The 57,327-nt window shown below is 73.5% G+C and carries 47 protein-coding genes and 2 rRNA genes (1 of these 49 running past the window's edge); 13 read left to right on the top strand and 36 right to left on the bottom strand.

Features of this window, described 5'->3' with window-relative positions; translation table 11 throughout:
- Positions 1-285: 285 nt before the first annotated feature.
- Complete coding sequence (gene ctaD, locus AC3CHW_RS28760) at positions 286-1,980, top strand: aa3-type cytochrome oxidase subunit I (RefSeq protein ID WP_488468371.1); 1,695 nt, start codon at positions 286-288, stop codon at positions 1,978-1,980.
- Here ctaD and AC3CHW_RS28755 read toward each other — a convergent pair.
- The 4 genes from AC3CHW_RS28755 to AC3CHW_RS28740 form a co-directional block, all read right to left on the bottom strand.
- Complete coding sequence (locus tag AC3CHW_RS28755) at positions 1,940-2,941, bottom strand: helix-turn-helix transcriptional regulator (RefSeq protein ID WP_488468370.1); 1,002 nt, start codon at positions 2,939-2,941, stop codon at positions 1,940-1,942. The genes ctaD and AC3CHW_RS28755 overlap by 41 nt on opposite strands.
- 296 nt (positions 2,942-3,237) lie before the next feature.
- Positions 3,238-3,408 (bottom strand): hydrophobic protein, encoded by a 171-nt coding sequence (locus tag AC3CHW_RS28750; protein WP_488468369.1) that lies wholly within the window; start codon positions 3,406-3,408, stop codon positions 3,238-3,240.
- Positions 3,409-3,515: 107 nt separating this feature from the next.
- Positions 3,516-4,475, bottom strand: a complete 960-nt coding sequence (locus tag AC3CHW_RS28745; RefSeq protein ID WP_488468368.1) for a hypothetical protein — start codon at positions 4,473-4,475, stop codon at positions 3,516-3,518.
- Complete coding sequence (locus tag AC3CHW_RS28740) at positions 4,472-5,722, bottom strand: glycosyltransferase family 4 protein (RefSeq protein ID WP_398609955.1); 1,251 nt, start codon at positions 5,720-5,722, stop codon at positions 4,472-4,474. The genes AC3CHW_RS28745 and AC3CHW_RS28740 overlap by 4 nt, the downstream gene beginning before the upstream one ends.
- 626 nt (positions 5,723-6,348) lie before the next feature.
- Between AC3CHW_RS28740 and AC3CHW_RS28735 the strand changes: the two genes are divergently transcribed.
- A complete protein-coding gene (locus tag AC3CHW_RS28735) occupies positions 6,349-7,131 on the top strand; it encodes a hypothetical protein (protein WP_398609954.1) in 783 nt (260 codons plus the stop codon).
- A 194-nt stretch (positions 7,132-7,325) separates the two neighbouring features.
- Positions 7,326-7,700: a hypothetical protein gene (locus AC3CHW_RS28730; protein ID WP_187118117.1), complete on the top strand. Its 375-nt coding sequence runs from the start codon at positions 7,326-7,328 to the stop codon at positions 7,698-7,700.
- Positions 7,701-7,805: 105 nt separating this feature from the next.
- Here AC3CHW_RS28730 and der read toward each other — a convergent pair whose 3' ends face one another.
- The 5 genes from der to AC3CHW_RS28705 form a co-directional block, all read right to left on the bottom strand.
- Positions 7,806-9,266, bottom strand: a complete 1,461-nt coding sequence (der, locus tag AC3CHW_RS28725) for a ribosome biogenesis GTPase Der (RefSeq protein WP_488468367.1) — start codon at positions 9,264-9,266, stop codon at positions 7,806-7,808.
- Between the two features lie 58 nt (positions 9,267-9,324).
- A complete protein-coding gene (locus AC3CHW_RS28720) occupies positions 9,325-10,077 on the bottom strand; it encodes a lysophospholipid acyltransferase family protein (protein WP_488468366.1) in 753 nt (250 codons plus the stop codon).
- Complete coding sequence (gene cmk / locus AC3CHW_RS28715; RefSeq protein ID WP_398610084.1) at positions 10,038-10,751, bottom strand: (d)CMP kinase; 714 nt, start codon at positions 10,749-10,751, stop codon at positions 10,038-10,040. The genes AC3CHW_RS28720 and cmk overlap by 40 nt, the downstream gene beginning before the upstream one ends.
- A gap of 283 nt (positions 10,752-11,034) precedes the next feature.
- Positions 11,035-11,958, bottom strand: a complete 924-nt coding sequence (locus AC3CHW_RS28710; RefSeq protein WP_488468365.1) for an SCO4651 family lipoprotein — start codon at positions 11,956-11,958, stop codon at positions 11,035-11,037.
- 146 nt (positions 11,959-12,104) lie between these two features.
- Positions 12,105-13,190, bottom strand: a complete 1,086-nt coding sequence (locus AC3CHW_RS28705) for a prephenate dehydrogenase (protein WP_488468364.1) — start codon at positions 13,188-13,190, stop codon at positions 12,105-12,107.
- A 246-nt stretch (positions 13,191-13,436) separates the two neighbouring features.
- On the opposite strand from AC3CHW_RS28705, the gene AC3CHW_RS28700 reads away from it, so the two are divergent.
- Positions 13,437-13,799 carry a DUF952 domain-containing protein gene (locus tag AC3CHW_RS28700; RefSeq protein ID WP_176160921.1) on the top strand — a complete coding sequence of 121 codons (363 nt, stop codon included), beginning with the start codon at positions 13,437-13,439 and terminating at the stop codon, positions 13,797-13,799.
- Positions 13,800-13,874: 75 nt separating this feature from the next.
- On the opposite strand, the gene AC3CHW_RS28695 is transcribed toward AC3CHW_RS28700, so the two are convergent.
- The 11 genes from AC3CHW_RS28695 to AC3CHW_RS28645 all read right to left on the bottom strand — a co-directional run bounded on the left by AC3CHW_RS28695 (position 13,875) and on the right by AC3CHW_RS28645 (position 25,718).
- Positions 13,875-15,041, bottom strand: a complete 1,167-nt coding sequence (locus AC3CHW_RS28695; protein ID WP_488468363.1) for a pseudouridine synthase — start codon at positions 15,039-15,041, stop codon at positions 13,875-13,877.
- On the bottom strand, positions 15,041-15,661 hold the full coding sequence (gene scpB / locus AC3CHW_RS28690) for an SMC-Scp complex subunit ScpB (RefSeq protein ID WP_187061425.1): 621 nt from the start codon (positions 15,659-15,661) through the stop codon (positions 15,041-15,043). Before scpB ends, AC3CHW_RS28695 begins: the two co-directional genes overlap by 1 nt.
- 305 nt (positions 15,662-15,966) lie before the next feature.
- Positions 15,967-17,472, bottom strand: coding sequence for a segregation and condensation protein A (locus tag AC3CHW_RS28685; protein WP_488468362.1), 1,506 nt, complete (start codon positions 17,470-17,472; stop codon positions 15,967-15,969).
- Between the two features lie 90 nt (positions 17,473-17,562).
- Entirely contained in the window at positions 17,563-18,144 is a 582-nt protein-coding gene (locus tag AC3CHW_RS28680) for a hypothetical protein (protein WP_488468361.1), read from the bottom strand.
- Entirely contained in the window at positions 18,129-19,247 is a 1,119-nt protein-coding gene (locus tag AC3CHW_RS28675; protein WP_359328495.1) for a ParA family protein, read from the bottom strand. The genes AC3CHW_RS28680 and AC3CHW_RS28675 overlap by 16 nt, the downstream gene beginning before the upstream one ends.
- A gap of 383 nt (positions 19,248-19,630) precedes the next feature.
- Positions 19,631-20,746 carry an alanine dehydrogenase gene (gene ald / locus AC3CHW_RS28670; RefSeq protein ID WP_217197545.1) on the bottom strand — a complete coding sequence of 372 codons (1,116 nt, stop codon included), beginning with the start codon at positions 20,744-20,746 and terminating at the stop codon, positions 19,631-19,633.
- Positions 20,747-20,878: 132 nt separating this feature from the next.
- Positions 20,879-22,987 carry a tetratricopeptide repeat protein gene (locus AC3CHW_RS28665; RefSeq protein ID WP_488471199.1) on the bottom strand — a complete coding sequence of 703 codons (2,109 nt, stop codon included), beginning with the start codon at positions 22,985-22,987 and terminating at the stop codon, positions 20,879-20,881.
- A gap of 628 nt (positions 22,988-23,615) precedes the next feature.
- Positions 23,616-24,071 carry a carboxymuconolactone decarboxylase family protein gene (locus AC3CHW_RS28660; RefSeq protein WP_488468360.1) on the bottom strand — a complete coding sequence of 152 codons (456 nt, stop codon included), beginning with the start codon at positions 24,069-24,071 and terminating at the stop codon, positions 23,616-23,618.
- A gap of 78 nt (positions 24,072-24,149) precedes the next feature.
- Positions 24,150-24,632, bottom strand: coding sequence for an RrF2 family transcriptional regulator (locus AC3CHW_RS28655; protein ID WP_398609947.1), 483 nt, complete (start codon positions 24,630-24,632; stop codon positions 24,150-24,152).
- 118 nt (positions 24,633-24,750) lie between these two features.
- Positions 24,751-25,071 (bottom strand): DMT family transporter, encoded by a 321-nt coding sequence (locus tag AC3CHW_RS28650; protein ID WP_398609946.1) that lies wholly within the window; start codon positions 25,069-25,071, stop codon positions 24,751-24,753.
- Positions 25,068-25,718 carry an FMN-dependent NADH-azoreductase gene (locus tag AC3CHW_RS28645; protein WP_488468359.1) on the bottom strand — a complete coding sequence of 217 codons (651 nt, stop codon included), beginning with the start codon at positions 25,716-25,718 and terminating at the stop codon, positions 25,068-25,070. Before AC3CHW_RS28645 ends, AC3CHW_RS28650 begins: the two co-directional genes overlap by 4 nt.
- Before the next feature lie 112 nt (positions 25,719-25,830).
- On the opposite strand from AC3CHW_RS28645, the gene AC3CHW_RS28640 reads away from it, so the two are divergent.
- On the top strand, positions 25,831-26,385 hold the full coding sequence (locus tag AC3CHW_RS28640) for a TetR/AcrR family transcriptional regulator (protein ID WP_277322922.1): 555 nt from the start codon (positions 25,831-25,833) through the stop codon (positions 26,383-26,385).
- Between the two features lie 201 nt (positions 26,386-26,586).
- On the opposite strand, the gene AC3CHW_RS28635 is transcribed toward AC3CHW_RS28640, so the two are convergent.
- Together AC3CHW_RS28635 and pyrG are read right to left on the bottom strand one after the other, a co-directional pair.
- A complete protein-coding gene (locus AC3CHW_RS28635) occupies positions 26,587-27,213 on the bottom strand; it encodes an NUDIX domain-containing protein (protein WP_176160930.1) in 627 nt (208 codons plus the stop codon).
- Between the two features lie 145 nt (positions 27,214-27,358).
- A complete protein-coding gene (pyrG, locus tag AC3CHW_RS28630; RefSeq protein ID WP_488468358.1) occupies positions 27,359-29,032 on the bottom strand; it encodes a CTP synthase in 1,674 nt (557 codons plus the stop codon).
- Positions 29,033-29,548: 516 nt separating this feature from the next.
- Between pyrG and AC3CHW_RS28625 the strand changes: the two genes are divergently transcribed.
- Both AC3CHW_RS28625 and AC3CHW_RS28620 read left to right on the top strand, forming a co-directional pair.
- A complete protein-coding gene (locus AC3CHW_RS28625; RefSeq protein ID WP_398610080.1) occupies positions 29,549-31,351 on the top strand; it encodes a glycoside hydrolase family 15 protein in 1,803 nt (600 codons plus the stop codon).
- A gap of 11 nt (positions 31,352-31,362) precedes the next feature.
- A complete protein-coding gene (locus AC3CHW_RS28620; protein WP_488468357.1) occupies positions 31,363-33,051 on the top strand; it encodes a PucR family transcriptional regulator ligand-binding domain-containing protein in 1,689 nt (562 codons plus the stop codon).
- A 128-nt stretch (positions 33,052-33,179) separates the two neighbouring features.
- Here AC3CHW_RS28620 and AC3CHW_RS28615 read toward each other — a convergent pair whose 3' ends face one another.
- The 8 genes from AC3CHW_RS28615 to AC3CHW_RS28580 form a co-directional block, all read right to left on the bottom strand.
- Positions 33,180-34,304 (bottom strand): glycosyltransferase family 4 protein, encoded by a 1,125-nt coding sequence (locus AC3CHW_RS28615; RefSeq protein WP_488468356.1) that lies wholly within the window; start codon positions 34,302-34,304, stop codon positions 33,180-33,182.
- A 630-nt stretch (positions 34,305-34,934) separates the two neighbouring features.
- Complete coding sequence (recN, locus tag AC3CHW_RS28610) at positions 34,935-36,686, bottom strand: DNA repair protein RecN (RefSeq protein ID WP_488471198.1); 1,752 nt, start codon at positions 36,684-36,686, stop codon at positions 34,935-34,937.
- A 283-nt stretch (positions 36,687-36,969) separates the two neighbouring features.
- On the bottom strand, positions 36,970-37,848 hold the full coding sequence (locus tag AC3CHW_RS28605; RefSeq protein WP_436847263.1) for an NAD kinase: 879 nt from the start codon (positions 37,846-37,848) through the stop codon (positions 36,970-36,972).
- A 140-nt stretch (positions 37,849-37,988) separates the two neighbouring features.
- Complete coding sequence (locus AC3CHW_RS28600; RefSeq protein ID WP_488468355.1) at positions 37,989-38,903, bottom strand: TlyA family RNA methyltransferase; 915 nt, start codon at positions 38,901-38,903, stop codon at positions 37,989-37,991.
- A complete protein-coding gene (locus tag AC3CHW_RS28595) occupies positions 38,887-39,411 on the bottom strand; it encodes a hypothetical protein (protein ID WP_488468354.1) in 525 nt (174 codons plus the stop codon). The genes AC3CHW_RS28600 and AC3CHW_RS28595 overlap by 17 nt, the downstream gene beginning before the upstream one ends.
- 118 nt (positions 39,412-39,529) lie before the next feature.
- The gene (locus AC3CHW_RS28590; protein ID WP_488468353.1) at positions 39,530-40,450 is read right to left on the bottom strand and encodes an ABC transporter ATP-binding protein; all 921 of its coding nucleotides are present in this window, start codon (positions 40,448-40,450) and stop codon (positions 39,530-39,532) included.
- Positions 40,451-40,545: 95 nt separating this feature from the next.
- Positions 40,546-41,565, bottom strand: a complete 1,020-nt coding sequence (locus AC3CHW_RS28585; protein WP_488471197.1) for a FecCD family ABC transporter permease — start codon at positions 41,563-41,565, stop codon at positions 40,546-40,548.
- 218 nt (positions 41,566-41,783) lie between these two features.
- Positions 41,784-42,845, bottom strand: a complete 1,062-nt coding sequence (locus tag AC3CHW_RS28580) for a FecCD family ABC transporter permease (protein ID WP_488471196.1) — start codon at positions 42,843-42,845, stop codon at positions 41,784-41,786.
- A 313-nt stretch (positions 42,846-43,158) separates the two neighbouring features.
- Here AC3CHW_RS28580 and AC3CHW_RS28575 point away from each other — a divergent pair, with 313 nt between their 5' ends.
- Together AC3CHW_RS28575 and AC3CHW_RS28570 are read left to right on the top strand one after the other, a co-directional pair.
- On the top strand, positions 43,159-44,223 hold the full coding sequence (locus tag AC3CHW_RS28575; RefSeq protein WP_488468352.1) for an ABC transporter substrate-binding protein: 1,065 nt from the start codon (positions 43,159-43,161) through the stop codon (positions 44,221-44,223).
- Between the two features lie 205 nt (positions 44,224-44,428).
- Positions 44,429-45,364 (top strand): siderophore-interacting protein, encoded by a 936-nt coding sequence (locus tag AC3CHW_RS28570; protein WP_488468351.1) that lies wholly within the window; start codon positions 44,429-44,431, stop codon positions 45,362-45,364.
- A 174-nt stretch (positions 45,365-45,538) separates the two neighbouring features.
- On the opposite strand, the gene AC3CHW_RS28565 is transcribed toward AC3CHW_RS28570, so the two are convergent.
- Positions 45,539-46,639, bottom strand: a complete 1,101-nt coding sequence (locus AC3CHW_RS28565) for an HAD hydrolase-like protein (protein ID WP_398609935.1) — start codon at positions 46,637-46,639, stop codon at positions 45,539-45,541.
- Between the two features lie 78 nt (positions 46,640-46,717).
- On the opposite strand from AC3CHW_RS28565, the gene AC3CHW_RS28560 reads away from it, so the two are divergent.
- On the top strand, positions 46,718-48,091 hold the full coding sequence (locus AC3CHW_RS28560) for a DUF1015 domain-containing protein (RefSeq protein WP_488468350.1): 1,374 nt from the start codon (positions 46,718-46,720) through the stop codon (positions 48,089-48,091).
- Between the two features lie 87 nt (positions 48,092-48,178).
- Here AC3CHW_RS28560 and AC3CHW_RS28555 read toward each other — a convergent pair whose 3' ends face one another.
- Positions 48,179-48,805 carry a TetR/AcrR family transcriptional regulator gene (locus AC3CHW_RS28555; protein ID WP_488468349.1) on the bottom strand — a complete coding sequence of 209 codons (627 nt, stop codon included), beginning with the start codon at positions 48,803-48,805 and terminating at the stop codon, positions 48,179-48,181.
- A 129-nt stretch (positions 48,806-48,934) separates the two neighbouring features.
- On the opposite strand from AC3CHW_RS28555, the gene AC3CHW_RS28550 reads away from it, so the two are divergent.
- On the top strand, positions 48,935-50,386 hold the full coding sequence (locus AC3CHW_RS28550) for an amidase (RefSeq protein ID WP_488468348.1): 1,452 nt from the start codon (positions 48,935-48,937) through the stop codon (positions 50,384-50,386).
- Between the two features lie 49 nt (positions 50,387-50,435).
- Here AC3CHW_RS28550 and AC3CHW_RS28545 read toward each other — a convergent pair whose 3' ends face one another.
- Positions 50,436-51,044, bottom strand: coding sequence for a helix-turn-helix domain-containing protein (locus AC3CHW_RS28545; protein ID WP_488468347.1), 609 nt, complete (start codon positions 51,042-51,044; stop codon positions 50,436-50,438).
- Positions 51,045-51,129: 85 nt separating this feature from the next.
- Between AC3CHW_RS28545 and AC3CHW_RS28540 the strand changes: the two genes are divergently transcribed.
- Positions 51,130-51,759, top strand: a complete 630-nt coding sequence (locus tag AC3CHW_RS28540) for an SAM-dependent methyltransferase (RefSeq protein WP_488468346.1) — start codon at positions 51,130-51,132, stop codon at positions 51,757-51,759.
- An 86-nt stretch (positions 51,760-51,845) separates the two neighbouring features.
- Here the strand turns inward: AC3CHW_RS28540 and AC3CHW_RS28535 are convergent, their stop codons facing one another.
- Positions 51,846-52,823 (bottom strand): tetratricopeptide repeat protein, encoded by a 978-nt coding sequence (locus AC3CHW_RS28535; protein WP_488471195.1) that lies wholly within the window; start codon positions 52,821-52,823, stop codon positions 51,846-51,848.
- A gap of 348 nt (positions 52,824-53,171) precedes the next feature.
- Between AC3CHW_RS28535 and AC3CHW_RS28530 the strand changes: the two genes are divergently transcribed.
- On the top strand, positions 53,172-54,236 hold the full coding sequence (locus AC3CHW_RS28530) for a hypothetical protein (RefSeq protein WP_488468345.1): 1,065 nt from the start codon (positions 53,172-53,174) through the stop codon (positions 54,234-54,236).
- A 141-nt stretch (positions 54,237-54,377) separates the two neighbouring features.
- Here AC3CHW_RS28530 and rrf read toward each other — a convergent pair.
- Positions 54,378-54,494 (bottom strand): 5S ribosomal RNA (rrf, locus tag AC3CHW_RS28525).
- Positions 54,495-54,626: 132 nt separating this feature from the next.
- Positions 54,627-57,327: ribosomal RNA gene (locus AC3CHW_RS28520) — 23S ribosomal RNA — on the bottom strand; it runs 422 nt beyond the window's last position.

Here is a 57,327-nt window from a genome sequence, read left to right as displayed (position 1 = left end):
ATCACACAGGGAGCGCACAATTCCACCACATTGATCTGGCCGTTCGCACACAGGTTTGGCCATAGCTACACGTACCGACTTCCCCCACTGACGCCCACATGCCAGACACACCAGACAAGCCCGACAACGATCCCCGCACAGGCCCTCATAAGTGGCTCGCGGACAGGGCAGAAGGGGGCGAAACGGTGCGCCGTACGCGTGTCGTACCGCCGCGCCCGCCGCGGCTGCCCCGCATCATGGCGGGTACCCGAAGCCCGGCAGAGCAGACGCCCAGAGGGAGCACGCATGGGAACGGAGACCGCCCAGGCGGCTACCGGGCCGGTTCGGGAGCGGCGGCCCGGCCGCGTGGTGGTGGACTGGCTGACGACAACCGACCACAAGAAGATCGGTCACCTCTACCTGATCACCTCGTTCGGCTTCTTCCTGCTCGGGGGGTTACTGGCCCTGGTGATGCGGGCCGAGCTGGCCCGCCCCGGGTTGCAGCTCATCTCGAACGAGCAGTTCAACCAGGCGTTCACCCTGCACGGCACGATCATGCTGCTGCTGTTCGCGACGCCGACCTTCGCCGGGTTCGCCAACGCGATCATGCCGCTCCAGATCGGCTCCCCCGACGTGGCCTTCCCCCGCCTGAACATGCTCTCGTACTGGCTGTTCCTCATCGGCGGGCTCATCGTGATCAGCGGCATGCTGGTGCCGAACGGCGCGGCCGACTTCGGCTGGTTCGCCTACGCGCCACTCAACAGCGCCACCCACTCGCCCGGCATCGGCGCCGACCTGTGGATCATGGGCCTGGCGATGTCGGGCTTCGGCACGATCCTGGGCGCGGTCAACTTCCTCACCACCATCATCGGGATGCGCGCGCCCGGCATGACGATGTTCCGGATGTCCGTCTTCACCTGGAACGTGCTGTTCACCTCGATCCTGGTGCTCATCGCCTTCCCCGTGCTGGCCGCCGCGCTGCTGTGCCTGGAGGCGGATCGGCGCTTCGGGGCGGTGGTCTTCGAGGCCGAGTACGGCGGGGCGATCCTGTGGCAGCACCTGTTCTGGTTCTTCGGGCACCCGGAGGTCTACATCATCGCGCTGCCGTTCTTCGGCATCGTCACGGAGATCATCCCGGTCTTCTCCCGCAAGCCGATCTTCGGCTACGTGATGCTGATCGGGGCGACGATGGCCATCACGGGGCTGTCCGTGGTCGTCTGGGCCCACCACATGTTCGCCACCGGCGCGGTGCTGCTGCCGTTCTTCTCCTTCCTGTCCTTCCTGATCGCGGTGCCGACCGGGGTGAAGTTCTTCAACTGGATCGGCACCATGTGGCACGGGGCGATCTCCTTCGAGACGCCGATGCTGTGGTCGATCGGCTTCCTGGTCAGCTTCCTGTTCGGCGGCCTCACCGGCGTCATCCTGGCCTCGCCGCCACTGGACTTCCACGTCACCGACAGCTACTTCGTGGTGGGCCACTTCCACTACGTGGTCTTCGGCACCGTCGTCTTCGCGATGTTCGCCGGCTTCTACTTCTGGTGGCCGAAGCTCACCGGCAAGATGCTCGACGAGCGCCTGGGCCGCGTCCACTTCTGGACCCTGTTCGTGGGCTTCCACGCCACGTTCCTGGTCCACCACTGGCTGGGCGTGGAGGGCATGCCGCGCCGGTACGCGGACTACCTGGCGGCCGACGGCTTCACCGCGCTCAACATGGTCTCCACCGTCGGCGCCTTCCTGCTCGGCCTGTCCACGCTGCCGTTCCTCTACAACGTCTGGAAGACCGCGCGCTACGCGCCGCCGGTGACCGTGGACGACCCGTGGGGGTTCGGCCGCTCGCTGGAGTGGGCGACCTCCTGCCCGCCGCCACGGCACAACTTCCTCACGCTGCCCCGCATCCGCTCCGAGTCCCCCGCCTTCGACCTGCACCACCCGCGGGTGGCGCGGCTGGAGGAGGCGAGCATCACGGCAGAGCCCGATCGAGGCGGTCGCGAATCCGTCTGATGTGCTCGCGCAGCTCGGCCGGCTCGCGCACCTCGAAGTCGAAGCCCGCCAGGACGATGTGAAGGACCAGCACGTCCAACGCGTGCGCGCCGGTGTGCAGCAGGCAGGAGTGCTCGTCGACTGCCTCAAGGACGCCCGCCGTCGGTGATATCCGCTCCGCGGCGCGCTCCACCGGGACCCGCAACAGCACGGTGGCGCGGTGCGCGTACGCGGTCACGGACACCCCCCGCGACACGTAGGCGGCCAGGTCCTCGGCGGGCGGCTCGCGGTGTTCGAAGCGCGGCCCGTGCGGCGGCTTGGGGGTGATGCGGTCGGCCCGGAAGGTGCGCCAGTCGGCGCGGTCGAGGTCCCACGCCACCAGGTACCAGCGCGCCCGCGAGCACACCAGGCGGTACGGCTCGGTCGTGCGGCGGCTCACACCGCCCCCGTGGTCGCGGTACTCGAAGCGGACCCGCTCCCGGTCCCGGCAGGCGTGCGCCAACTCGGTCAGCACCCGCGGGTCGATGGCGGCGTGACCCTGCGCGCCGACCATCGGCACCGTGTACGTGTTCAGCGCCGAGACCCGGCGGCGCAGCCGGTCCGGCAGCACCTGCTCCAGCTTGGCCAGGGCGCGCACGGTGCTCTCGTCGATGCCCTCCACCCCGGCGGGGGCCATCCGCAGCCCCACCGCGACGGCCACCGCCTCGTCGTCGTCGAGCAGCAGCGGCGGCAGTTCGGCGCCCGCGCCGAGCTGGTAGCCGCCCGCCGTGCCGGGCACGGAGTGCACCGGGTAGCCGAGTTCGCGCAGCCGGTCCACGTCGCGGCGGATGGTGCGCGGGGTGACACCGAGCCGCTCGGCCAGCTCCGCGCCCGCCCAACTGCGGCGCCCGCCACTCGCGCCGTACCGGTCCGTCGATGCGAGGCCGCCGTGGGTCTGCAACAGCGAGAGCAGACGCAGGAGTCGGGCCGAGGTCTCCAACATGGGCAGCAGTCTGCCAGCCATCGCGGACAGCCACGGTCCGCGAGGAACCGGTAGGGGTGGGCGGACGCGAGGCGCCGTCATCGCCCGCTGCCCCAGCCCGACGCGCCCGCTGCCCCGGCGGCCCGGCACGCCCGTGCCCGCGCCCGGTGATCGGGCGCGGGCACGGGCCCACGGGCGGCGAGGGGTCCGCACCGAACGACGCGTCGGGTGCGGGCGCGGTCGCCGGGCGACTCGCTGGGCGGCTCGCCGGCGCGGCGGTCACCGTGGTGGGGTGCCACGCGCCCGGACCGACCCGCTCACCATCGATACCAGCGGGAGCGGTGGCCGCTCGGCGTGGTGGAGCGCACCAGGAAGCCGAGCAGCCAGATGACCAACACGGCGATGGCGACCCACCACAGCACCTTGATCGCGAAGCCGGCGCCGAACAGGAGCAGGGCCAGCAACAGAACGAGTAGGACAGGAACCATAGTTCGCACCTCCAGGGCAATCGAGTGCCCCGCTCGCCCCGGACCATGCCCACCGTTCCCGTCCCACGACGGCCTCCCCCGGGCCGCCCCGCTCTCCCCGGTGGTCGCTACGCCCCCTCGACGCGCACCGAGAGGTCGTTGTCCGCCGTGTAGTACGGCGTGACGCGGACCGTGCCGCGGTCGGTGCTCAACGACAGCGCCGGGTAGGCGAAGACCGGCTTCTTGTCCACGACGTCGTCCAGGATGCGCGCGATGCGCACCCGCGCCGCGGGCGGCCGGTCCGCCGGGACGGCCTCGGCCGCCGCTTCCGCCGCCCGGCCGTCGTCGTTCTCCTCCTTCTCGTCGGCCTCGGCGGCCTCGTCGGCCCGGGCCAGCCACAGGTCCCACACGTCCTGCCCGCCGTCCCAGTGCGCGGCCAGGTCCGCGTAGGCCAGCGAGAAGTCGAAGTCGGCGCAGTCCGCGGTGACCGGGACCTCGTGCGCCACCGACGGGTCGCGGCGCAGCCGGGCCCGTACCACCGCGCCGGACAGCCAGGCCACCGGGCGCTCCACCCGGTAGAGCCGGCCGCGCCCGGTCAGCGTGCCGTCCGCCACCCGCAGTTCGCCGGCCTCCGCGTGCGGGGCCCGCAGCCAGCTCCGCAGCGAGAGGTTGCCGTGCTTGGTGGTGTACGGGATGCACACGGCCAGCGGCGACAGGCTCGGGCCCGGCCTGCGGTCCACCAGCGAGCGCAGGTCGTTCAGACCGGGCGCGAGCCGCCGAGGCCGCTCGTCGCCCACGGCCACGTACACGTCCCAGCGGCCCTCGGGCAGCGCGACCGTGCTGGGCAGCACGGCCCGTACCCGCCGCTCCCCGGCCGGCGACAGCGGCAGCCGCACCTCGTCGGCGCCCTCCGCGTCACCCCGCAGCCTGAGCACGAGCGCCGCGTTCCAGTCGGCGGGGTCGCGCAGCGCGAGGTCGATGTCGAAGGTGAGGCCGCCCGCCGAGTCGGCGACGCTGTCCGCGCGCAGCGGCGCGCTCGCCTCGGGCCGGGAGGCGGGCGTGGGCAGTTGTGCAGAGGGGGTCGTCATGCGGCACGTACCTTTCTGAACGCCTGTCGTCCGACGTCCTTGGTCGCGTACACGCCACTGAGCAGGGCGCCTCGCGTGCGGTGGAGCGAGCCGCGCAGTCCGCCGCGCGACATCAGGTCACTGAAGAGCGCCTCGTACCGGCCGGCGACCTGGGAGGGGTCGAAGCGGGCCGAGTTCGCGAGCGCGGCGCCGCCCATGCGCTGCCGCAGTTCGTCGTTGTTGATCAGGTCGAGGAGGGCGCCGGCGATCGCGTTGACGTCGCCGACGGGGACGAGCCGGCCGTCCACGCCGTCGTCGATGATCTCACCGGGGCCGTGCGGGCAGTCGGTGGAGACCACCGGCAGCCCGCAGCGCATCGCCTCGACGATCGTCATGCCGAACGACTCCAGGCTGGAGGTGACGGCGGCGATCGAGCCCTTGGCCCACTCGGGGTCCAGCGGGTTGGCGGGGCCCATGAGGAAGACGTGGTTGTAGAGCCCGAGGCGGTCGATCAGGGCGCGCAGCTTGTCCCGCTCCGTGCCGCCGCCGTAGATCCGCAGCCGCCAGTCCGGGCGCTGCGCCACGACCTTGGCGAACGCCTTGATCAGCAGGTCGTACCGCTTCACCGGGGCCAGCCGGCCGGCGGCCACGACCCACTTGCCGGTGCCGTCGGCCGGGGTGATCCCCGGCTCCGGAACGCTGTTGGGCACCGCCTCCACCCGCACCCCGGGCAGCCGCATCTGGCGCCGGTAGGTGCGCGCGTCGGCCTCGGTGACCGTGGTCACCGCGTCCAGCCTCGGGTACAGGCCGCGCAGCGTCTTCTTCAGCCCCTTGGAGTGCGTGCTCAGGGTCAGGTGCTCCTGCCCCACGCGCACGATCCCGCGCCGCGCCTCGCGCGCGATGTGGCAGTTGAGCCCGGGCCGGGTGCCGACCACCACGTCCGTCTCCAGGCCCGCCAGGTGCTCGGCGACGCGCAGGTCGGTCAGCTCGCTGTACTGCTTGTACCGGCCCTCGGTGTACGGGAACACACGGGCGGGCTTGGTGTACCGCGGGTCGTTGCCCTCGTAGTCCGGGCTGTTCTTACGGATGTCCACCAGATGCCGCAACGTCACCTTGGAGCCGGGGTCGAAGACCGGCTCGTCGCGGTGCCGGAACACGGAGACGATCTCCACGTCGTGCTGCTCCGCCAGCGTGCGGGCAGTGTTGTACGTGGTGCGGATCGTCCCGCCGATCCCGTACGCGTTGTGAATCAGGAATGAGATATGCATCCGTCCCCGTCATCCCACGGTTTTCCCTGCGGACGGTCGCTCGTCCGCCTTAACTTCTGGGTAAGACCAGGAAAACGGTTGCGGGGTTGGCCCCGCACACCATCTTGTTCCCCAAGCGATGTGCAATCGGTAGCACCCTGCGGGAACTTTCCCAGCCGAGTGATCATCATGGCCGGTCGGCGCGGTCCGCCCCGGGGCGCCGCGCTGCCGGGCGTCACCGGGTCGGGCCAACCGGCGCGGTCGCTCCCGCGCCCGGCGCACCCGGACCACGGGCCGCTCGGAGCGGGTGCCCCGAGGCCACGATGACCGTTCGCTCGCTGCCCAAGGGTGCCCGCCCGAGCGCGTACGCGCCACCGCGCCGGCCGGTCGGGCTCGCGCACGGCGGGCCGCGGGGGCGTGATCCGGCCGCCCCACAGGACCCAGCCGCCCCACGCCCGGCCCCTCGCGGGCCAGCGGCGGGGCGGGTGGGAGCGGCCCGCAAGCGCTTCCGTGCGGGGCTGGCGGCGGCCCGGGGACGGCGCGTTTCCGCGTCACGCCCGGCGTGACCCCCGCCGCTGGTCCCCCGTTGTGTTCATTACGAGCCGGGGGTCCACCCGGCGCATGGAGACGAATTCGAGGAGCCACCCGTGCCGCGCATGCTCGACGTCAGCGACGACGTACGCGCCGAGATCGGCGACGAAGAGGCCGAACGGCTGCTCGTCGGCGACAACACCCCGGGCAACTACGACTGCACCTCGTGTCGCACCCCCGGCGACGCCGCGCAGGAGCCCACCAGCACGGTCCTGTTCGTCGGTGACGAGACCGCCGTCCTCGCCTTCGCGCACGCCTCCTGCATCCCGTCGCAGGTGGTCACGGTCTCCGAGGAGCAGTTGCAGGGGGCCGTGCGGTCCATCACCGCGAGCCAGGACGCCGACAGCATCACCAAGAGCGACCCGCGGCAGGCGGTGCTCGGCGTCACCAGCGGGCTGATCCTGCTCGACGGCGACGTCCACCCCGGGCTCGTGGTCGAGCCGACCGGGCCCATCGTCCGGCCCGGCTCCGACGGCCCGGGCGACGACTTCCTCACCCTCCTCACCGAGCAGGGCTTCCGGCCGGTCACCGACCTGGAGCGGCGGCCGGAGCGGAACGCGGGCTGGTCGGTGCTGCTGGCCATGGGCCAACTGCACGCGGTCCTCTCTCCCGGCGCCGACGGCACCGCGTCCACCGCGTGGTGGCAGGCCCACCAACCGCTGCACGTGACCGAGGGGTGGCGGGCCGCCGCGAACAAGAGCAACACCGTGTTCGTCTACGCGGCCCCGGCCGGCGTCATCGGCCAGCAGCCGCGCGAGGACCTGCTCCGCTCGGCCCTGGAGCGGGCCGCGGCGAGCGGGCAGTTGGTCGCCGCCGCGATGCCGCTCGCGGGCACGTGATGCGGGCCGCGCCCGTGCGGGGGCAGGGTCCGCAGCCGTACGGCGCCGCCCCGTACGGCTCCCGGTCCGTGACGCCGGACCGGGAACGCGCCCGCCCGAACGCCCACTTCGGACACACTCCCCCATACGCCTCACGGGTGGCGCATTCGCCATACTCCCCGCATCCGACGAGCGATCGGGTCGTTGGCGCTTACGTGCACACATACGAGCCCGCCCCCCGCGACCCCTACCAGCCCCCGATCCCCAGCATGCGGCCCCCGCACGAGGGACCCGACCACGCGCGGCCCCACCAGCACGTCGCGTCGGCCACGCCCATCTTCGACGCCCTGTACGCGGAGTACCGCAGGTCCTTCCGGGCCCTGCCGGGGGACCGCTCGGGCGAGGAGGACCTGGGGTTCACGGCGTTCGGCCACCGCGAGCAGCGTGGCGCGTGGGAGCGCCCGGGCGGCTGGGAGCGCACCGGCACCTGGGACGGCGGCGGCTGGTCGGGCAACGGCCGCCACCAGCGCACCAACCTGCCGGCGGCGCTGCCGCCCGCGCCCCGGGACGGCAGGCGACGCGGCCTGTAGGAAGACCGCCGCCGCGTCGGCTGGACGCGGCGGCGGGGGCACCGGCTTGGCGGAGGTGCCGGAGCGGCCCGTGCGCGCGGCGGCCTGGGGACTGACCCCGGGCCGCTACTTCTTGCGCCCGCGCTTCTCGCGGACCCGCACCGAGATGTGGATCGGGGTGCCCTCGAAGCCGAACTCCTCGCGCAGCCGGCGCTCCACGAAGCGGCGGTAGCCGGCCTCCAGGAAGCCGGAGGCGAACAGGACGAACCGCGGGGGCTTGATGCCCGCCTGCGTACCGAACAGGATGCGCGGCTGCTTGCCGCCGCGGATCGGGTGCGGGTGGGAGGCCACGATCTCACCGAGGAAGGCGTTCAGCCGCCCGGTGGGGACCCGGGTCTCCCAGCCGGCGATGGCGGTCTCGATCGCCGGGACCAGCTTCTCCATGTGCCGCCCCGTACGCGCCGAGACGTTGACCCGCTGGGCCCACGGGATCTGCACCAGGTCCCGCTCGATCTCCCGCTCCAGGTAGTAGCGGCGCTCCTCGTCGAGGGTGTCCCACTTGTTGTACGCGATGACCAGCGCCCGACCGGCCTCCACGGCCATCGTGATGATCCGCTGGTCCTGCACGCTGATGGACTCGCTGGCGTCGATGAGGACGACCGCGACCTCCGCCTTCTCCAGCGCCGCCGCGGTGCGCAGCGACGCGTAGTAGTCGGCGCCCTCCTGGAGGTGGACGCGGCGGCGGATGCCGGCGGTGTCCACGAACTTCCAGGTCTTGCCGCCCAGCTCGATCAGCTCGTCCACCGGGTCGCGGGTGGTGCCGGCCTGCTCGTTGACGACCACCCGCTCCTCGCCCGCGACCTTGTTCAGCAGCGAGGACTTCCCCACGTTCGGGCGGCCGATGAGCGCGACGCGGCGCGGGCCGCCGATGGCCGTGCCGAAGGTCTGGGCCGGGGCCTCGGGCAGCGCCTCCAGAGCGGCGTCGAGCATGTCGCCGGTGCCACGGCCGTGCAGCGCGGAGACCGGGTAGGGCTCGCCGAGGCCGAGCGACCACAGGGCCGCGGCGTCCGCCTCGGCCGCGGGACCGTCCACCTTGTTGGCGCACAGCACGACGGGCTTGCCGGCCCGGCGCAGCAGCTTGACCACGGCCTCGTCGGTGTCGGTGGCGCCGACGGAGGAGTCCACGACGAAGACGACCGCGTCGGCGGCCTCCATCGCGAACTCGGCCTGCGCGGCCACCGAGGCGTCGATGCCGAGCACGTCCTGCTCCCAGCCTCCGGTGTCCACCACCTTGAAGCGGCGCCCGGCCCACTCGGCCTCGTACGTCACCCGGTCCCGGGTCACGCCCGGGCGGTCCTCCACGACCGCCTCGCGGCGCCCGAGGATGCGGTTGACCAGGGTCGACTTGCCGACGTTGGGGCGGCCGACGACGGCGAGCACCGGCAGCGGGCCGTGGCCGGCCGCCGCGATGTCGCTCTCCACCTCTTCGGGGTCGAAGCCCTCCTGCGCGGCGAGCTCCATGAACTCCGCGTACTCGGCGTCGCCAAGCTCACCGTGCTCGTCGCCGGAGTGGATCTGGTCGTTCATGAAGTGTTCCTCGTCGTCCCTCGGCGGCGGGCCCTCACGGCCCACCGCTCACGTCTGTCTAGCGGCCGGTGCGGCGCCTGGCGTCGGCCAGGTGCTCGCTCAGCCGCGCCTGGATGCGGACGGTCGCCGCGTCCAGGACTGCCCGGGTGGCCCGGGCGCGGGGGGCGCCCGCCCCGGTCGGGTCGCCGCCGTCGGCGTCGTCGGTGGCGCGGAAGGCCGGGCCGAAGACGATGTCGATGCGGGACCGCAGCGGGGGCAGGGCCGCTATCGCCCGGCCGCGCCGCTCGCTGGTGCCCAGCACCGCCACCGGCACGATGGGGGCGTCGCCGCGCACCGCGAAGTAGGCCAGGCCGGCGCGGAGCGCGGCGAAGTCGCCCTCGCCCCGGGTGCCCTCCGGGAAGATGCCCAGCACGTCGCCGCGGCGCAGCACGGCGAGCGCGTCGGTGATCGCCGTCCGGTCCGCGATCTCCCGGTCCACCTTGAGCTGGCCGATGGAGCGCAGGAACGGGTCGAGCGGCCCGACGAACGCTTCCTTCTTGATCAGGAAGTGCACCGGCCGGGGCGCGGTGCCCATGAGCATCGGTCCGTCGACGCCGTGCGCGTGGTTGACCGCGAGGATGACCGGGCCGCTGGTCGGCACCCGCCAGGCGCCGAGCACGCGCGGTCGCCACAGCGAGTACATCAGGCCGATGCCGATGCGGCGACCGACCGCGGCACCCGGCCCGCTCGGCGCCTGCCGCGGCGCCGCCGCCCGCTGTGCCGCGGCCGTGCTCACGCGCCCTGCTTGTCTTCGATCAGGGTGACCACGCACTCGATGACCTGCTCCAGGGTCAGCTCGGTGGTGTCCACCTCGACCGCGTCGGCGGCCTTGGCCAGCGGAGAGGTCTTGCGCCCCGAGTCGGCCGCGTCCCGCTTGGCCAGCGCCGCCTGCGTGGCGGCGATGTCCGCGGCGCTCCTGCTGCCCAGCTCGCCACTGCGGCGGGCGGCGCGGGCCGCCTCCGAAGCGGTGAGGAAGATCTTGAGGTCGGCGTCCGGCAGCACGGTGGTGCCGATGTCGCGGCCCTCGACGACGATGCCGTGCGGCGCCTCGGCGGCGATGGTGCGCTGCAACGCGGTCAGCCGGGCGCGCACCTCGGGCACGGCGCTGACGGCGCTCACCGCCGCGGTGACCTCGGCGGTGCGGATGGGGCCCGCGGCGTCGGCGCCGTCCACGCTGATGGTGGGCGCGGCCGGGTCCGTACCGGAGACGATGGCGGGCTTGGCCGCGGCGTCGGCGACGGCGACCGGGTCGTTCACGTCGATGCCGTTGCTCAGCATCCACCAGGTGATCGCCCGGTACTGGGCCCCGGTGTCCAGGTAGCGCAGGCCGAGCTTGGCGGCGACGGCCTTGGAGGTGCTGGACTTGCCCGTGCCGGAGGGGCCGTCGATGCCGACAATGACTGCTGCCGGTGCGGTCCGGGCGGCGGTTTCCACGGTGACAGACACCTTCCTCATGCACGGGGCGTTACTACGGGGCGGACGCGGAGTGATCGCGAAACGAGAGTCTCCGACAAGGTTACTGGTTGAAATGACCACCCCGTGCAGCCGAGGCCACCGCCGTCGGCCGGGGGCCGGCCGCCACCCGTGGTGTGGCGACCGGCCCCGGAGCGCCGCGCGGGCCCCCGCCCGGGTCCTCGCCCGGGTCGGCGGCGGTGCGGGGGCGACCCGAGAACCGCCGGCTCCGGCCGCCCCGCCCCCGCACACGTCACCGCGTCACGCCGTCACCGCGTCACCCCGTCACCTTGTTGGTCACGTCGGCGGTCTGGCCGCGCGGCGGCGCCTCGACCTCCGCGTCGGTGCCGTAGTCGGTGAAGTCGATGACCGTGCGGGCCGTCACGCGCTGTGCGTTCATCTCGCCCTGCTTGGGCGTCAACTCCATCTGCTGCCGCCGGATGCGGCCGTCGTCGTCGAGCCACAGCTCCATCGGCAGGTGCCGGCCGAACTGCTTCTTGAGCTGGGCGGCCTGGGCCTTGTGGGGGCCGGCGAGCTTGTCCACGTCGACGCTCACCCGGTAGCGGGTCGTCTGCACACCGTTCAGTTCCTGGCTGCCGAGCTTCTTGACCTTCCCGTCGGAGATGGCCTTGGCGTACTGGGCGGACGCCGCCGGGTCGCTGATCTGGTCTCCTCCGGAGCGGTCGTTCCGCTCGGTGACCTTCGCCAGGTCCACCTTGATCCACTGCTTGCCGCCGGGGATCTGCTGGCGCTCCTCCTTCGGCGGCTGCTGGAAGAGCACGCCGTCGACGACCCGCTGCTCCACCTGCTTCCCGCCCCCGGAGAGCGTCAGCCTCGACGCGCCGTCGTCGAAGTCGATGACGCCCTCGCCCCGCACCGTGACGTCCTTCGAGCCCGCGCTGGTCTTCGTGACCAGTCGCATCTTCGCGGTCTCCGCCTCGGCGGTCTTCTCGTAGGCCGTCTGGACCACCTGGCTCTGGTCCGCTCCCGCGCCGGGCGTCTCGGGGCTTTCCGAGCTCTTCCCGCCGCCCGCGTTGTCCGTCTTCCCGTCGGAGCCGTCGTCACTTCCGCACCCGGTCAGGGCCGTACCGGCGGCGAGGCCGGCCACCGCGAGGGCGGCGATCGTCGTACGTCCCCGGCGGGACGCCGGCCCGGCGCCCGCGCCGCTGTCTGTCCGTCGAATGAGCCGCCGTGCGCGCATCCTGCCTCCCGTGGTCGTGTGGACTGTCGGTAGACGCGGGTGCCCCGGGCCCGGCGGCGTACACGCCCACGCCACCGGGCCCGGGGCGAGGCGTCACACTTCGGCCACCACAATGGCCGAGAACCGGCTGTCGCGACGCGGCGCGCTCACGGGCGCAGCGGCCAGCCCCGCTCGCGCAACGCCACCGACAGCGGCTGCACCGCGTTCGGCTCGACCACCAGTTGGATGCGGCCCGCCTGCTGGCCGGTCGCGTGCTCGATCCGTACGTCCTCGATGTTGACGCCGGCCCGGTCCGCGTCGGCGAAGATCCTGGCCAGCTCGCCCGGCTGGTCGCCGATGAGGACGGTCACCGTGTCGTAGGCGGCGGGCGCGGCGCCGTGCTTGCCCGGCACCCGGACCCGGCCCGCGTTGCCGCGGCGCAGCACGTCGGCGATGCCGGCCGCGCCGTTCTCGCGCGCGTCCTCGGCGCCGGACTCCAGGGAGCGCAGGGCCCGTACGGTCTCCGCGAGGTCGTCGGCCAGCTCGGCCAGCACGTCGGCGACCGGGCCCGGGTTGGCCGAGAGGATGTCGATCCACATCGCCGGGTCGGAGGCGGCGATCCTGGTGACGTCCCGGATGCCCTGGCCGCACAGCCGCACGGCCGTCTCGTCGGCGTTCTGCAGCCGGGCCGCCACCATGCTGGAGACGAGCTGCGGGGTGTGCGAGACCAGCGCCACGGCGCGGTCGTGCGCGTCGGCGTCCATCACCACGGGCACGGCGTGACACAGCGCCACCAGCTCCAGGGCCAGGTTCAGCACCTCGGTGTCGGTGTCCCGGGACGGCGTGAGCACCCAGGGGCGGCCCTCGAAGAGGTCGGCGCTGGCGGCCAGCGGGCCCGACCGCTCGCGGCCCGACATCGGGTGCGTGCCCAGGTAGTGCGTCAGGTCGCAGCCCTTGGCCTCCAGCTCGCGGCGCGGGCCGCCCTTGACGCTGGCGACGTCCAGGTAGCCGCGGGCCAGGCCGCGCCGCATCGCGTCGGCGAGGGTGTCGGCGACGTGCGCGGGGGGCACGGCCACGATGACCAGGTCCACCGGCCCCTCGGGTTCGGCGTCGCTGCCGGCGCCCATGGCGGCGGCGGTGCGGGCCTGTGCCGGGTCGTGGTCGACCAGGTGTACGTGGACGCCCCGGCCCGCCAGCGCGAGGGCGGCCGAGGTGCCGATGAGGCCGGTACCGATGACGAGGGCGGTTCTCACGAAGTGGTGTCCTTCTGCGGGCTACGGGCTGGCGCTGTCACCTACCGCTTACCGCCACCCTAACCAGCGCCGGCCGGCCGATGGCCCGACGCCCGCCAGCCGAGACGGGCGCGTGGCGGGGGCGCGAGTGGGCCGCGCGCGGGGGGCGTGTGCGGCCGGTGGCCGGGGCGGGCAAGTGGGGTGCGATGCGCCGTGCTGCGGGGCGGAGGGGGTACGAAGCGCCCCGGTTCCGGTAGAACGTTCCGCATGATCTACCACGTGGTTCCCCTGGACGACTGGCTGGTCGCGCCCGACCGTCCGTACGCCCCGCGCTCGCTCGCCGAGGACGGATTCGTGCACTGCTCGCCCGACGAGGCCACGACGCTGGCCGTGGCCACGGCACGCTTCCGGTACGCCGTCGGCCCGCTGATGGTGCTGCTCATCGACGAGGGGAAGCTCGACGTGATGGTGCGCTGGGAGGCCGCCGACCCCGCGCCACCGCCCGGCGTGCCGGCCACGACCCGGTTCCCGCACGTGTACGGGCACGTCAACCGGACCGCGGTGGCCGGGATGATGGAGGTCAAGCGGGACGAGGAGGGGCGCGCGGTGTCGCTCGGGCCCTGGTCGTGACCGGGGCCGGCCACGCCGGGCGCGGGCCGGCTGGCCCGCCCGCGCCGCGCACGGGCCCCGGGCCGTGCGGCGTGGTTAGAGGTCCACCTCGCGCATGAGCATCCCGACCTCGGTGTTGGTCAGCCGGCGCAGCCAGCCCGACTTCTGGTCGCCGAGCGGGATCGGGCCGAAGTTCGTGCGGACCAGCTTCTCGACCGGGAACCCGGCCTCGGCGAGCATGCGGCGCACGATGTGCTTGCGGCCCTCGTGCAGCGTGACCTCGACCAGGTAGTTCTTGCCGACGTTCTCGACGACCTTGAAGTGGTCGGCGCGGGCGTACCCGTCCTCCAGCTCGATGCCGTTCTTGAGCTGCTTGCCGAGGTCGCGCGGGATGGGGCCCTGGATCGCGGCGAGGTAGGTCTTCTTCACGCCGTACCGGGGGTGGGTGAGGCGGTGCGCCAGCTCGCCGTGGTTGGTGAGCAGGATGATGCCCTCGGTCTCCGTGTCGAGGCGCCCGACGTGGAAGAGCCGGGTCTCGCGGTTGGTGACGTAGTCGCCGAGGCACTGGCGGCCGTCCGGGTCCTCCATGGTGGAGACGACGCCGGCGGGCTTGTTGAGGGCGAAGAACAGGTACGACTGGGTGGCGACGGTCAGGCCGTCCACCTTGATCTCGTCCTTCTCGGGGTCGACGCGCAGCCCCTGCTCGGTGACGATCTGCCCGTTCACCTCGACCCTGGCCTGGTCGATCAGCTCCTCGCAGGCGCGCCGCGAGCCCATGCCGGCCCGGGCGAGGACCTTCTGCAGCCGCTCGCCGTCCTGGTCGCCGAAGGTCTTGGGCAGGTTGAGCTTCGGCTTGTCGTGCCGGGCCCGGTTGCGCTCCTCGATCTGGGCGTCCAGCTCGCGCGGGCGGGCCGGGACGGAGCGCCCTCGGCTGCCGCCGGGCCGCCCGGCCGCGCCACCGCGACCGCCCGCCGGGGCGCCACCACGGCCACCGGCCGGGGCGCCACCGCGACCGCCGGCCGGGGCGCCACCGCGACCGCCGGCCGCCGGGCCGCCGCGGCCACCCGCCTTCGGGCCGCCCTTGCCACCGCCGCCGCCGACGCCGCCCGGCCGGTTCGCGCCCGACTGCCCCGTGCTGCCGACGTCGTAGCGGCGCTCCTCGGGCCGGGGCGTGCCCGAGCGCCGTGGCTTGTCGTCACGCCTGCCGCCACCCCCGCTCCGAGGGTTCCGGTTGCCGCCGCTGTTCCTGTCACTGCTTCGCATCAAGGTTCCGTTGTCGAGTGGGCCGTCGTGGTGTCTGCGTCGTCCGGTGCGTCCGGGTCGAACGAGGGGACCCCCTCAAGCGAGTCCGCCTCGACGGCGTCCACCTCCGGCAGGAACGGTGCCAGCTCGGGCAACTCGTCCAGGCCCCGCAGGCCCATCCGCTCCAGAAAGTAGTTCGTCGTCCTGTACAGGATCGCACCTGTTTCGGGTTCCGTGCCCGCCTCCTCCACCAGACCGCGCTGCAGGAGGGTCCGCATCACGCCGTCGCAGTTCACTCCGCGTACGGCGGAGACACGCGAACGGCTGACCGGTTGACGGTACGCGACGACGGCCAACGTCTCCAACGCGGCCTGGGTGAGCCTGGCCTGCTGGCCGTCGAGCACGAACCCCTCGACGGCCGCTGCGTACTCGGGCCGGGTGTAGAACCGCCAGCCCCCCGCCACCAGGCGCAGCTCGAAGCCGCGCCCCTGGCGGGTGTACTCGTCGGCCAGCTCCCGTACCGCGTCGGCCACCGCGCGCCGGGGCCGGCCGAGCACCTTGGCCAGGTGTTCCTCGGTGGCCGGCTCGTCGACCACCATCAGCACGGCCTCCAACGCGGGCCGCAACGCGAGCCCGGCCACCCCCTCCGCGGCGCCGGCGCCGTCGGGTTCCGCCTCTCCCCCGGCGTCCCTGGCGTCTCCGTCGTCCCTGGCGTCCCCGGCGTCTCCGGCGTTGTCGGCGTCGGCAGGGGCGGCGGGGTCGGCGTCGGCGGGATCAGTGGGCTCGGTGGGGTCGGCCGCGTACGGCGCGTCCAGGTCGGCCACCCGTGCCGCGTCCGGACCCTGGGTGGGGTACGCCTCGGCCGGGTCCGTACCGCCCGGCGCCCGCGCCGCGCGGTCGGCAGGCTCCCGTGACGCCTGCCGCTCCGGTGCCTCGTCCCGCTCGGTCATCGCCGCGCCTCCCACTCGCTACCTGGTCCGGGCCCTCCCGGCTGCTGGTCGGCCGCGCCCGGGTCGGCCGGCCCCGCCGCGCTCGTACCGGCTGCCGCGTTCGTGCCGGTCGGCCGCTCGTCCGCCGCCCCGCCCGGGTCCGGCTCCGCGGTACGGGGCGCCGGCTCGGGGTCGGCGGCCGGTGGCGCGGGCGTGGCCGACTCGCGCTCGCCCGGCTGTTGGTCGAACTCGTCGGTGACGCGCGGCCGTTCCCCCTCCGCGCCGGTCCAGCGGACGAGCAGCGCGCCGAGCGCCTCCTCCTGGTCCAGCGTGATGACGCGCTCCCGGTACAGCTCGAGGAGGGCGAGGAAGCGGGCCACGACGGTGAGGGTGTCGGGGGCGTCGGCGGTCAGGGTCTGGAAGTCGGTCGCGCCGAGCTGGCGCAGCCGGGCGATCACGACCTCGGCCTGTTCCCTGACGCTGACCAGCGGCGCGTGGATGTGGTCGACGTACACCTGCGGCTTGGCCTTGGGCTGCATCGCCTTCACGGCCAGCTTCGCGAAGCCGTCCGCTCCTATCCGGATCACCACCTCCGGCAGCAACTCGGCGTGGTGCGCCTCCAGGCCGACGGTGCGCGGGTAGCGGCGGGCCTCGCCGTCCAGCCGTTCCTGGAAGATGTCGGCGATCCGCTTGTAGGCCCGGTACTGGAGCAGCCGAGCGAACAGCAGGTCCCTGGCTTCCAGGAGGGCCAGGTCGGCCTCGTCCTCGACCTCGGCCGACGGCAGCAGCCGGGCCGCCTTCAGGTCGAGCAGGGTCGCGGCCACCACCAGGAACTCCGTCGTCTGGTCGAGGTCCCAGTCCGGTCCCATGGCGCGGATGTGTGCCATGAACTCGTCGGTGACCTGCGAGAGCGCCACCTCGGTGACGTCCATCTTGTGCTTGGAGATGAGCTGGAGCAGCAGGTCGAAGGGGCCCTCGAAGTTGGCGAGGCGGACCGTGAACCGGCCGTCGTCGACGGGTGGCTCCCCGGCCCCGTCCGCCGCCTTGACGGCCTCCGCTTCGGGTTCCGCGCCCGGCGGTACGTTGCCCGGCGATACGTCGTCCAGAGGTAGGTCACCCGGAGGTACGGCCTCGTCGCCGGGCGCCGCCGGAAGCGTGTCGGGAGCGGGCCGCGGTGCGTCGGCGCCGGGCGGCTGGGGTGGGGCGTCCCCGTGCGGGGCCTGGGCGGCGCCGTCAGCGCCCGCGCGCGGCTCCGTGGCCCCCGCGTGGCCGGCCTGCTCCTGCGCGGCCTCCCGCGGCGACTCAGCGGGTTCGGCGGACGCGGCAGGTGAGGTGGATGCGGCAGGAGCGAGAGGCTCCGGGGTGCCGGCGGGTTCGACGGGCTCAGGGCGCGCGGCGGTCCCGGCGGTCGCGGTGCCGGGGGGCGGTGGGGTGCTGCCCTGGTGCGTGCCCGGGCCCCGGCCGAGGCCGCGGCGCGGGGTGCGCGGCGGCGGGGCCGGGGCGGGGTCGTCGTTCGTGGGCATGGGGGTCCAAGGTGCGGGGGCGGGCGAAAGGCCCGTACGAGCGGGCAGGTTACCGCCGCCACCCTGCGATGTGCGGGATCTCCGCGCCGGTCAGCGACCGCGCAGCCGGCGCACGAGAATGCTCGCGTCGCCGCGCGACTCCAGGTCGGCGAGGACGACGGCGACCGCTTCGCGGACGATGCGCCCGCGGTCCACGGCCAGGCCGTGCTCACCGCGCAGCACCAGGCGCGCGTGTTCGAGGTCCATCAGCTCCTCGGCGGAGACGTAGACCGTGATCTTCTCGTCGTGGCGCTCCCGGCCGCTGGGCCGGCGGCCGGCGGCCCGGCCGCGGCGACGCGTCTGCGCGGGCGGGGTCGGGCCCTCCTGGGCCTGACGCCCCTTGGGCCGCTCCTGCGCGGCCGACGCGCGGCGCTCGCCCGGCTGCTCCGGTCCGCTCTCGTGCCCGTCCCGGCCCTCGTGGCCGGCGCCGGCCCGCTCGTCGGCCTCGGCCGCGCGCCGTGCCGCCTCGGCGTCCCCCTCGGACGCCGGGGCCGGCACGCGGGCCCGGCCGTCGGCGGGCAGCGCCCGCTCCTCGCCGCCCGCCTGGCGGCGCGGAGAGGACGCCTGGAGGGCGGTGCCTCCGGTGGTACGGAACAGCTCGTCGGCTCCGGGCAGACTCACTCGGCGGGACACCGGGCGAGCACCTCCCTGGCAAGCTGGCGATAGGCGGCGGCACCGACGGAGTTGGACGCGTACGTGGTGATCGGCTCGCCGGCCACCGTCGTCTCCGGGAAGCGCACGGTGCGGCCGATGACCGTGTGGTAGACGTGGTCGTCGAACGCCTCGACGACGCGCGCGAGCACCTCACGGCTGTGCACCGTGCGGGAGTCGTACATCGTGGCGAGGATGCCGTCCAGCTCCAGGTCGGGGTTGAGCCGCTCCTGGACCTTCTCGATGGTCTCGGTGAGCAGCGCCACACCGCGCAGCGCGAAGAACTCGCACTCCAGCGGCACGATGACCTTGTGCGCGGCGGTGAGCGCGTTCACCGTCAACAGGCCGAGCGAGGGCTGGCAGTCGATGACGATGTAGTCGTAGTCGGCCAGCAGGGGCTTGAGCGCGCGCTGGAGCGTGGACTCGCGGGCCACCTCGCTGACCAACTGCACCTCGGCCGCCGACAGGTCGATGTTGCTCGGCAGCAGGTCCATGTTGGGCACGGCCGTCTTGAGCAGCACCTCGTCGGCCGACATGCCCCGCTCCATGAGCAGGTTGTAGACCGTGAGGTCGAGCTCCATCGGGTTCACGCCGAGGCCGACCGACAGGGCGCCCTGCGGGTCGAAGTCCACCAGCAGCACGCGGCGGCCGTACTCGGCGAGCGCGGCACCCAGGTTGATGGTCGAGGTGGTCTTGCCCACCCCGCCCTTCTGGTTGCACATCGCGATGATCTTCGCGGGGCCGTGCTCGGTGAGCGGTCCCGGAATGGGGAAGTACGGCAGCGGGCGCCCGGTGGGGCCGATGCGCTCGCGACGCTGACGGGCCGCGTCGGGCGCGAGGGTGGCCGCGTACTCGGGATCGGGCTCGTACTCGGCGTCGGGGTCGTAGAAGCGCCCCTCGGGCATTGCGTCGTAGTCGGCGAAGGTCGCGGGGTCGGTCCCGCCCTGCTCGCCGGCCATGGCGTTCACGTGTTGGCCGTCCATGCTCTGGTGGGCTCTCGTCATGCTCTGGTGGGCAGCGAAGGTGTGGACAGCGACGGAGCCGACAGCCGGTTGCCCCGAGGGACTCTGGCCCCGCGCACCCATTCCTGGTTGACCACCCCCGGGAGAAAATGTCGACTCAACCACAAGTCGTCCTACCTCCTTGGTGACCAGGAAATTTCTCGATTGGTCAGCGTGACACCATGCCGACGATTGGCGACTCTATGGCGTGTCGGCGGTTCGCAGCAACACAATCCACCGGACCCGGCTCGATGTGTCGGCAAGGGAACACCCGGATGTCAAGGGTGGGAGGCGCCTCGCGTCGAGGATTCCCAGCCGCCCATAGCGGCTGAAAAGTTACGTTCAAGGCGAGTTGACACGGCACCGGATCGCGCGGTTCCCCGGGCGCGTCGCACGCACCCGTGGCCGGGCCTCGCCACACGGCAAGACCCGGCCACGGATTCGGTGTTGCGTTCCTCGGCGTCGATCTAGCCGAGCAGGGCGCTCAGTTCGACGGTGGCCAGGCCGTGCGCCTCGCCGACGGGGCCGTAAACGACCTGGCCGTCATGGGTGTTGAGGCCCTTGGCGAGCGCGGGGTCGCGCCGCAGCGCCTCGCGCCAGCCGCGGTTCGCCAGCTCCACGATGTAGGGCAGCGTGGCGTTGGTGAGGGCGTGGGTGGAGGTGTTGGGCACCGCGCCGGGCATGTTGGCGACGCAGTAGAACACCGAGTTGTGGACCGGGAAGGTCGGCTCGGCGTGCGTGGTCGGGTGCGAGTCCTCGAAGCAGCCGCCCTGGTCGATCGCAATGTCGACAAGTACACTTCCGGGCTTCATCCGGGACACCAGCTCGTTGGTGACGAGCTTCGGGGCCTTGGCGCCGGGGATCAGGACGGCACCGATCACCAGGTCGGCGTCGAGGACCGCGCGCTCCAGCTCGTACGCGTTGGAGGTGATGGTCTGCACCTTGGTGCCGAAGACCTTGTCCGCCTCGCGCAGCTTGTTGATGTCCTTGTCGAGGAGCGTGACGTGGAAGCCCATGCCGACCGCGATCTGCGTGGCGTTCCAGCCGGAGACGCCGCCGCCGATGACGACGGCCTTGCCGGCCTGCACGCCGGGGACGCCGCCGGGCAGCACGCCGCGGCCACCGGCCGAGCGCATCAGGTGGTAGGCGCCGACCTGCGGGGCGATCCGTCCGGCGACCTCGGACATCGGCGCGAGCAGCGGAAGCTGGCGGCCCGCGGTCTCCACGGTCTCGTACGCGATGGCGGTGGTGCCGGACTCCAGGAGGGCGTCCGTGCACTCACGGGAGGCGGCCAGGTGGAGGTAGGTGAAGAGGGTCTGGTCCTTGCGGAGGCGGTGGTACTCCTCCGCGATCGGCTCCTTGACCTTGAGCAGCAGGTCGGCCGTGGCCCACACCTCGTCCGCGGTGCCGAGGATGGTCGCACCGGCGCCGGTGTACTCCTCGTCCGCGATCGAGGAGCCGAGGCCGGCACCCTGCTCGATGAAGACCTGGTGGCCATGGCGCACGAGCTCGTGCACGCCAGCGGGGGTGATGGCCACCCGGAACTCGTTGTTCTTGACCTCGCGGGGGATGCCGACCTTCACGTCGATCACGGTCCTTGATTCTGGGATTTTCCGGACAATATCGGCAATGCATGTGCATACCGGAAACGACCGTGGCGGTCGCGGTAATCCCAGTCTAATGAAGGATGTCGCGCTGTCTAGCCTTGCATTGCATCAATCTTGCCGGGGAGTGCTGCTGGTTTCGCAGGTCGAGTCCGGCTTGCCCCTATGGACCGGCTCTCCAGCACCCTCCGCTTCGGCCTCCGGTACGGCTTCAGCGGTCGCCGGTACCCTGCGCGGATTTCGCGGCCCGAGCAGCCGGCCGGCCTCCCGCCGGTGCAACTCCGCGGCCGGCTGGTCGCCGAGCCGCTGCAGGGCGTCCGCGAGCCGCAGCCGCACCGCCGCGAGCGCCCGCGCGTCCCCCGCCTCCCGCGCGTGCTCCAACGCCTCCTGACAGGTACGCAGCGCCTCGCGCGGCCGGCCCGCGAACTCCCACACCCGCGCCACCTCGGCCAACGCCCGCGCGTAACCGGCCTGGTCGCCGAGCCTGCGTCGCGCCGCGGCCGAGGCCCGCCAGCCGCGCAACCCCTCGCTCCAGCGGCCGGCGCACGCGTGCACCGTGCCAAGGCGCCCGTAGAGCCGCGCCTGGTCGGCCAGCTCGCGCCGGGTCAGGCGCAGTTCGAGGGCGCGCCGGTACCAGTCGGCGGCCCGGTCCCAGTCGCCCAGCTCGTGGTAGGTGGCACCGATGGACTCCAGGGCGCGGCCGATGGAGTACGGGTCGTCGGCCACCCGCGCGGCCTTGAGGGCGCCCCGGTAGCGGGCGAGCGCCGCGTCCGCGCGCTGGGCCCGCGCGTCGAGGTCGCCGAGGTTCAACAGCGCCGCCGCCCGCTCCAACGGCAGGTCCCTGCGCGTGGCGACGTCGAGCAGTAACCCGTGCAGTTCGTAGAGCTCCGGCGCCGCGCCGCCGGCGCCGCGGTGCGCGGCCAGCGCGTGCGTCAGCGCCGACAGCAGCCGCCTGGCCAGCGTGTCCAGGCCGCCGTCGCCGGCCGCGAGGCGGGCGGCGGCCAGCAGCGCGGGCTGGCGCGAGCGCAGCCACCGGGCGGCCTCGGCCCGGTCGGGGAAGCGCAGCGCCGCGGGGAGTTCGGCGCTCTGCTGCTCCTTGGCCTCGCCGTCCGGCGCCGCGGCCAGGTGCGCCGAGTGCAACAACCGTACGGAGCGCTCCAGCATGCGCGCCCGGGCCAACTCGACCTCGGCGGCCCGTTCGTGCTCGTGCAGCAGCGCGGTCAGTCCGGGCATCAGGCAGCCGGGCACCTGGTAGCGGGGCGGCATCACGTCGCGCGCGCCGGTGCGGGCCGCGCCCTCGGGGGGCAGCGGGCGCAGCAGCCCGTGGGCCAGGAAGTCGGCCAGCGTCTCCTGGGCGCTGGGTACGGAGCAGCCGGCGAGCGCCGACGCGGTGTGGGCGTCGGCCCAGCCGCCGGGGGCCAGCGCGAGCAGCCGCAGCAGCCGGGCGGTCCGCGCCGGCAGCGACGCGTGCACCAGGCGCAGGGCGCGGGCCAGCGGGCGCCCCGAGTGCTCGGAGCCGGCCTCGGCCGACAGCTCCCGCAGCCGCGCGGCGGCGTCCGAGACCGAGGCCATGGGGCGGGCCGCGAGCCAGCCGCCGACCAGCGCGAGCACGGCGGGCTGCGCGCCGCACTCCTCGACGACGGTGCTGGCCGCCACCGGGTCGACGGTGATCCGCGTGGGCCCGGCGTACTGGGTGAGCAGCGCGATGGCGGCCTGCCCGTCCAGGCCGCCGACGGTGCACGGCCGCACGTCGGGCACCCCGGTCAGCGGGCCACGGCTGACCACCAGGACCAGGCAGTCGGGCGCGTCCGGCACCAGGGCGTCGACCTGTTCGGCGCTGTCCGCGTCGTCCAGGAGCAGCAGCGCGCGCCGCCCGGCGAGGGCGGCGCGCAGCGCCTCGGTCAGCTCGTCCTCGTCGGCGCCCGGCGGCGCGCCGACCCCGAGCGCGGTGAGCAGGTCGCGGGCGGCGCGGGCGACGGGCACCGGCTCGCCGTCGGGCGTGGTCAGCCCGGCGCGCAGCACCCCGCTCGGGTAGCGGTCGGCGACCTGCGCGATGAACGCCTCGGCGAGCGCCGTACGGCCGGAGCCCGGCCGGCCCGCGATGAGCAGCACCCGGCCGCGCGGGGCCTTGCGGCCGGCCAGCGTGTCCAGGCCGGCCCGGTCGATGTCGGCGCGCAGCGAGGCCAGCTCCTGCCGGCGTCCCGTGAACCCGCTGGGCAGCGCGGCCGGCCCGGGCCGGCCCGGGGCGCGGCTCGCGGACGCCGGCGCGGGTGCCTTCGCGGCGGGTGGCCGGGAGGCGGGCGGCGGGCTCGCGGGCTCGGCGGGTTCCGCGCCCGGGGCGCGCGCGGCCGTGCGCTCCGGCTCCGCTGTCGCCGCCGGCTCCGCCGCGGGCGCGTGCGGCGCGGCGGCGGGGTCAGGGTCGGGCCGCGGGGTTCGTATGTCGTCCCCCGGTAGCACCTCTGACTGCGGTGTCGCGAGCTCCTCCGGCGGGACGTCCCCCCGGGTGTCCACCGCCTGCTCCGCCACGGGCCACGCTCCTTATTCCCCGCCGTGCGCGGGGAGACCCAGTCCTGCGCATACGCCGGCCGCGGGCGCGGCCGGGCGAGACGAGCGTAGTTCACCGACCCCCGCGCGGCGGGCGGCCTCGGCGGGCCGCGTACGCCGAACGTCACCTGATCGGATCGGCGCCGGGCCGCGAGTCCTCGGGCAGCGACCGCGCGCTCCTGTCGGGCCGTCAGGCCGGCGCCGAGCGGGGCGCGTCGGGCGCGGCGCCGGTGCCGCTGGGCGGGGCGCCCGCCGTGGTGGGCGCCCCGCCCAGCGGCGGGGTTCAGCGCTGGGTGTCAGGCCCTCAACGGAAGGAACCGGCCACCAGTCGCGCGGCGACGTTGACGCGGTTCCAGGCGTTGATGGACGCGATGGCCATCACGAGGGCGGCGAGCACGTCCGGGGCGAAGTGGCCGGCGGCGGAGTCCCAGACGTCGTCGGGCACGCCCTCGGGGTTGTCCGCGATGCGCGTGACCGCCTCGGCGAGCGCCAGCGCGGCGCGTTCCCGGTCGGTGAAGAACGGCGCGTCCCGCCACGCGGCGACCGACCACAGCCGGTCGTTGGTCTCGCCCGCGTCGCTGGCCCGGTGTGCGTGCATGTCGACGCAGAGCGAACAGCCGTTGATCTGGCTGACTCGCAGGCGGACCAGTTCCAGGATGTCGTCGGGCGCGGGGCTGTCGCGCAGGAACTCCTCCATCGCGGCCAGGGCCTGGTAGCCAGGGCCGGCGAGCTTGTACACGTTCGCCATGCGAGGTTGCATCTCGGTGGGTCCTTTCGTTTCTGAACAAAAAATATTCAGGATCTTCGCCGCGAGGGCCGCGGCACGGCCTGACGCGGCTCAGCGCGCGGGTTGGGCCAGGCGGTTGCGCGCCGTCCGTGGCGCGTCAGGGTGCTTCTCCTCGACCGAGTCCCTGATGTCGGCGAGCGTCTGGGCGGCGAGTTCCCGGCGCCACGCCAACTCCGCCCGGCTCATCGCCTGGGAGACCAGGCAGTGCCTGCGGTAGTCGACGTCCGACCGCCCGCCGGGCCCGTCGCGCATGATCTGCTGGCACCGGAAGGCGTCTCGCCCGCCCTCGATCGCCACCACGACGTCCAGCAGCGTGATCTCCTCCGGCGCCCGCGCCAGTCGGAAGCCGCCGCGCGGCCCGGAGGTCGACGCGACGATGCCGGCGCGGGCCAGCGCCTGGAGCTGCCGGTTCAGATACGCCGGCGGCAGGTCGTAGAACGCCGCCAACTTCCGCGCCGTCACGGCCTGGTGCTCCGCCCAGGCGAGGTTGAGGCAACTGTGCAGGGCCCACTCGACGCCCTCGCTCATCTGCATACTCGACATTAAACATTCAGGATCTTCGGCAATCAACGCCGGGGAGGCGGCTGGTCCGACCACACCGGCCACCTCCCCGCGCCTCGACCGCCCGGCGCGCCTCGACCGCCCGGCCTCCCTACTCGGGCGAGGTGACGCGCGCGAGGGCGACACCGGCGATGATGAGCGCCAGCGCGGCCACCCGGCCGGCGCTCACCGGGTCCTTGTGCAGCGCGATACCGAGGGCGATGGCGCCGATGGCGCCGATCCCGGTGAACACCGCGTATGCCGTGCCCACCGGCAGGTCCCGCATCGCCAGCGACAGCAGGTAGACGGCGCCGGCGGCGAGGAGGAGGCAGACCAGGGTGGGCAACGGCCGGGTGAAGCCCGCCGTGGGCTTGATGCTCTGCGACCAGGCCACCTCCACGGCACCGGCGGCCAGCAGCAACAGCCAGCTCACAGCGTGCTCCCCAGCTTCCGGGCGGCGGCGAGCGCGGCTGCCCGGGAGTCGTCGTGCTGGGCGCGGCGGGCCGCCAGGGCGGGGTCGAGGCGGGAGTTGACCAGTTCGGTGCCGACGAAGGTGACGTCGTCGACGGCGTAGTGCCCCTGGATGAAGTCGCGCAGGTACCGCTCCTGGTGGTCGTACGGGTGGCGCGGGGTGCCGGGCCCGTACGCGCCGCCGCGGGCGTGGGCGACGACGAAGCGGCGGGGGGCCAGGGACATCTTCGGGAAGGTCACCTGGTCGATCCACGCCTTGAGGGCGGAGGGTATGGAGAAGTTGTACATCGGCGCGGCCATCAACACCACGTCCGCGGCGAGGAGTTCGGCCAGCAGCGGCTCGACGACGGCCCAGGTCGCGACCTGGGCCGGGGTGCGGACCGCCTCCCGGTACCGGCGCGGGTCAGTGATCCGGTGCTCCAGGAGGTGGTCGCACAGTTCGGTCCACGCCTCGTCGATGTGCGGGACGGGTTCGCGCGCGAGGTCGCGGTGGAGGTAGGTGCCGTCCGGGTGCGCCGCGCGCCAGGCGTCGGCGACGGCGTCGCCCAGTTCGCGGCTGAAGGAAGCGCGGCGCGCGCTCGCGTCGAGGTGCAGCAGGGTGGAGCTCATGAGGTGCCTCCCTGGAGTCAGGCGAAGCGGACACGGTGTCCGGTTGCGCGGTCGAAGACTAGCAACTGGACATGCCGTCCACTTATTCCGGAGAGGGTTCTAGGCTGACCCCGTGACCAAGGAACGCGCCGATGCCGCTCGCAATCGGGAAAAAGTGCTCGCCGCCGCGGCCGAGCTGTTCGCCGCGAAGGACCCGCGCACCGTCACGATGGAGGACATCGCACGGGCCGCCGGCGTCGGCCGGGGGACGCTGTACCGGCGGTACCCGGACGTCGCCTCCATCGCCACCGCGCTGCTGGACGAGCACGAGAAGGCCCTGCAACACGAGTTGCTCCAGGGCCCGCCGCCGCTGGGCCCGGGGGCGCCGCCGCGCGAACGGCTGGCCGCCTTCTACGCGGCCATGGTCGAACTCCTCGACCGCCACGTCCACCTGGCGCTCGGGGCCGAGACCGGCGCCAGGCGGTACGCCACCGGCGCCTACGGCTTCTGGCGCGCTCACGTCATGGCCCTGCTGCGCGCGGCCGGGGTGGCCGATCCGGACGCGCTGGCGGATGCCCTGCTGGCCCCGCTGGCGCCCGACGTCTTCGCCTACCAGCGCGAGCGCGGCGTCACGCCGGCGCGCCTGACCGCCGCGCTCGCCGAACTCGCCCGCGTCCTGGACCGCTGAGCGCCGGCACGCCGGCCAGCGGGCGAGGACCGGCCAGCGGGCTGAGGGTGCACGGGGACCAGTGGGGCCGGTGCGACCGGCGGTCGGCCGTGGGGCACGCGGACGGTGCTCGCCGAGGGCGCCGGTCTCCCCCGTCGGGATCTTTCGGGATCTCTCCACCGATCTGCCCGGTGACGGGCACCGGGCGGCCCGGGGCCGCCGTCAGGCGTCGAACGGGCGGGCCGGCCAGGGGGCGTCGGCCGGGCGCAGCGCGTCGAGGCCGTCGCCGGCCTTGGCGGCCAGCAGCGCGAGCACGCCCACCACCAGGCAGTTGTTGTGCAGTTCGCCGGCGAGGGCGCCACGGGCCAGCTCGGCGGCCGGAACGCGGGCGAACTCCATGTCGGCCTCCTCGGCGGAGACCTCGAAGCGCTCGCCTTCGGCGTCCGAGATCTGGCGTGCCAGGAAGATGCGTACGGACTCGTCGCAGCCGCCGGGCGTGGTGTAGACGTCGGTGAGCACACGCCAGTCCTCGGCCTTGACGTGCACCTCCTCGTACAGCTCGCGCTGGGCGGCGTGCAGCGGGTTCTCGCCCGGCACGTCGAGCAGGCCGGCCGGGATCTCCCAGAGCTTGTGGCGGACCGGGTGCCGGTACTGGCGCAGGACCAGCACGCGGTCCTCGTCGTCGAGGGCGAGGATGGCGACGGAGCCGGGGTGCACCTGGTAGTCGCGGGTCGCGGTGGACCCGTCGGGCATGACGACCTCGTCCGTGCGGACGCTGGTCTTGTTGCCGGTGAACGGCGTGCTGCTCGCCACGACCCGCCATTCCTCAGCGGTGTCCTTGATGCCCATCTGTGCGCCTTCCTGAGCGGTGTGGAGCTGCGCCGGTGCCGCGCGGCGCGAGCCCGCCGGGGCGGGCCGGCGGCCCGGGTACGACACCGGGGTACGCGCCGCTGAGCGGCCCGTACCCCGGCAACCGTATCGGTGCGGCGCGGCGTTACGACGCGCTGGTCCGCCCCTCGGTGCCGGCCTGCTCGCCCGCGGCGCGCTGGCGCGCGACGGCGGCCTTGACCAGGCCGGCGAAGAGCGGGTGCGGGCGGGTCGGGCGGGAGCGCAGCTCCGGGTGGGCCTGGGTGCCGACCAGGTACGGGTGGATCTCGCGCGGGTACTCGACGTACTCGACCAGCTTGTTGTCGGGCGAGGTGCCCGAGAAGACGACCCCGGCCTTCTTCTCCAGCTCGGCCCGGTAGGCGTTGTTGACCTCGTAGCGGTGGCGGTGCCGCTCCTCGACGTAGGGCTGGTCGGCGTAGACCTCGCGGACGATGGAGCCCTCGGCGAGCTTGGCCGGGTACATGCCGAGCCGCATGGTGCCGCCCATGTCGCCCTCGCCCGCCACGATGTCGAGCTGCTCGGCCATGGTGGAGATGACCGGGTCGGTGGCGGCCGGCTCGAACTCGGTGGAGTTGGCCCCGCCGATGCCCGCCAGGTTCCGCGCGGCCTCCACGACGATGCACTGCAGGCCCAGACACAGGCCGAGCAGCGGGATCCTGGCCTCGCGGGCGTACTGGATCGCGCCCACCTTGCCGTTGACGCCGCGCTCGCCGAAGCCGCCGGGGATGACGACCGCGTCCACGTCGCCCAGTTGCTCGTGGGCCCCGGCCTGCGTGGTGCAGTCGTCGGAGGTGACCCACTTGACCTTGACCCGCGCCTTGTTCGCGAAGCCGCCGGCGCGGATGGCCTCGGTCACCGACAGGTAGGCGTCGGGCAGGTCGATGTACTTGCCGACGAGGGCGACCGTCACCTCGTGGTCGGGGTTGTGCACCCGGTCGAGCAGGTCGTCCCAGGTGGTCCAGTCGACGTCGCGGAAGGGCAGGTCCAGCTTGCGCACGACGTAGGCGTCCAGGCCCTCGGTGTGCAGCACCTTGGGGATGTCGTAGATCGACTTGGCGTCGATCGCCGCCACCACGGCCGCCTCGTCCACGTCGCACATCAGCGAGATCTTGCGCTTGATCGCGGTGGGCACGTGCCGGTCGGCGCGCAGCACGATGGCGTCCGGCTGGATGCCGATGTTGCGCAGCGCCGCCACGGAGTGCTGGGTCGGCTTGGTCTTGAGCTCGCCGGAGGGGCCGATGTAGGGCAGCAGCGAGATGTGCACCACGAAGACGTTGTCCCGGCCGACCTCGTGCCGCACCTGGCGCACGGTCTCCAGGAACGGCAGCGACTCGATGTCGCCGACGGTGCCGCCGACCTCGGTGATCACCACGTCGACGTCGTCGGTGGCCATGCGCCGGATGCGGTGCTTGATCTCGTTGGTGATGTGCGGGATGACCTGGACGGTGTCGCCGAGGTACTCGCCGCGCCGCTCCTTGGCGATGACCTGCGAGTAGACCTGGCCGGTGGTGACGTTGGCCGAGCCGTCGAGGTCCACGTCGAGGAAGCGCTCGTAGTGACCGATGTCCAGGTCGGTCTCGGCGCCGTCGTTGGTGACGAAGACCTCACCGTGCTGGAACGGGTTCATCGTGCCGGGGTCGACGTTCAGGTACGGGTCGAGCTTCTGCATGGTGACCCGCAGGCCCCGCGCCTTCAGCAGCGCACCCAGACTGGAGGCCGTCAGCCCCTTGCCGAGGGAGGAGGCGACACCCCCGGTGACGAAGATGTGCTTGGTCGTCATGGATGTGGGTGGCAGTGCCAAGAGGGGGCTCCCGTGGGATCGCGAAGTGAGGTGCGTCCGACACCGTCCCGAAGTCGGGCGATGCCGTCGCTGCGGTCCGGGGTCACCCGAAATGTCGCTGGGGTGCCCACCGGTTTCCACGGGATACCAGGCTATCAGCGCGCCGGGGTCGCCGCTCCCGAAGGGACCGCCCCGGCTTCTGGAACAGACTGCCCGAGAAGTCGCTGACCTGCGCCGGAGCGTCGGACCTCGACACGGGGCGCACATGGTGCGCACACATCGTCCGCAGCCGCCCCTACCGCACCACCCGATCGGCGCACCAGGCCGCGGCCACCATGTGGGACTCTGCCCACGGATCAAGCTCGTGGGACGTATCCTGCACGGACGCACGCTGCGAGCCGACCGGTGTGGCACCAAACCCCGTTTGCCTCCGGAGTACCAGCTCGTCCAAGATCCAAAGCCGTAAGACCGCAAGACGCCCCGCGGGGCGAGGTGGCCGTTCGAATGGGGATGCACGTGGCCGGGCGCATCGAAGATTACGCACTCATTGGCGATATGCAGACCGCCGCCTTGATCAACAGGGATGGCAGCGCCGACTGGCTGTGTCTGCCCCGTTTCGACTCCCACGCCATCTTCGCGGGGCTGTTGGGCACCGAGGAACACGGCTTCTGGCGACTCGGTCCGGCCCACCCGGCCGAGACCGCCGCGCCGCACGCCGACCGGCGCCGTTACCGCGGTGACTCGCTGGTCCTGGAATCGGAGTGGGACACCCCGCGCGGCACCGTGCGGATCATCGACTTCATGCCGCCGCGCGACGGGGCGCCGCAGCTCATCCGCATCGTGGAGGGCGTCAGCGGACGCGTCCCCATGCGCTCGGAGCTGCGCATGCGCTTCTCGTACGGCCGGGTGGTGCCCTGGGTGCACAAGGTGGAGGGCCGCACGGTGGCCGTCGCCGGCCCGGACTCGGTGTGGCACGACACCAGCGCCGAGACGTACGGCAAGAACCTCACCACCTACTCGGACTTCACCGTCTCGCCCGGTGAGCGCATCGCCTTCACGATCAGTTGGGAGCCCTCGCACAAGGGCCAGCCCCCGCTGCCCGAGCCCGAGGCGTCCCTGGAGGCGACCGAGGACTTCTGGCGCGACTGGGTCGAGCACTGCACGTACCACGGCCCCTACCGGGACGCCGTGGTCCGCTCCCTGATCACGCTCAAGGCCCTGACGTACGCGCCCACGGGTGGCATCGTTGCCGCGCCCACCACCTCGCTGCCCGAGGAGGTCGGCGGCGTGCGCAACTGGGACTACCGCTTCACCTGGCTGCGCGACGCGGCCATCACCCTGTCCTCGCTGCTGCGCACCGGCTACCGCGACGAGGCCCGCGCCTGGCGCGAGTGGCTGCTGCGGGCGGTCGCCGGTGACCCGGAGAACCTCCAGATCATGTACGGCATCGCCGGCGAACGGGAGCTGGGCGAGACCGAGTTGGGATGGCTGCCGGGCTACGAGGGCTCGCAGCCGGTGCGGGTCGGCAACGGCGCGGCCGGTCAGCTCCAGCTCGACGTGTACGGCGAGGTCACCGAGGCACTGCACCTGGCGCACATGACCGGCCTGGCCCGCAACGACTACGCCAGCGTCCTCCAGCTCAAGCTGATCAGCTACCTGGAGAAGCACTGGTACGAGCCCGACGAGGGCATCTGGGAGGTGCGCGGGCCGCGTCGGCACTTCGTGCACTCCAAGGTGATGGCCTGGGTCGCGGTGGACCGCACCATCAAGCTCATCGAGGCCGGCGACGCGGACGGCCCGTTGGAGCGCTGGCGCGAGATGCGCGACGCCATCCACCGCGACGTGTGCGAGAAGGGTTACGACAAGGAACGCAACACCTTCACGCAGTCCTACGGCTCCAAGGAGCTGGACGCCTCACTCCTGCTCATCCCGCAGATGGGCTTCCTGCCCCCGGACGACAAGCGGGTCATCGGCACCATCGAGGCCATCCAGCGCGAACTGTCCACGCCGGACGGGTTCATCATGCGCTACCCGACCAGCAGCGGCGACGAGAACCTGGACGGCCTGCCCGGCGACGAGGGAGCCTTCCTGGCCTGCTCGTTCTGGATGGCCGACGACCTGGCCATGATCGGCCGGGTGGACGAGGCCCGCAGGCTCTTCGAGCGCCTGCTCGCCCTGCGCAACGACCTCGGGCTGCTCGCCGAGGAGTGGGACCCCAGGCTCCAACGCCAGGTGGGCAACTTCCCGCAGGCGTTCAGCCACGTGCCCCTCATCGACACGGCGCTTAGGCTCACCGCCTCCGGCGCCTACGGCGGCTGACCCCCGGCGCGGTGTCCGAGCCCGGCACCATCACCGTGGCACGGGCGCTTGAGCTGCCCGCGCTGCGCCGTGGCCTGCCGGAGATCCTGACCGCACCGGGCGAACTCCAGCGCCCGGTGCGCTGGGTGCACGCGGGCGAGACGCCGCGCATCGCCTCCCTGCTCAAGGGCGGCGAGCTGCTGCTGACCACCGGCATCGGACTGGGTAGCCGGGCGGCCGAACAGCGCGCGTACGTCCGCACGTTGGCCGAGCGCGGCATCGCGGCCCTCGTGGTGGAGCTGGGCTCGCGCTTCACCGCGCTGCCCGCCGCCGTCGTGGACACCGCCCGCTCGCTGGGGCTGCCGCTGGTCCAGCTCCACCGCGAGGTGCCGTTCGTGGCGGTCACCGAGGAGATCCACACCGAACTGGTCAACGCGCACTACGCACTGCTGCGCCAGGCCGACGAGGTGCACCGGCAGTGCACCGAGGTGCGGCTGCGCGGCGGCGGGGTACCGGAGATCCTGCGACTGTTCGCACGCTTCGCCGACAACCCGGTCTTCCTGGAGACCGCGGACGGCCGACTGCTGTACGCGGCGGGGCCCACCGGCCGGGCCGGGCTCGCCGACCCGCTGCAGATCTGGGACGGGCTGCGCGCCCGGCGCCCGGGAACCACCCAGGACGCGGCCCACACCCTGGAGACGCCGCAGCCACCCGCCGGCAGCGTGCTGGTCGAGGTGCCCGGCGGAGGCCCCGGGCCGGGCGCGGTGCGGGCCCGGCTCGTGGTGCTGCCCGCGGCGGGGCCGCTCGCGCCGGTGCACCGGATCGCGGCCGAGCGCACGGCCACGCTGCTGGCCCTGGTGCTGCTCCAGGCCCGACAGGAGGAGGAGTTGGCCGCGCGGGGCCGGGGCGACTTCCTCACCGACCTGGCCGAGGAGCGGATCGCGGCGGCCGACGCGCCCGCGCAGGCCCGGGTGTTGGGCTTCCGGCCGGGCGACGGGCCGCTGTTGCCGGTGGTGATGGCGCTGCCGACCGCCACGGCCCCGCTGGGCGGCGGCGACCACTGGGCGGCGCTCGCCGCGGCGCTGCGGGAGGAGTTGGCCGCGGTCGGCGTGCCGGCGCTGCTGGGCGTGCGCCTGCCGGAGGCGCGGGTGCCGCTGCTGGTCGGGCTGCGCGGGGCCGACGAGCGGGCGCCGGTCGCGGAGCGGGTGGCGGGCGCGCTACGGGCCGGCGTCGAGCGGGCCTGGCCCGAGCGGGCGCCGGCCCTCGGGCAGCGCGGGGCGCGCTCGGGGCCGCCGGTGGTCGTGGTGGGCCTGGTGGGCGGCTGGGAGGCGGTCGGGGCCGAGTTGCGGCACGCGGCGTCGGCGGCGAGCGCGGCGCGCGGGCTGCCGGACCGGCCGTGGCACGACGTGCGCGGCCTTGAGGTGGACCTGCTGCTGTGGCGCCTGCGTGAACACGGTGACCTCGCGGCCTTCGTGCACCGCATGATCGGCCCGCTCCTCGAACACGACCAGACGGCCAAGCCACCGCTGCTGCCGACGCTCATGGCGTACCTGGCCCACGCGGGGCGCAAGGCCGAGACGGCGCGCGCCCTGCACGTGAACCGGCAGACGCTCTACGACCGGCTGGCCCGGATCACCCGGCTGCTCGGCACCGACCTGGACGAACCGCGCACCGTGCTCGCCCTCAGCCTGGCCCTCCAGGCCCGCCGCCACCTGCCGTGACCCTGGCGGCACGGCGGCGGTCCGCCCGGCGGTGGGCGGGCGGCGACCGGCGCGGGCGGGGGTGCGCGGGGTTGGCCGTCCGGGCCGAGCGGGTCGGAACAGGGCGGAACAGGACGGGTGTCAGCGCATCAACCCGTCAACTCGTCGTAGACGCCCAGCACATGCGCGACCGCGTCGTCCTCGGTCGGCCACTGCGCGGCCTGCGCGCGCCCGGCCGCGGCCAGACGCTCGCGCCGGGCGGGGTCGGCGAGCAGCGCGAGCACCGTGCGGGCCAGCGCCTCGGGGTCGCCGTACGGGACGAGTTCCGCGCCGTCACCCACCAGGTCGGGCACGCCGCCGACGGCCGTCGCCACCAGCGGCACCCCGGCGTGCAGCGCCTCGTGGGCGAGGTGCGGGCGCGCGTCCCAACGGCTCGGCAGCACCGCCACGTCCGCCGCCGCCAGCAGTTCGGGCACGTCGTCGCGGCGGCCGAGCAGCCGCACCGGCAGCCCCTCGGCGTCGATCCGGCGCTGCAACCGGAGGCGCTCCGGGCCCTCGCCCGCGATGGCCAGCAGGGGCGGCGGGTCGTCCGAGCGCCAGGCCCAGACCGCGTCGAGCAGTACGTCGAACCCCTGCCGCTCCTCCAGGCGGCCGGCGGTGAACAGCAACGGCCGGTCGACGGCGCCGAGTTCGGCCCGCGCCTTGCGCTGCCGTGGGTCCTCCTCCCGGGGCACCGGTGGGGGCGGCGGCACCGCGACCGGCGCCAGCCTGGCGTCCCTGGCACCGCGCTGGCGCGCCAGGTCCACCAGGTCGGCCGAGGTGCCCAGGACGACGCGGGCGCCGCGCGCCACCCGCCGCTCGGCCAGGTACCGCAGGTGGGCGCGGGCGCCGTGGACCGGGGAGCGGGCGTGCCAGGTGACGACCAGCGGCGCGGTCCCGCCGCGACGGGCGAGCGAGGTCAGGAGGCCGGCGCCGGTGCCGTGCGCGTGCACGATCGCGGCGTCCGCGCACACGGTCCGCAGCGTGGTCAGCGTCGCGGCGCTGGCGCGCGGCTCCACGGGGACGAACCGCGCCCCGGTCGCCCGGAACCCGTAGGCCGCCTCGGAGCCGCCCGGCCCGCACACGGTCACCCGCAGGCCGCGCGCCACGAGCCCGGCCGCGAGCGAACGCACCTGCGCGCCGCTCTCGGACGCCCCGCTGCCGAGCACCTGGACCGCGTGCGTCACACCGGGTCCCGGCGCTGACGCCGTGGGGCTGCTCACGGTAGGGCTCACGCGGGCACTGCTCCTCGGTTGACGGCACGGCGGGGACGGCGCGGTGGGGTGCGGGCGGCTGGGGACGGGCAGGCGGGACAGGACGAGCGGGTCGGGCGGGAGTCGCTGGGGCCGGCGACCATTCGGCGCGGGGCCGGGGTGCCGGGGGTGACGGTGGGGGCGATTGAGGGTGATTTGGGCCGAGTGATGCGCGTAGCGTGGCGGCGTCACGGGGCGGGACGGACACGAGCGTGGGGGCAGGCGGGGCGGAACGGGGTGGGGCGGGGTGCGGCGGGCGGCATGCGCGGGTGACATGTGCCGCGCCCAGGATGCCAGCCGTGGCCGGCGCCGCGGCACCACTGTTTCCGCCTTTTTGCTCACACCCGCCGTCCGGTTGCCGGCGGATTCACTCACACGAGCGAGTCGGCGCGCCCGCGTCGGCGCCCCACGGGCCGGGGGGCGGCGCCCCTCGGCTGTCCTGTCGCTCCGCCCCCGAGCGCCGTCGCCAGGACGCGACCGACACCACCGCCCGCCGCCGCCGCCCGTGCCCGCCCCGCCGCTGGGCCGGGCCAGCCGGCCGCTCCGTACGAACCGGCGCGGGCCACGGGCGCGGGCGGCAGGCGCGGGCGGCGGGCTACGGGCCCGCGGGTTCTAGTCGCGCGCGCGGCGCGTGGTGTGGGCCGCCGCGCGGGCGGTCTCCAGGAGTTCCTCCGCGTGCGCCCGGGCCAGTTGCGAGTCCTCCTGGCCGGCGAGCATCCGGGACAGCTCGCGCACCCGGTCCTCGCCCTCCATCACCTGGACGCCGCTGCGCGTCACGGACCCGTCGTGGGTCTTCTCGACCACCAGGTGCCGGTCCGCGAAGGCGGCCACCTGCGGCAGGTGGGTCACCACCACGACCTGTGCCGACTCGGCGAGCTTGGCGAGCCGTCGGCCCACCTCCACCGCCGCCTTGCCGCCGACGCCCGCGTCCACCTCGTCGAAGAGGTAGGTGGGCACGGGGTCGGAGCCGGCGAACACCACCTCGACGGCGAGCATCACGCGCGAGAGTTCACCGCCGGAGGCGCCCTTGGCGATGGGCCTGGGCGGCGCGCCGGGGTGCGGGGCCAGTAGCAACTCGACCTCGTCGGCGCCGTGCGGCCCGTAGGCGACGGCCCGGCCGTCCACCTCGATGCCCTCCTGCGGGTCGGCGACCTCGGTCTGCCGGATCGCGAAGGTCACCCGGGCGTGCGGCATGGCCAGCTCGCCCAGCTCGCCGGTGACCGCGTCGGCGAACCGCTTGGCCGCCGCGTTCCTGGCTTCGGTCAACTCCTGGGCCCGGGCGCCGAGTTCGGCGCGCAGCGCGTCACGTTCGGCGGTCAGTTCGCCGATCCGGTCGTCGTCGCCCTCCAGTTCGCCGAGCCGGGCCGCGCTCGTCTCGGCCCAGCTCAGTACGGACGCGATGTCCGCGCCGTACTTCCGGGTGAGCTGGGCCAGGGCGGCCCGGCGCTCCTCCACGGCCGCCAGGCGTCGCGGATCGGCGTCCAAGTTGTCCGCGTATCCGGCGAGTTCGCCCGCCACGTCGGCGGCCAGGATGCCGATCTCGCCCAGCCGGTCGGCGAGGGTGGCCAGCGCCGGGTCGTGGGCCCGTACGGCCTCGACGGCGCGGTGGGCGCCGGCGATCAGGGTGGCCGCGTCGACGCCCTCCGGGTCCTCCGGGTCGCCGGCCAGCGCGGCGTGCGCCAGGCTCGCGGCGGAGGCCAGTGCCTCGGCGTGGCCGAGCCGCTGGGACTCGGCGGCCAGCTCGGCGTCCTCGCCCGGGCGCGGCTCGGCGGCGGCGATCTCTTCCAGGCCGAACCGCAGCATGTCGGCCTCCTGCGCCCGCTCGCGGGCGCGGGTGGTCAGCTCGGTCAGCTCGGCGGTGACGGCGCGCAGCCGGCGGTAGGCGCCGGCGTACGCCTCCAGGGGCGCGGCGACGGCGTCGCCGGCGTACCGGTCGAGCGCCTGCCGCTGCCGGGCCGGCTTGAGCAGGCCCTGCTGGTCGGTCTGGCCGTGCACGGCCACCAGTTCGTCGGCGAGTTCGCCGAGCAGCCCGACCGGGACCGACCGGCCGCCGACGTGGGCGCGCGAGCGGCCCTCGGCGGAGACGGTGCGGCTGATCAGCAGGGCGCCCTCGTCGATGTCGGCGCCGGCCTCCCGCACCCGGTCGGCGACCGTGCCCCGGTCGGCGATGACGATCCGGCCCTCCACGACCGCCGCCTTGTGGCCGATCCGTACCAGGGCGGCGTCGGCCCGGCCGCCGAGCAGCAGACCGAGGCTGGTGACCACCATGGTCTTGCCGGCCCCGGTCTCGCCGGTCACCGCGGTGAATCCGGGCGACAGTGCCACGACGGCATCGTCGATCACCCCGAGCGACTGAATCCGCATCTCTTCGAGATGCGGGCGCGCACCCGCTATGACCTGCGACTTTTCCTCTCGGCGAGTGCTCACTTGCCCCTCTGGGGAAATCTTGGGGAGCCTGTTCCACACTCCCGCTCGCGTCGTTCTGTCCACCGAGGAGGGTAGCGAGCGCTTCGCGCCTCCTCCCGCCCGCCTCCGGCTTGAGCCGAGCGTAGTGGCCGAACGCGCCGATCGGCGAAGCGGCCGGTGGGCGCCGGCCCGGGCCGGGGGCTCGCGGCGGCTGCCCGAGGCGGGCGGGGCCGGTGCGGCATCAGTGCGGAGCGCCGCGCCAGCCGGCCACCGGCAGGGCGAACTTCGCGACCAGGCGGTCGGTGAACGAGGCGTGGTGCAGCCGGGCCAGGCGCACCGGCACCGCGCCGCGCCGCACCTCCACGCGCGCCCCCGCGGGCAGCTCCACGGTGCGCCGCCCGTCGCACCACAGCACCCCGTGCGGGGTCTGCGGCTGCACCTCCACCGCCAGCACCGAATCGGGCGCGGTGACCAGCGGCTTGGCGAACAGGGCGTGCGCGCTGATGGGCACCATCAGCAGCGCCTCCACCTCCGGCCACACCACGGGTCCGCCCGCCGAGAACGCGTACGCCGTCGAGCCGGTGGGGGTGGCGCACACGACGCCGTCGCCGCCGAAGCCGGTGACGGGGCGGCCGTCCACCTCCGTGACGACCTCAAGCAGGCGCTCCCTGGCGGCCTTCTCGACCGACGCCTCGTTCAACGCCCAGTCGGTGTGCACGACGTGGCCGTCGTTGCGGACCAGCACGTCGAGCGTCATCCGCTCCTCGACCTCGTACGCGCGCGAGACCACCCGCTCCACGACCTGGTCCAGGTCGTCCCGCTCGGCCTCGGCGAGGAAGCCCACCCGGCCCAGGTTGACCCCGAGCATCGGCACGCCCGAGGTGCGCGCGAACTCCGCGCCGCGCAGCAGCGTGCCGTCGCCACCGAGCACGATGAGGAGTTCGCAGCCGTCGAGCACCCGAGGCGTCGCGTCAACCCGCGCCACCTGCGAGGGCAGCGGCAGGTCCGCTGCCTCGGCCGCCAGCACCCGTACGCCGATGCCGCTGCGCAGCAGGCCCTGGACGACGAGTTCGGCGCTGCGGACGGCCGCGGGCCGGCCGGTGTGGGCGAGCAGGAACACGGTGCGCTCCCCCGCCGCCCCGTCCGCCCCGGCCTGGAGCTCGGCCAGCACGGGCACCGGCGCGGACGAGTCCGCCCCGGGCGCGGCCGGTCGCGCCGCCGCCCCCGTGGGCGGCTCCTGTGCTGCTGCTTCTGAAGTGGTCAACGGGGCCCCTCCGCCACTGCACGGTCAACGTCCGCCGGGTCCAGGTCAGGCGCACCGGCGCGAAGCCACAGAAAGTATTCGACATTGCCCGACGGGCCCGGCAGCGGGCTGGCCGTCACGCCCAGCACCCCGAGCCCGAGTTCCGCCGCCCGGGCGGCGACGGTGCGCACCGTTTCGGCGCGCAGCTCCCGGCTGCGGACGACGCCGCCGCTGCCCAGTCGTTCCTTGCCGACCTCGAACTGCGGCTTGACCATCAGGACGAGGTCGGCGTCCGGCGCCGCGCAGCGCACCAGCGCCGGGAGCACCAGGCCGAGCGGGATGAACGACAGGTCGCCCACCACCAGGTCGACCGGTTGGCCGTCGAGCTGTTCCAGCGTCAGCTCGCGGACGTTCGTACGGTCCTTCACGACCACCCGCTCGTCGCTCCGCAGCGACCAGGCGAGCTGCCCGTACCCCACGTCCACCGCCACCACCTGGGCCGCCCCGGCGCGCAGCAACACGTCCGTGAAGCCGCCGGTGGAGGCGCCGGCGTCCAGCGCCCGGCGACCGGCGACCCGCAGGCCGCGCCCGGCGCCGCCGTCGGGGGCGGGGCCGGTGTCGGCGGCGGGGTCGGGCGCCGTGCGGGCGCGGTACTCGTCGCTGAACGCGAGGAGGGCCCCGGCCAGCTTGTGCCCGCCGCGCGAGACGTAGTCCGGGTCGCTGTCGTCCTGGGTGACGACGACGGCCGCGCTCGTCTCGACCTGGGTGGCGGGCTTGGTCGCGGTCGTCCCGCCGATCGTCACCCGGCCCGCGGCGATCAACTGGCTCGCGTGCTCGCGCGAGCGCGCCAGCTCGCGGCGGACCAGCTCCGCGTCGAGTCGGTTACGGCGTGGACGGCTCACTGCCACGTGCGGTTCAGCTCCTGTGATCATGCGGGGACGGCGCCGGTACGAGCCGGCCGGGCCCGGGGCGCTGGTCGAGTGCGTCGAGCACGTCGCGCAGGCCCCGGTGTACATCCTCGTACACCTCGAGGTGACCGTCGACGGGCAGGTGGTCGAGGTCACCGAGGCGCTCCAGGCCGGCGTCGACCGTCGGGTCGCCGGTGGGCGTGCGCACGAGGCCGAGCGGGGCGGTCTCCTCCCCCGGTCCCCCCGTCTCCTCCCGCCGCTCGACCGGGGGCTGCTCCGGCTCCCGCCCCGGCTGCTCCCCCCGCTGTGCGGGCGGTGCCTCGTGCGGCTCCGCCGGGGCGGCGGGTGGCGCGGCGGCCTCCGGCGCCGGTGCCGCCGTGGGGGTGGCCGGCGCGGCGGCCGGCCCGGGTACGACGCTTACGGGCCCGGGCGCGCCGGGCTCGGCGGCGGGCCCCGTGGGGTGGGGGGCGTCGGCCGTGGTGGGGTGGGGCTGCGCCGGGTGGGCTGGCGCGCTGGACATCGGCTCATCCATGGCCCCGACGCTACCGTGCGGCACGCCCTCGCCAAGGCGGCCCGCTGGCCGCGCCCGGGAACGGTCGGCAGCCGGATCGCGAAGCGCCCGGGCGGCGGCTCGACCAGCGTCCCGGTGCTCAGCGGCCCGGCGTCGGCTCCCTGGCCGCCACCCGCTCGGGAGCCGGGGCGTCCTTCGTCCCGGTGGCCGGTGCCGGTACGGCCGTGGCCTGGCGGCGCGGGCGGCGGGCGGCGGGGATCACCAGGGGCGTGCCGCTCTCCGGGTCCTCGATCACCTGGCAGCGCAGGCCGAAGACCCGCTCCACCAGCTCGGCCGTGACGATCTCGCCCGGCTCGCCCTCGGCGACGATCTCGCCGTCCCGCATGGCGATCAGGTGCGTGGCGTACCGGGCCGCGTGGTTGAGGTCGTGCAGGACGGCCACCAGCGTGCGGCCCTGCTCCTCGTGCAGGTCGGCGCAGAGGTCGAGCACGTCGATCTGGTGCTGGATGTCGAGGTAGGTGGTCGGCTCGTCCAGCAGCAAAAGTGGCGTCTGCTGGGCGATGGCCATCGCGATCCACACCCGCTGCCGCTGCCCGCCGGAGAGTTCGTCGACAAAGCGATCCGCCAGTTCGGCGACGCCGGTGGCCGCCATCGACTCGTCGACGATCCGCTCGTCCGTCTCCGACCACTGCCGCAGCAGCCCCTGGTGCGGGTAGCGGCCCCGCGCCACCAGGTCGGCCACCGTGATGCCGTCCGGCGCGATCGAGGACTGCGGCAGCAGCCCCAGGGTCCTGGCGACCTTCTTCGCCGGCAGGGACGAGATGGCCTGCCCGTCGAGCAGCACCGAGCCCGCCGTCGGCTTGAGCATCCGCGACAGGGCGCGCAGCAGCGTGGACTTGCCGCAGGCGTTCGGCCCGACCACGACCGTGAAGGAGTGGTCGGGTATCGACACGGACAGGTGCTCGGCCACGGTGCGCCGGTCGTAGGCGAGGGTGAGGTCCTGCCCGGTGAGCCGCTGTCGCGCGTCGGGTGCCACGGGGGATGCGGAAGAGGAAGCCACGGTGGTCTCGGTGTCCTTGTCGTCGTCGGTGCCAGTGCTCGCGGCGCGGCCGGGGCCGCCGGGATCGCCGGGCGCCCGTGCGCCCCCGCCGCCCCTCATACCCGGCCCGCCCGGCGCTCCGCCACCAGCAGCCACAGCAGGTACGTGCCGCCGAGCATCCCGGTGAGCACGCCGACCGGGAGCTGGTCGGCGCCGAACGCCCGCTGCGTGCCCCAGTCGGCCGTGACCAGCAGGGCCGCCCCCATGCAGGCGGCGGGCAGCAGGTTCGGGCCCGGCGACCGGGTCAGCCGGCGGGCCAGTTGCGGCGAGGTCAGCGCGACGAAGGCGACCGGGCCCGCCGCGGCCGTCGCGGCGGCGGTGAGCAGGACGGCGGCCAGCAGCATGACCAGCCGGGTGCGCTCGACGCGTACCCCGAGGGCGTACGCGCTGTCGTCGCCCAGTTCCAGCATCCGCAGGGCCCGGGCGTGGCCGATGACCACCGGCACGAGCAGGCCGCACACCAGGAGCAGCGGCCAGACCTGGTCCCAGTCGCGGCCGCCCAGCGAGCCGGTGAGCCAGACGACGGCGCGCGCGGCGTCCACCAGCTCCGCCTTGGTGAGCAGATAGCTGTTGACGGCGCTGAGCATGGCCGCGGCGCCGATGCCGACGAGCACCAGCCGGTAGCCCTGGATGCCCCGCCGCCAGGCCAGCGCGTACACGGCCAGGCCGGTGAGCAGCCCGCCGAGCACGGCGCCGGCGGCGACCTGGGCGCTGGTGCCCTGGAAGAGCACGATCACGGTGAGCGCGCCGGCCGCCGAGCCCTGGCCGAAGCCGATGACGTCCGGGCTGCCCAGCGGGTTGCGCGCCAGGCTCTGGAAGACGGCGCCGGCGAGCCCGAGCGCGGCGCCGACCAGCAGCGCCACCAGCACGCGGGGCAGCCGCAGTTCGCGCACGACGTAGTCCTGGGCGACGGTGCCGTCGCCCAGCAGGGTGCGCACCGCGTCGGCGAAGCCGATGGGGTAGTCGCCGGTGCCGATCAGCACCACGCCCATGGCCAGGGCGAGCGTCGTCAGCGCCAGCCCGACCAGGCTCGCCCGCACGTCCACCCGGACCGAGAGGCCGCCCCGGAAGCGCAGCGTGGCGCTCCGGCGGTGGCCGCGCCCGGCCGACCCGCCGTCAGGGCGCGCGCCGGCGGCGGGCGTACGGGCCGGGGCCGGGCCACGGGCGCGTCGGCCCGCCGGGGCGTGTGTGCCCTGGACAGCGCCTGTGGCCTGGACAGCGCTGTCGGGGCGCGGCTTCCCGCCGCCGCTGGGCTGGTCGGCGGTGGTGCGGGCGGTGGGCTGGTCGTCGGCGTTCACAGGTGGGCCAGCCTTCGGCGGCGTACGAGGTAGATGAAGGCCGGGCCGCCGATGAGCGTGGTGACGACGCCGACCTGGAGTTCGCCGGGTCGGGCGATGACGCGCCCGACGATGTCGGCGCCCAGCAGCAGGACGGGCGCGAGCACGGCCGCGTACGCCAGCGTCCACCGCACGTCGGGACCGGTGAGCGCGCGGACCAGGTGCGGTACGAGGAGGCCGACGAAGGCGATCGGGCCGCAGGCCGCGGTGGCCGCGCCGCACAGCAGGGTGATGGCGAGCACGGCGAGGACGCGGGTGCGGTTCAGCCGCGCGCCCAGGGCGCGGGCCGCGTCGTCGCCGAGCGCGATGGCGTTCAGGGGTCGGCCCAGGGCGAGCGCGAGCAGGGCGCCGGCCGCGAGGAAGGGCGCCACCTGGCCGAGCACGTCCTCGTTGGCGGCGGCGAGCGAGCCGACCGTCCAGAAGCGCATGGTGTCAAGCGCGGCCGAGTCCAGGAGCTGCACGGCCTGCACGTATCCGAAGAGGGCGGCGGTGACCGCCGTCCCGGCGAGCGCGAGCCGCACCGGCGTCGCGCGGCGGCTGCCGCCGAGCGCGTACACGAGCACGGAGACGACCGCGGCGCCCAGGAACGCGAACCAGACGTACCCGGTCGGCGAGGTGATGCCGAGGAAGCTGATGGCGGAGACGACGGCCGCGCTGGCGCCGGCGTTGACGCCGAGGACGCCGGGTTCGGCGAGCGGGTTGCGGGTCAGGGCCTGCATCACCGCGCCGGCCAGGCCGAGGCCGGCGCCCACCAGCAGGCCGAGCAGCGTGCGCGGCAGCCGCACGTCGCGGACCACGACGTCGGCGTCGGTTCCGGAGTAGTGCGCGAGGCCGTGCCACACCTCGCCGAGGGCGAGCGGCTTGGCGCCGACGGCGACGCTGGCCGCGAGCACGAGCAGCAGCACGCCGAGCGCGGCGGCCAGTCCGGCCGCCCGGGCCGCGCGGCGGCGGCGAGGCGGGGGCTCGGGAGCCGCCGCCCCCGTCGGCGCCGCGGCCGTCACGGGGCTCACCACGGTCACGCGGAACTCCACCTCTTGGGACAACGGGGCGACCAGACCCGCCACCCCACAGAAGGTTAGGTTAGCCTAACCCTCGTTTGGCGTACGTTGTCGAGCCGCGTACGCCGTACCCCGACCCCGACCCTCACCAGCCCGGCTCCCCCAACTCGCCGCGGCCAGCCGACCACCACGCCGACACGCCGTCCCGCGACCCCCACCGAAGAACCCGCCCGGCGCCCCGCAGCGGCCCCGCACCGCCCCCGGCCAGCCCCGGAGCGGACCCGGTGCGCCGACCGCGCCCGGCGCACCGCACGCGACCGGCCAAAGGAATCCCATGACCCCGTCTCGCACCACACCGTCGGTGTCCCGCCGCGGCCTGCTCACCCTCGGTGGCGCGCTCGGCGCCGGCGCCCTGCTCGCCGCCTGCGGCAAGGACGACAAGAGCGACAAGGGCGCCGGAAACCGCGCCGGCGACCCGTCGGGCCCGGGCGGCCAGCGCGGCCCGTGGACCTTCAGGGACGACCGCGGCGTCACCGCCAGGGCCGAGACGACGCCGAGGAACATCGTCGCCTACGTCGGCACCGCCGCCGCCCTGCACGACTTCGGCGTGGAGTGCGTCGGCGTCTTCGGCCCGACCAAGCGCGAGGACGGCAGGCCGGAGGTGCTCGCCGGCGAACTCGATGTCGACAAGACGACCGTCATCGGCGACACCTGGGGCGAGTTCAGCATCGAGAAGTACGCGGCCCTCCGGCCGGACCTGCTGGTGACCAACATGTACGCCAAGGACGACCTGTGGTTCGTCCCGGAGGACAGCCGCGAGAAGATCCTCGACCTGTCCCCCAACGTCGTCGGCCTCGCGGTGTCCCACACCTCGCTGCCCGCCGTCGTCCAGCGGTACGCGGCGCTCGCCGCGTCGCTGGGCGCCGACCCGGGGTCGCGCCGGGTCACCGACGCCAAGGCCCGCTTCGAGCGCGCCTCCGAGAGCCTGCGCCGGGCCGCCGGGGAACGGCGCGGCCTGCGGGTCCTCGCCGTCTCCGCCAGCAACGACCTCCTCTACGTCTCCGACCCCAAGGTGTACGCCGACCTCACCTACTTCAAGGAGCTGGGCGTCGAACTCGTCACGCCCGACAAGGTCAGCGGCCAGGGCTTCTTCGAGAACCTGAGCTTGGAGAACGCCGACGCCTACGACGCCGACCTGATCCTCCTGGACAACCGGAGCCAGTCCCTCCAGCCGGCCGACCTGAAGGCCAAGCCCACCTGGCGGCAACTGCCGGCGGTCAAGGCCGGCCAGGTCGTCTCGTGGGCCTACGAGCCACGCCTCTCCTACGCCGGCTTCGCGCCCCACCTGGAGGCGCTGGCCAAGGCCGTACGGGAGGCCAGGGAGGTCAAGGGCGGCTGATGCACCCGAGCACCCTCGGCCCGGGCGGCCCGCCGGGAACCGCGCGGCCTCACCCCCGCGACCCCAGCCCCCACACCAGCCACCGAACGCCCGGCACGCAGGACACAGCACGCAGAACGCAGGACGCAGGACACCCAGCACGCGGCACACCCAGCACCGCCTGCCCGCAGGCAGCAGCCCCACCCCATGACCGAAGGGAACCACCATGGCGAACACGCCCTACAGCTTCTTTGACCTGCGGGTCGTCCGGGCCGAGCGACTGAGCCCCAGCTTCGTGCGCGTCACCTTCGGCGGCCCGGAGCTGGCCTCCTTCGTCAACGGGGGACGGGACCAGCGGCTCAAGGTCTTCCTGCCGCAGCCGGGCCAGGACGCCCCGGTGGTGCCGCGCTCCGCCGACCTGTCCTGGTACCCCGAATGGCGTGCGATGGACCCGGCCGTACGCGGCGTCATGCGCACCTACACCGTGCGCGAACACCGCCGCGACCCGCACGAGGTGGACATCGACTTCGCGCTCCACGGCGACACCGGCCCCGCCTCCCGCTGGGCCGCCACCGCGGCCCCCGGCGACCGGGTGACCCTCCTCGGCCCGACCGCCGAGGAGAACGGCGGCGTGGACTTCCAGCCCCCCGGCCTCGGCGGCGTTCCCGCGACCGACGCGCGCGGCAACCCGCGGCCGGCCACCACCTGGGTGCTGATCACGGCGGACGAGACGGCGCTGCCCGCCGTGGCCAGCACCCTCGCCTGGCTGCCGGCCGGCACGCCCGCCAAGGTGTGGATCGAGGTCCAGCACGCCGAGGACCGCCAGGCCCTCCCGACCAAGGCCGACGCGGACGTCACCTGGCTCGTGCGCGACGAGATCCCCGCGCCCGAACCGGCCGCCCCCGACGCCCAGCTCACGCACGGCCAGCGCACGCTGGACGCGGTGCGCGCCGCCGAGCTGCCCGACGGCACCCCGTACGCCTGGGTCGCGGGCGAGTCCAGCACCGTTCGCGCGCTGCGCCGCCACCTGGTCGGCGAGCGCGGCTTCGACCGCAAGGCGGTCAAGTTCACCGGCTACTGGCGGCAGGGCACCAGCGAGGACCAACTCCTCGACCAGGAGGCCGACGAGACCGACGACGTCGCGGACGCCGGGGACGAGTAGGCGACACCGCCCGAGCGTCGGGGCGGCCCGGGGCCCACCTGCCCGGGACCGCCCGCTGGCACGCTTCGACGCCAGGCCCCGCCCCCGCTGGCACGCACCGGCGCCCGACCCCGGGGCGCCGGCGCGCCCGGCCAGGCACGTCCGGCGCGGCGCGGCCTCAGTGCGCCGCAGCGCTCACAGGCCCAGCTTCGCCAGCGCCTTGTCGGCGTTGATCCGGTCGCCGTCCCGGTGAGCCGCGCTCAGCCCCGGCCCGGCCCCGCCCGCGCGCCTGGCCGGCTCGCCGGTGCGTTCGCGCTCCGCGTCGCCGGCGGTCCAGGTCGCCGCGCACAGCGCCCGCAGCCCGTCCAGCGGGTCGCCCGCGCCGTCGATCTCCGCCCGCGCCTCCCGTACCCGGGCGGTCCAGCCGCCGCAGGCGAACCCCTCGTCCGTGGCCCGCACCTCGGGGTGTGCCGTCAGCATCCCGCGCAGGTCGGCGGCGACGAACGTCGGCCGGTGCACGGGCTCGGCGGCCAGGAGCTGCGCCGCGTCGGTCACGCCGGTGAGCACGAGCAGGGAGTCCACGCCCCCGCCGTTGGCCCCCTCGATGTCGGTGTCCAACCGGTCGCCGACGACCAACGGGTGCTTGGCCCCGGTGCGCAGGATGGTCTCCCGGTGCATCGGCGGCTGCGGCTTGCCCGCGACCTGCGGGGCCCCGCCGGCGACGAACCGTACGACCTCCACCGCCGCGCCGTTGCCGGGCGCGATGCCCCGGGCCGTGGGGATGGTCAGGTCGGTGTTGGAGGCGAACCACGGCACGCCGCGCGCCACCGCGTACCCCGCCTCCATCAGCCGCTCCCAGGGCTGCTGCGGCCCGCCGTACCCCTGCACCACCGCCGCGATGTCCGCGTCGGCCGAGTCCACCGGCACCAGGCCGCGCTCGCGCAGCGCCACCCGGAGCCCCTCGCCGCCGATGGCCAGCACCTGAGCGCCGGGCGGCACCTGCTCGGAGATGAGCCGGGCCACCGCCTGCGCCGAGTTGATCACGTCATCGGGCTGCGCGGGCGCGCCCAGGCTAGTCAGGTGCTCGGCGACGGTCTGCGGGGTGCGCAGCGCGTTGTTGGTGACGTACGCCAGGTGCATCCCGGCCGCCCGAGCGACGTCCAGCGACTCCACCGCGTGCGCGATGGCCTCCCCGCCCGCGTACACGACCCCGTCCAGGTCGAGGAGTGCAGTGTCATACGCCTCGTGTAGCGGTCGCGCGCTGTCGCCAGGTCGAGTACGAGTGCTCTCGCTCATGGGGTCGTCGCTCCTCATAGGCTCATATGTTTGTCCCCCGATCATCGCGCATCCTGTGGAGCGGCATAGCATTCCCCAATGAGCACTCCAGGACCTGTCGGGCAAGGTCTTCAGCTCGCCCCGTTCCGTGGCCTGCGGTACGCCTCGGAGCGAGTCAGCAGCCTTGCCGCCGTCACCTCGCCGCCCTACGACGTCGTCGTGCGGCCGGACGGTCTGCGGCATCTGGAGACGGCCGACCCGTACAACATCGTCCGCCTGATCCTCCCGCAGACCGGGGAGCCCACGGCCCGCCACCAGCAGGCCGCGCAGACGCTGCGCCGCTGGCAGGCGGAGGGCGTGCTGACCCCCGATCCGGAACCGGCACTGTACGTCTACGAACAGCGCGACCAGGGGCTGCTCCAGCGCGGGCTGATCGGCGCCCTGCGGCTGAGCCCGCCACGGGAGGGCGTCGTCCTCCCGCACGAGAACGTCATGCCGCACGTCGTCGAGGACCGCGCCGCCCTGATGCGGGCGACCGCGGCCAACCTCGAACCGCTGCTGCTCTCCTACGACGGGCACGAGGCCGACGGGCACGCGGCCGACGCGCTGAACCCGGGCGGGGGCGGGGCCTGGTCTGCGAGCGGCCACGTCCCGGAGGCCGCGCCCGGCGCGAGCGCGGTCATCGACCGCGCGGTGCGCCGCCCGCCGTTGCTCGCCACCACCACCGAGGACGGGGTCGCCCACCGGCTGTGGCGGGTCGCCGACCCGGCCGAGATCGCCGAGGCCACCTCCGACCTGCGCCAGCGCCAGGCCCTGATCGCCGACGGCCACCACCGCTGGGCCACCTACCTGCGGCTGCGGGACGAGCGGCGCGACCCCGGGCCCTGGGACTTCGGCCTGGTGCTGCTCGTGGACAGCGCCCGCTACCCGTTGCGGGTCCGCGCCATCCACCGGCTGCTGCGGCGGTTGTCCCCCGCCGACGCCCTCGCCGCCGTCGGCGGCGCCTTCCGCGTCCGCCCCGTGGACGGCCCGCTGACCGCCGCCCTCGACGCCCTGGCCACGGCCCAGGACGAGGCCGCGCGGGCCGGCGCCCCACGCAACGCCTTCCTCCTCGCGGGCGGTGGCCGCTTCCACCTCCTGGACCGGCCCGACCCGGCGCTGCTGGACGCGGCCGTCCCACGGGACCGCCCGGAGGCGTGGCGCACGCTGGACGCGACGGTGTTGCACGCGCTGCTGCTCGACCGCGTCTGGCGGATCTCCGACGCCCCGGAGCACATCGGGTACATCCACGACGCCACCGCCGCCGTGGAACAGACGGAGCGGCACGGCGGCACGGCGGTGCTGATGCGCCCCGTCGCGGAGGGCGTCGTACGCGACCTGGCGCGGCAGGGCGTGGCCATGCCGCACAAGTCCACGTCGTTCGGGCCCAAGCCCGCCACCGGCCTGGTCCTGCGCAGCCTCGAACTGGGCTGATCCGACCCGGTCCCCGACGGCCGGCCGCCACGCCGAACCGGCCCACGCGCGGCCCGTTGACCCGGCGAGGCTCCGCGTGCGCGGCGGTCAGTCGGTGGCCGGCCGGGCGGCGCCGCGCGGGGAGCGGTGCCGGTCGACGATCCCCTCGATGATCCGCAGCAGCCGCTCCCCCACCCGGTCGATGCTGCCGTTCTGCATGCTGACCTGCGCGCCTTCGAGCGCGAACGTGATCTCGGCCGCGACCTGTTCCGGGTCGGGCAATCCGGCCTCGGCACACATGCCCACCAGTCGGCGGGTCTGCCGGGCCTTGTGCTCCTCGATCACCTGCCGCGCGGGATGGGCCCGGTCGGGCAGCTCGGCCAGCGAGTTGATGAACGGACAGCCCCGGGACGAGAGCGACGGCAGCCCCTCGGCGATGAAACGGGCCAGGCCCAGGATCTGCTCCCGGGGCCGGTCGGGGTGCTCGACCTCGACCCGGTCGAAGGCCGCCTGGTAGTCGGCGGCGACGATCCGCAGCCACTCGGCGACGAGCGCGTCCTTGGTCTCGAAGTGCCGGTAGATCGCCATCTTGGTGGTCTCGGCCCGCTCCGCGATCGCCTGCACCCCCACCCGCCGGATGCCCTCGCGCTGGAACAGTTCCTCCGCCGCGTCGAGGATGCGCTCCCGAGGCGGCAGCTTGGCCACCCTGCTCGGCCTACTCGTGGTCGCTGCCATGACTGCTCCGTGACGTCCGATCCGGTGCGGGCCCCGCGCCACGCCCTGCTACGGTACCAGTCCGTCCCGAGCGATACCGTTGGGTATCACTCGGCACGCAACGGTATCGTTCTGCCCTGGGAGTGTCCGATGAGAGTGACCGAGTACGTGACCTTCGACGCGGTCGGGCTCGCCGCGTTGATGGCCGACGGCGAACTGACCCCCGCCGAGGTCGAAGCAGCCGCCCGCGAGGCCGCCGAGGCGGTCAACCCGCGGATCAACGCCATCGTGGAGACCTGGGAAGCCGAGGACCCGCCCCGCCCGGGCAGCGGCCCGTTGGCCGGCGTCCCCTTCCTGATCAAGGACATCGCGGTCGCCATGGCCGGCAAGCGCATGGAGCTGGGCAGCCGCCTGGCGGCCGGCCACGTCGCCGCCGCCGACTCCAGCCTGATGCGGCGCTTCCGCCGGGCCGGCCTCGTGACGTTCGGCCGCACGACGACCCCGGAGCTGGCCTACAGCACCACGACGGAACCCGTCTTCTACGGCGCCACCCGCAACCCCTGGGACCTGGAACGCAGCGCGGGCGGGTCCAGCGGGGGCGCCGGCGCGGCCGTCGCCGCCGGGGTGGTCCCGATCGCCCACGCCACCGACGCCGCCGGCTCGATCCGCGTCCCCGCCGCGTACAACGGCCTCTTCGGCCTCAAGCCCACCCGTGGCCGGGTCTCGGCGGGCCCCGCCTTCGACGAGATCTTCAACGGCCTGGCCGTACACGGCAGCGTCAGCCGCACCGTGCGCGACAGCGCCGCCCTGCTCGACCAGGTGCGCGGCCCGGAGCCCGGCGACCCCTACTTCGCCCCACAGCCCACCCGGCCGTACGCGGAAGAGGTCACCCGCGACCCCGGCACGCTACGCGTCGGCGTCCTCACCCACGCCTGGGGCGGCCACCGCACCGCGCCGCCGGTGGCCGACGCGCTCGCCGGCACCGCGCGGCTCCTCGCGTCCCTCGGCCACCGGGTGGAGGAGGTGACGGTCGATCTCGGGGTGGACTGGGAGGAGTTCCTGCTGGCCAACGCGCGCCAGTGGACGGCCAACCTCGCGGTCTCGATCGACGAACTGGCCGCCGCCACCGGCCGCCCTATCGACTCCTCGACCCTGGAGCCGCCCATCCTGGCCAGCTACCACTACGGCCGGCAGGTCACCGGCACCGAGTTCGTCACGGCCCTCGCGCTGCGCAACCGCCTCTCCCGCGCCCTGGCCCGGTACTTCGAGACCCACGACATCCTGCTCACCCCGACCCTGCCGGAACTCCCCGTACCGCTGGGCACGTACGCCAAGGACGCCGAGACCCTGGACGGCCTCGGCTGGCTCCGCCGCCTCTTCGACCTCGCCCCGTTCACCGCGGCCTTCAACGTGGCCGGCACCCCGGCCATGTCCGTGCCGGCCCCGCCCGACCCCACGACGGGGCTCCCCGTCGGCATGCAGTTCGCCGCCGACTACGGCCGTGAGGACCTCCTCTTCCGCCTCGCCGGCCAGCTCGAACAGGCCAGCCCGTGGGCCGACCGCACCCCCGCGGTGTGGGCGGGCGACCACCCGGGCCGCTGAGGGCGTGCGCACCGAGCCGTGAAGCGGGCGAGGCGCGCCCGCGCCCGCTTCACGGCCGGCCCTCGGCCCGAACCGACCGCTGGTCCTCGGCGCGCACGTGCGCCCGCACGCCCTGCGGGCCGAACAGGACGAGCAACTCGACCGCGCCGCCCTCGGCGCTGCCCAGCCAGTGGGGCAGGGACGTGTCGAACTCGGCCGCCTCACCGGGCGGCAACGTCAGATCGCGCTCGCCGATCACCAGCCGCAGCCGCCCGCTGAGCACGTACAGCCACTCGAAGCCCTCGTGGGTCTGCGGCGTCGGTTCGAGCGGCGCCGGCCGGGCCGGGATGATCATCTTGAACGCGTGCACCCCACCCGGACGCCGGGACAGCGGCACGAAGGTCATCCCGAACCGGCTGATCGGCGTGAGATGGATCCGGGGGTCGCCGGTGCGCGGCGCGCCGACGAGGTCGTCCAGCGGAACGGCGTAGCCGCGCGCCAGGGGCAGCAGCAGCTCCAGACTCGGCCGACGCTGGCCGCTCTCCAACCGGGACAGCGTGCTCTCCGACACCCCGATCGACGCCGCGACCCCGGCGAGCGTCAGGCCACGCGCCCGGCGCAAGGCGCGCAGCCTCGGCCCGACCGCGTCGAGTACCGCGTCGTCCCGCTCGTCGCCCATCGCGCCATCTTGCCGGAACCGCAAGTTTCCGTGCCAGACGGCGGCCCCCCGGCGAGAGTGAGCACCCCCGACACGAGGAGCCTCCATGGACACCACCACCGACGCGCTCGCCTTCTGGGACGACGTCTACGCGACCCGCCCGGCGGCCAGCGGCCCGCGGCCCAACGTCCGCCTCGCCGAGACGGTGCCGGACCTGCCGCCCGGCGACGCGCTGGACCTCGGCTGCGGAGAGGGCGGCGACACTTTGGCCCTCGCCCGCCTGGGCTGGCGCGTCACCGCCGTCGACATATCGACCGTGGCCGTTGACCGACTGGCCGCCCTGGCCCGCTCGTATGGCCTGGGCGACCGCGTCACCGCCGCCCGGGTCGACCTGCACGCGTCCTTCCCGCCCGGCCGCTTCGACCTGGTCTCCGCCCACTACCTGCACACCCCGTACAGCCTGGACCGGTCGGCCGTCCTGCGTTCGGCCGCGCACGCCCTGCGCCCGGGCGGACTGCTGCTGGTCGTCGACCACGGCTCGACCGCGCCGTGGTCGTGGGACCAGGCCCCCGACCACCACTTCCCGAGCCCCCGCGAGGTCGCCGCCGGCATCGGCCTGGCCCCGGACACCTGGCGGATCGAACGGGCCGACACGCCCCGCCGCACCGCGACCGGGCCGGACGGGCGCACCGCCGAGGTCACCGACCACGTCCTCCTCATCCGCCGCACCACCTGACGCGACGCCCCACCCGCGCTCCACCCCACAAACGCCCGAGGGCGGAACCCACCACGGGTTCCGCCCTCGGGCGCACACGCGAACGATCAGGCGTCGTCGGACCGCCGCTCCGCGGCCTCCTCATCGGCGCCACGCGCCTCAGCGGAACCCGCACCCGGCGCGTCCTCACCCGCCACGACATCACCGTCAACACCGGCATCGGCATCGGCATCGGTGCCACGGTCAGCGCTCTCCGCCTCGGCCTCATCGGCCGGTACGGACTCGGGGTCGAGGTCCGCGTCACGCTCGCCACTCACGTCGCCGCGCTCGTCGTCCACGTCGGACGCGGCATCCCGCTCAGCACCGTCCCGCTCCGGCACGTCCCGCTCGGCGGCCTCGTACGACTCCCGGTCCCGCTCGGCCGGCTCGCCCGCCACCTCGGCGTCCTCACCTTCCAGCACGTCGACGAACTCCACGCCGTCCAGCTCCGCGAGCCGGTCCGAGGCGTCCGTCGTACCGCCCTGGTCCGCCTCCAGCGCCTTCGCGAACCACTCGCGCGCCTCGTCCGCACGGTCGACCGCGAGCAGCGCGTCGGCGTACGCGTACCGCAGCCGCGCGGTCCACGGGTGGACGGCGGACGAGGCCAGCTCGGAACTCTGCAACGTCACCACGGCGGCATCGGCCTGGCCCATGTCGCGGCGCGCGCCGGCCGCGACGAGCCGCATCTCCACCTGCCCGGCCCGGTCCAGCTTCTGCACCTCGGGCTCACCGGCCATCGCCAGCGCCCGCTCCGGCCGCCCCATGCCCCGCTCGCAGTCGGCCATGACCGGCCACAGCTCAGCGGAGCCGGTCATCCGACGCGCGGTGCGGAACTCGGCCAGCGCCTCCGCGTACTTCCCGGTCGCGTACGAGGCGAACCCCGCCGCCTCCCGCACGGCCGCCACCCGCGAGGCCAGACGCAGCGCGATCCGCGAGTACGCGTACGCCTGCTCCGGGTCCTCGTCCAGCAGCTTCGCCACCATGACGAGGTTCTTGGCCACGTCCTCGGCCAGGGTCTTCGGCAGGCTCATGAGCTCCTGCCGCACGCTCTTGTCGATCTCGTCGCCGGTCACCTCGTCCGGGATCGGCAGCCGTCGTACGGGCTCCCGCTCGCGCTCATCCCGCCGGCCGCCGAAGCCGCCCCGGTCATCGCGCCGCCCGTGCCCGCCGCCGGCCCGGTCGTCACGCCGCCCGTACGAGCCGCCCGAGCCGCCCGAGCGTTCCCCGTCCCGGTACCGCCCGTAGCCACCGCCACCGCCGGAGCGCTCCTCCCGCCGCCCGTAGCCGCTGCCGCCGCCACCGGCCCGGTCATCGCGCCGGGCGTAACCGCTACCGGAGCGGTCGTCACGCCGCGGGTAGGCGCCGCCGGAACGGTCATCGCGCTGCCCGCCCCCGTGGCCACCTCGGTCGAAGCCCTCGCGCCGGAAGCCGCCGCGCTGGTCGTCGCGGCGCGGTGCGCGGTCGCGGTCGTCGCGACGGGGTCCCCGGTCACGGTCGTCGGGACGCGGCCCACGCGGCCGGTCGTCACGCCCACGCGCGTCACGGTCACGGTCCCGGTCATCGCGACGGAACGGCGGCCGATCATCACGCCGCGCGAACCCGCCACCACCAGGACGCCCACCACGCTCATCATCCCGGCGGAAGCCACCGCGAGCACGGTCGTCACCGCGCTGCGGCCCACCACGGTCGTCCCGTCGGAAGCCACCACGGTCGTCATCGCGGCGGAACCCGCCACGGTGGTCATCGCGCCGGCCACCCCGGTCGTCGTCCCGACGGTAGCCGCCGCGGTCGTCGTCGCGACGGAAGCCACCGCGGTTGTCGTCCCGGTCCCGGCGGAACCCGCCACGGTCACGGTCGTCGCCGCGCTGCGGCCCACCGCGGTCGTCCCGGCGGTACCCACCACGGTTGTCATCGCGACGGAACCCGCCGCGATCGTCGTCCCGACGGAAGCCGCCACGGTTGTCGTCGCGCCGGAAGCCTTCCCGAGCGCCACCACCCTCACGCCGGAAGCCGCCACGCTCGTCGTCCCGGCGCGGACCACGGCTACGGTCATCGCGCCGCTGGTCTCCGCCCCGGGCATCACGGCGGTCGTCGGGCCGACCGACCGGTCGCGGCCGATCCCCGTCCCGCCGGAAGCCGCCGCGCTGGTCGTCGCGGCGCGGCGCGCGGTCGCGGTCGTCGCGACGGGGCCCACGGTCACGGTCGTCGGGACGCGGCCCACGCGGCCGGTCGTCACGCCCACGCGCGTCACGGTCACGGTCCCGGTCATCGCGACGGAACGGCGGCCGATCATCACGCCGCGCGAACCCACCACCACCAGAACGCCCACCGCGCTCGTCATCCCGTCGCGGGCCGCTGCTTCCTCGGTCGTCCCGCCGCGCACCGCCAGGGGCACGGAAATCCCGCCGGTCTCCGCCGTCCCGTCGGCGCGGCCCGCGATCCGATCGATCGTCGGGTGAGTTGGTGGACATCGGCGTGACTCCTGTCTTTGGGTACTGCGGTCATTCTCGCGCACCGGACTTGGCGGCGCGCTTCGGGCAAAACAAAAAGGACCTGTGGTCCCAGCGTGAACGCTGGGACCACAGGTCCTGTCAAAGATTGTTCGGCGGCGTCCTACTCTCCCACAGGGTCCCCCCTGCAGTACCATCGGCGCTGAAAGGCTTAGCTTCCGGGTTCGGAATGTAACCGGGCGTTTCCCTAACGCAATGACCACCGAAACCCTTTTGGGTTCTAGCGAACAAGCACACTCTTCAATTGAGTAACTTAATGCCTTGAACAACAAGGTTATTAAGTGGTGCACCGGTGCGACTGTTCGCAGTCCGGGAACCACACAGTGAACGCGAGCAACTGAGGACAAGCCCTCGGCCTATTAGTACCAGTCAACTCCACCCCTTACGAGGCTTCCATATCTGGCCTATCAACCCAGTCGTCTACTGGGAGCCTTACCCCATCAAGTGGGTGGGAGCCCTCATCTCGAAGCAGGCTTCCCGCTTAGATGCTTTCAGCGGTTATCCCTCCCGAACGTAGCCAACCAGCCATGCCCTTGGCAGGACAACTGGCACACCAGAGGTTCGTCCGTCCCGGTCCTCTCGTACTAGGGACAGCCCTTCTCAAGACTCCTACGCGCACAGCGGATAGGGACCGAACTGTCTCACGACGTTCTAAACCCAGCTCGCGTACCGCTTTAATGGGCGAACAGCCCAACCCTTGGGACCGACTCCAGCCCCAGGATGCGACGAGCCGACATCGAGGTGCCAAACCATCCCGTCGATATGGACTCTTGGGGAAGATCAGCCTGTTATCCCCGGGGTACCTTTTATCCGTTGAGCGACGGCGCTTCCACAAGCCACCGCCGGATCACTAGTCCCGACTTTCGTCCCTGCTCGACCCGTCAGTCTCACAGTCAAGCTCCCTTGTGCACTTACACTCAACACCTGATTGCCAACCAGGCTGAGGGAACCTTTGGGCGCCTCCGTTACCCTTTAGGAGGCAACCGCCCCAGTTAAACTACCCACCAGACACTGTCCCTGATCCGGATCACGGACCCAGGTTAGACATCCAGCACGACCAGAGTGGTATTTCAACAACGACTCCACACACACTGGCGTGCATGCTTCACAGTCTCCCACCTATCCTACACAAGCCGAACCGAACACCAATATCAAGCTATAGTAAAGGTCCCGGGGTCTTTCCGTCCTGCTGCGCGAAACGAGCATCTTTACTCGTAATGCAATTTCACCGGGCCTATGGTTGAGACAGTCGAGAAGTCGTTACGCCATTCGTGCAGGTCGGAACTTACCCGACAAGGAATTTCGCTACCTTAGGATGGTTATAGTTACCACCGCCGTTTACTGGCGCTTAAGTTCTCAGCTTCGCCAACCCGAAAGTCAGCTAACCGGTCCCCTTAACGTTCCAGCACCGGGCAGGCGTCAGTCCGTATACATCGCCTTACGGCTTCGCACGGACCTGTGTTTTTAGTAAACAGTCGCTTCTCGCTGGTCTCTGCGGCCACCCCCAGCTCAAGGCGCAAAGCCCATCACCGGAAATGGCCCCCCTTCTCCCGAAGTTACGGGGGCATTTTGCCGAGTTCCTTAACCATAGTTCACCCGAACGCCTCGGTATTCTCTACCTGACCACCTGAGTCGGTTTAGGGTACGGGCCGCCCTGAAACTCGCTAGAGGCTTTTCTCGACAGCATAGGATCATCCACTTCACCACAATCGGCTCGGCATCAGGTCTCACCCTCATGTCATCCGGATTTACCTAGATGACGGGCTACACCCTTACCCCGGGACAACCACCGCCCGGGCTGGACTACCTTCCTGCGTCACCCCATCACTTACCTACTACTACCTTGGGTCAGCGGCTCCACCACTTCCCTTTGCCCGAAGGCTCCAGGACGGCTTCACGGCCTTAGCATCAGAAGATTCAGTATTGGGCGCTTCAAAGCGGGTACCGGAATATCAACCGGTTGTCCATCGACTACGCCTGTCGGCCTCGCCTTAGGTCCCGACTTACCCTGGGCAGATCAGCTTGACCCAGGAACCCTTAGTCAATCGGCGCACACGTTTCCCACGTGTGAATCGCTACTCATGCCTGCATTCTCACTCGTGAACCATCCACAACTCGCTTACGCGGCTGCTTCACCCGGCACACGACGCTCCCCTACCCAACCCAACAGGCGTTAGCCCTCTATGTTGGATTGACACGACTTCGGCGGTACGCTTGAGCCCCGCTACATTGTCGGCGCGGAATCACTTGACCAGTGAGCTATTACGCACTCTTTCAAGGGTGGCTGCTTCTAAGCCAACCTCCTGGTTGTCTCTGCGACTCCACATCCTTTCCCACTTAGCGTACGCTTAGGGGCCTTAGTCGATGCTCTGGGCTGTTTCCCTCTCGACCATGGAGCTTATCCCCCACAGTCTCACTGCCGCGCTCTCACTTACCGGCATTCGGAGTTTGGCTAAGGTCAGTAACCCGGTAGGGCCCATCGCCTATCCAGTGCTCTACCTCCGGCAAGAAACACACGACGCTGCACCTAAATGCATTTCGGGGAGAACCAGCTATCACGGAGTTTGATTGGCCTTTCACCCCTAACCACAGGTCATCCCCCAGGTTTTCAACCCTGGTGGGTTCGGTCCTCCACACGGTCTTACCCGCGCTTCAACCTGCCCATGGCTAGATCACTCCGCTTCGGGTCTTGAGCGTGCTACTCCAACGCCCTATTCGGACTCGCTTTCGCTACGGCTCCCCCACACGGGTTAACCTCGCAACACACCGCAAACTCGCAGGCTCATTCTTCAAAAGGCACGCAGTCACGACCATGCATGTAAACACACATAGCGACGCTCCCACGGCTTGTAGGCACACGGTTTCAGGTACTATTTCACTCCGCTCCCGCGGTACTTTTCACCATTCCCTCACGGTACTATCCGCTATCGGTCACCAGGGAATATTTAGGCTTAGCGGGTGGTCCCGCCAGATTCACACGGGATTTCTCGGGCCCCGTGCTACTTGGGTGTCGTACAAGCAAGCCATAGATGTTTCAGCT

Source organism: Streptomyces sp. MGP-BFMKR1 (genome assembly GCF_057766585.1).
Note: the sequence above shows the minus strand (reverse complement) of the source record. Positions and strands in the feature narration are given on the sequence as shown.

Excerpts from the sequence above, each read along its gene's own strand:
- AC3CHW_RS28545 (WP_488468347.1), bottom strand. The coding sequence starts at position 51,044 with ATGGGCGACGAGCGGGACGACGCGGTACTCGACGCGGTCGGGCCGAGG.
- AC3CHW_RS28675 (WP_359328495.1), bottom strand. The coding sequence starts at position 19,247 with ATGGGTGCGCGGGGCCAGAGTCCCTCGGGGCAACCGGCTGTCGGCTCC.
- AC3CHW_RS28755 (WP_488468370.1), bottom strand. The coding sequence starts at position 2,941 with ATGTTGGAGACCTCGGCCCGACTCCTGCGTCTGCTCTCGCTGTTGCAG.
- AC3CHW_RS28700 (WP_176160921.1), top strand. The coding sequence starts at position 13,437 with ATGATCTACCACGTGGTTCCCCTGGACGACTGGCTGGTCGCGCCCGAC.
- AC3CHW_RS28685 (WP_488468362.1), bottom strand. The coding sequence starts at position 17,472 with ATGCCCACGAACGACGACCCCGCCCCGGCCCCGCCGCCGCGCACCCCG.
- AC3CHW_RS28575 (WP_488468352.1), top strand. The coding sequence starts at position 43,159 with ATGACCCCGTCTCGCACCACACCGTCGGTGTCCCGCCGCGGCCTGCTC.
- AC3CHW_RS28745 (WP_488468368.1), bottom strand. The coding sequence starts at position 4,475 with ATGACGACCCCCTCTGCACAACTGCCCACGCCCGCCTCCCGGCCCGAG.
- ctaD (WP_488468371.1), top strand. The coding sequence starts at position 286 with ATGGGAACGGAGACCGCCCAGGCGGCTACCGGGCCGGTTCGGGAGCGG.
- AC3CHW_RS28595 (WP_488468354.1), bottom strand. The coding sequence starts at position 39,411 with ATGGATGAGCCGATGTCCAGCGCGCCAGCCCACCCGGCGCAGCCCCAC.
- AC3CHW_RS28570 (WP_488468351.1), top strand. The coding sequence starts at position 44,429 with ATGGCGAACACGCCCTACAGCTTCTTTGACCTGCGGGTCGTCCGGGCC.
- der (WP_488468367.1), bottom strand. The coding sequence starts at position 9,266 with ATGAACGACCAGATCCACTCCGGCGACGAGCACGGTGAGCTTGGCGAC.
- AC3CHW_RS28550 (WP_488468348.1), top strand. The coding sequence starts at position 48,935 with ATGAGAGTGACCGAGTACGTGACCTTCGACGCGGTCGGGCTCGCCGCG.
- pyrG (WP_488468358.1), bottom strand. The coding sequence starts at position 29,032 with ATGACGACCAAGCACATCTTCGTCACCGGGGGTGTCGCCTCCTCCCTC.
- recN (WP_488471198.1), bottom strand. The coding sequence starts at position 36,686 with ATGCGGATTCAGTCGCTCGGGGTGATCGACGATGCCGTCGTGGCACTG.
- AC3CHW_RS28695 (WP_488468363.1), bottom strand. The coding sequence starts at position 15,041 with ATGCGAAGCAGTGACAGGAACAGCGGCGGCAACCGGAACCCTCGGAGC.
- AC3CHW_RS28710 (WP_488468365.1), bottom strand. The coding sequence starts at position 11,958 with ATGCGCGCACGGCGGCTCATTCGACGGACAGACAGCGGCGCGGGCGCC.
- AC3CHW_RS28560 (WP_488468350.1), top strand. The coding sequence starts at position 46,718 with ATGAGCACTCCAGGACCTGTCGGGCAAGGTCTTCAGCTCGCCCCGTTC.
- AC3CHW_RS28750 (WP_488468369.1), bottom strand. The coding sequence starts at position 3,408 with ATGGTTCCTGTCCTACTCGTTCTGTTGCTGGCCCTGCTCCTGTTCGGC.
- AC3CHW_RS28540 (WP_488468346.1), top strand. The coding sequence starts at position 51,130 with ATGGACACCACCACCGACGCGCTCGCCTTCTGGGACGACGTCTACGCG.
- AC3CHW_RS28740 (WP_398609955.1), bottom strand. The coding sequence starts at position 5,722 with ATGCATATCTCATTCCTGATTCACAACGCGTACGGGATCGGCGGGACG.
- AC3CHW_RS28660 (WP_488468360.1), bottom strand. The coding sequence starts at position 24,071 with ATGCAACCTCGCATGGCGAACGTGTACAAGCTCGCCGGCCCTGGCTAC.
- AC3CHW_RS28635 (WP_176160930.1), bottom strand. The coding sequence starts at position 27,213 with ATGGGCATCAAGGACACCGCTGAGGAATGGCGGGTCGTGGCGAGCAGC.
- AC3CHW_RS28645 (WP_488468359.1), bottom strand. The coding sequence starts at position 25,718 with ATGAGCTCCACCCTGCTGCACCTCGACGCGAGCGCGCGCCGCGCTTCC.
- AC3CHW_RS28600 (WP_488468355.1), bottom strand. The coding sequence starts at position 38,903 with ATGATCACAGGAGCTGAACCGCACGTGGCAGTGAGCCGTCCACGCCGT.
- AC3CHW_RS28655 (WP_398609947.1), bottom strand. The coding sequence starts at position 24,632 with ATGCAGATGAGCGAGGGCGTCGAGTGGGCCCTGCACAGTTGCCTCAAC.
- AC3CHW_RS28565 (WP_398609935.1), bottom strand. The coding sequence starts at position 46,639 with ATGAGCGAGAGCACTCGTACTCGACCTGGCGACAGCGCGCGACCGCTA.
- AC3CHW_RS28555 (WP_488468349.1), bottom strand. The coding sequence starts at position 48,805 with ATGGCAGCGACCACGAGTAGGCCGAGCAGGGTGGCCAAGCTGCCGCCT.